The sequence below is a fragment of the Burkholderia sp. LFS061 genome (assembly GCF_047978125.1).
Taxonomy (GTDB): domain Bacteria; phylum Pseudomonadota; class Gammaproteobacteria; order Burkholderiales; family Burkholderiaceae; genus Burkholderia; species Burkholderia pyrrocinia_C.
In genome coordinates this window covers 1-54737 of the sequence record NZ_JBFPFS010000046.1, presented here as the reverse complement: position 1 = coordinate 54737, position 54737 = coordinate 1, and the positions used below count along the sequence as shown (strand labels likewise).

Sequence of the window (54737 nt, the reverse complement as noted above, 5' to 3'; positions counted from 1 at the left end):
CTCGTCCATTCCACGCATCGGCTCATCTGCTCAAGATCATGAACACGATATCTCTAACGCACCGCCCTTCGAGCCCGTTTACACCGTTCCCAATTTCAACAGCCTGCTAGGTCCCTCTTTCCCCTTCACCGTGCCGCGTCGAACTTCGGCATTCTGACGTTGGTCGACGCGCGGTAATTCCACGTCAGCCCGTCGCGCGGCGGCCAGCCGCCCGCGCGCAACCACGCCGCAAACGCCCCCGCCGTCACCGCCCGCGCGATCCGCTCGCCCGGGCACCCATGCGGCCCCGTGCCGAAGCCGAAATTCGGCCCGGCGGCACGGCCTGGCATCAGCCGGTGCGGATCGCGATGCACGGCCGGGTCGCGGTTCGCCGCAGCGAGCACGACGAGGATCGCGTCGCCGGCTTCGACGGTCACGCCCGCGATCGTCGTGCGCGACGCGACGAAGCGGCGCGTGTTCTGCACCGGCGCATCGAAGCGCCCGACTTCGGCGACGAACGCGTCGAGCGCGGCGTCGCCCGGTGCGTCGCGCACGGTTTCCGCTTCCCCGTTCCATGCCGCCAGCGTGTTGCCGAGCCACGCGGCCGTCGCCTCGCAGGTCTGCGACAACAACCCGACGAGATTCGCGACCAGCGCGCCGCTCGCCTGCCAGCCCGACGCGCGGGCCGCTTGCTGCACCGCAGCGACGAGCGTGCCGTCGTGCGCGTGCGTCTGCGCGACGCGCTCGGCCATCCGCTCGAGCAGTTGCCGCGCGCCGTCGCTCGCACGGGCCAGCGCGGCCGCGTCCGACAGCGGCGACAGCGCGGCGACGAAGTCGACGACCCGCGCCGCGATGTCGTCGAGCTGCGTCTCGTCGAAGCCGAGCAGATCGGCGACCGCGCAGACGGGCACCGTCATGCACCACGCATTCAGCGCGTCGGCATCGCCCGGCGCCGGCAGCCGCCGCGCGGCAAGCTGCGCGGCACGGTCACGCAGCGCACCGGTGTCGATCGGCGCGAATGCCGTGCGCAGCGCCTGCTTCGGCACGTCGTGCCGCAACGCGCCGTCGTTCATGCGCACCAGTTCGCCGAACAGCGCGCCGGCCGTCGTGCCGCGCAACGCGGGCGGCACGGGCGCGTCCAGCGGACGCACGCGGCAGGCCGGATGGCCAAGCACGGCCGTCACGGTCGCCGCGCGGCTCGCGACCCACAGGCCGAGCGCGGCGTCGAATGCGAGCGGCGGCCCGTCGACGAGCGCCGCATAGTAGGGATAGGGATCGCGGTGCGTCACCGCGGCAATGGGATCGGTCGGGTTCAGGTTCATGCGAGCAGTATCGGCGCAGTGCGCTGCCGCATGTTTCGGGCTCGCGTGAAATGTCGTCGCCCGGGCGCTGCGTATCGCATGCATTGCAGCATCGCAACGGCAGGCCGGCTTCAGGCAGCCGACCGGTAGCGTTGCGACTGCATGCGCATCCGGACACGCCCAGCCGAAATCGCGCGCGGCTCGAGCACCACCGTGTCGTGATGGAACATTTCCTGCCGGAACTCGCCGTTTTCGTCGAACCACTGGCAGATGAGCCAGTCGGCGTCGTCGAACACGACCGGCCCGGCATAGGTGACGGTCATGCGCGGCCCGCCCGTCTTCAGCGTCACGACATCGCCGACGCGAAACCTGACGCGCTGATTTTCTCGGATCGTCATCGCTCTCTCGATTTTTTATATATTGAATATATTGATATTCCCGGCGGCCCGCACAACCGGTCGTTTGAATTTGCCGCAGATTAACAATCAAAAAAACAAACGGCAACTCCCGCGTACGAAAATTCGCTGATTGTAAAAATGCAACAATGCGCGGTATCGGCGCACGCCGCGGAAGGCTGACCGCCAGATTCGGCGCGGCTTGCGCGCTAAATCCGGTCGAACGGGCGGAATGCGGAGAATAAATGATGATTTTCGCGTCGTCATCGGCCTTTAAACCCGACGCGAAATCGGTTGATTATTGTCAATCAATGCTTCGACTGGAAGCGATCCCACGTTTTACTTGTGATCATTCCCCGAATGAAACCGGCGAATTATCGGGCGCCGCAAACCAGCAATTGATATCGCGCCCCGGCACGGCCGCCTGGGTGAACGTGAACGTGCCGTCGCGCGCCATCTCCGTCGCGGCGCGCAGGAACGCGCCGAGCGCGGCCCGCGCCAGCGCGCCGCCGACGCTGACGCGCTTCACGCCGAGCGCCGCCAGCTCGGCGAGGCTCAGCAACCCGCCCTGCAGCCCCATCACGACGTTGACGGGCGCGCCGACCGCCTGCGTCACCGCCGCGATCTCGGCGGCGTCGGTGATGCCCGGCGCATACAGCACGTCGGCGCCCGCGTCGCGATAGGCGACGAGCCGCGCGATCGTGTCGGCGAGGTCGCGACGGCCGTGCAGGTAGTTTTCGCAACGCGCGGTCAGCGTGAACGGAAACGGCAGCGCGCGCGCCGCGTCGACGGCCGCCGCGATGCGCTCGACTGCCGCGTCGCGCGCGTAGATCGGCGCATCGGCGCGGCCCGTCGCATCCTCGATCGAACCGCCGACCGCGCCGGCCTCGGCCGCCAGCCGAATCGTTTCGGCCACCGTGTCGGGCGCGTCGCCGAAACCGTTCTCGAGATCGGCGCTCACCGGCAGGCCGCCCGCGGCGACGAGATCGGCGATGTGATCGAGCATCGCGTCGCGGTCGATCGCGTTGTCGGGCCGCCCTTTCGAAAATGCGTAGCCGGCACTCGTGGTGGCGAGCGCCTCGAAACCGGCCATCGCGAGCAAGCGGGCGGTGCCGGCGTCCCACGGGTTCGGGATGATGAAGGCGCCGGGACGCGTGTGCAGCGTGCGGAAAATTTCTGCTTGGCGGGCCTGAAGGTCGGAACGGGTCATCGCGGACTCCCGGAAGGTGTTGACGGGTGAGCTTACGCCGGCCGCGCGCTCGACGTTTCAGCGATGGCTGAAATGTCGCCGTGCGACAGGAAAAAGTCGGCGGCGCGCCGGTATCAGGCAGCCGGCAGCAAGCGGGCACGTACCGCCGCTCAGCCCGCGAGCTTCTTCGTCAGGAAAATGCGCGTGTGCCCGACCGGATAATCCGGCAGTTCGCCAAAGCGGACATAGCCGCGCTTCTCGTAGAAAGGCCGCGCCTGGAAGTCGAACGTATCGAGCCACGCACTGTGACATCCGCGCGCGACGGCCTCCGCTTCGGCCAGATCCATGATGCGCGTGCCTGCGCCCCGACCGCGAGCTTCCTCGGGCACCACGAGCAGGTCGACGTGCAGCCAGCCGAACGCCGTGCCGCCCCACAGGCCGCCGACCACCGCGCCTTGCGCATCGGTCGCGAGCACGGCCAGCGGACGGAAGTCGGCCGGGCCGGCCTGGCTTTCGTTGAAGCGTACGAGCGGCGCGACGATCTGCTTGCGCGCGTTCGCATCGCCCGCGTCGGTCACCTCGTATGTGAACGTCATCGGTTGCGTCGGATTGAAGTCGGGTTGAACCGTGAATGACGGACGGCCGAAGCCGCACGTGCCGCGTCAGACGACGTAAGCGCCCTTCGCGTGCAATTCGGCTTCGGTGCGCTCGAGCGCGGCGATCGCATCGCTGCCTTCGAGCGCGAGCAACTGCGCGACCAGCGCCTCGGCCATCGCATGCGCGGCCACCAGCGACGGAAAGAACGACGGGCTGTCGTGCGTGAAGATCAGTTGCGCGTCCGCGTGCAGCGCGATCGGCGACACCGCGCTGTCGGTGATCGCGACGATCCGGCTGCCCTGCGCCTTCGCGGCCTGCGCGACGCGCGTCGCTTCCGCCGAATACGGCGCGAAGCTGACGACCACGGTCACGCTCTGCTTCGCGATCGTCCGCAGCTCCATTTCGAGCGAACCGGCGACGCCGTTGAGCAGCGACACGGTCGGACGAAACAGCCGGTAGCCGTACACGAAACCGAACGCGACCGGATAACACGAGCGGAACCCCGCGACATGCACATGCGACGCCTTGCGAATCAGCCTGGCTGCATCCGCGAGCGCGTGCTCGTTCTGCGCGGCGGTGGCCGACAGGTTGTGCTGCTGCGCGGCGAGCAGGTCGTGCGCGAGCGACGCCTTCGCGTCGGGCCGCACGAGCGAGCGCGCACGCTGCGTGAGCGGCTCGGGGCGCGTGCGCACACGCGCGACGCACAGGTCGCGCAGCTCGTTCCAGCCGGGGAAACCGAATTGCTGCGCGAGCCGCACGAGCGACGCAGGCTGCACCTGCGCACGCTGCGCGACCTTGCGCATCGACGCGGTGGCGACCTCGTCGGGATGATCGAGCAGGAATGCGGCGCCCGCCTGGAATTGCGGGCTCAGCTCGGAAAATTGCGCCCGGATCCGGGACGCGAGTTCGTCGAAATTGGCGGCCATCTTGGTGGGAACGGGAACCGGTCGTTCATGGTATCACCGGCCCCGCACGCACCGGTCAGTGCAGCACTTCGACGTGGTCGGCGTCGACCTTCACCTTGCCCGACCACTTGCGCTCGAATTCGCCGGTCAGCTTCACTTCGCTCTTGTCGCTGACGGGCTGGCCGGCCGCCCACAGCTTGTTGTCGATCTCGACGCGGATCGTGCCGGTCGCGTCGGCGAACTCGTAGTCCTCGCCGCCGGCATGCTTGACGATGCGGCCCTGCAATTGCACGTGCTGATCGTCCTTGCCGTTCGCGAGCAGCTCCTTCACGGTTGTCGTCGTCAGCGCGGACGGCCCGGTGTATTGCGCGTAGACGGCGGCGGGCAGCGTGGCGAGCGCGACCGTCAGGATTCTGGCCAGGTGTTTCATGATGTCGTTCCTCTTCTTCGATGTGACGCCGCGCTCCGTTGAACGCGACGGCACCAGATTACGGACCGTAAGATTAAGCAAACCTGAAGGTCGCGCCGAGGCGACACGGTGCCGCATCGGGCGGGGTCGAAAGCCCGCCACGCGGCGCCCGCAATTAAGCTCGGCCTAAGATGCGTGCGCTTATCATGGGAACCCCGGGCGCCGCTGCGCCCTGCTGAAGAGACAGGAATCCATGCGCGTACTGCTCGTCGAAGACGATCCGCTGATCGGCAGCGGGCTCGAACAGGGCCTCAAACAGGAAGGTTTCGCGGTCGACTGGGTGAAGGACGGCGACGCCGCGTCGCTCGCGCTGCGCTCGACCGGCTACGGCCTGCTGCTGCTCGATCTCGGGCTGCCGAACCGCGACGGCCTGTCGGTGCTCGCCGCGCTGCGCCGCCGCGACGAAACCCTGCCTGCAATCATCATCACCGCGCGCGACGGCGTGCCGGACCGCATCGCGGGCCTCGACAGCGGCGCGGACGACTATCTCGTCAAGCCGTTCGCGCTCGACGAACTGCTCGCCCGCATCCGCGCGGTCAACCGCCGCCATGCGGGCCGTGCGCAGACGACCCTCGCGATCGGCCCGCTGCGGCTCGATCCCGTCAAGCACCTCGTCTGGCTCGACGACGACGAAGTGCCGCTGTCGCCGAAGGAGTTCGTGCTGCTGCACGAGTTGATGCGCGAGCCGGGCGCGGTGATTTCGCGCGAGCAGTTCGAGGAGCGGCTGTACAGCTGGGGCGAGGAAATCGAAAGCAACGCGGTGCAGGTACACATCCACAACCTGCGCAAGAAGCTCGGCCACGACATGATCCGCACGGTGCGCGGCGTAGGCTACCGGATCGGTGACGGCGCATGATGCGCGTGCAACGCGCGATCGAGCGCTGGCGCAGCGCGTCGCTGCGGCGGCGCCTGCTGATGTGGCTGCTGCCGGCCGCATGCGTGATCGGCCTGGTCGCGAGCGCGGGCACCTACTGGGGCGCGCTGCGCGAACTCGACGACCTGCTCGACGACCAGATGCGCAGCATGTCGAAGCAGATCGTCGTCGGCCCGAACGGCGAGCTGTCGTTCAGCAATCGCGCCAACGGCAAGCACGGCTTCGAGGCCAGCGATCCCGATGCCGTGCTGCTGCAGGTCTGGCGCAACGGCACGCTCGTGTATTCGACCGACCGCGATTCGAAGCTGCCGCCGCCCGCGCAGACGGGCATCGCGAGCATCGATGTCGGCGGCCAGCCGTGGCGCACCTACGTGACCGAGCGCGGCGGCACGACGATCCGGCTCGCGCAGGCGCGTCACGCGCGATGGGAAGCGATTGCGGGCATCGCCGTACACCTGCTGTGGCCGGTGTTCTCGATGCTTCCGGTGCTCGCGATCGGCCTGTGGTTCGGCATCGGCGCGGGGCTGCGGCCGCTGCGCACGATCGCATCCGGCCTGAAACGCAGGAATGCGAACAATCTCGAACCGGTCGATGTCGCATCGATGCCGAACGAGGTCCGTCCGCTCGCCGAAGCGATCAACGACCTGCTCGCGCGGCTCGACCGTTCGTTCACGCTGCAGCGGCACTTCATCGCCGATGCCGCGCACGAGTTGCGCACGCCGATCATGGGGCTGTCGATCCAGTCGCAATTGCTGCGGCGCGCGGCGACCGCCGACGAGCGCGAGCGTATCCTCGCGCAGATCCACGCGGGCACGACACGCCTCGGCCACCTCGCCGAACAGCTGCTGACGCTCGCGCGCCTCGAACCCGATGCGCAAGCGGCCACGTCCGCGTCAGCGCCCGTCGATCTCGCCGCGCTGTGCCGGTCGGTGGTCGCGGACCGCGCGCGCGTCGCCGACGCGCACCGGATCGATCTCGGCGCGATCGTCGCAGCACCCGTGATCGCCACGGGCAATACCGACACGCTGCGCGTGCTGCTGAACAACCTCGTAGACAACGCGATCCGCTATGCGGGCGACGGCGCGCGCGTCGACGTGTCTGCACGCGTCGACGGCACGACGCCCGTGCTCGAAGTCGCCGACGACGGCCCCGGGATCCCGGAAGCCGAGCGCACCGATGTGTGGGAACGCTTCTATCGCGGCGAGGGTGCGCAGGCGGCCACGTCGTCGGGCAGCGGGCTCGGGCTGTCGATCGTCAAGCGGATCGCCGAACAGCATCGCGCGACGGTCGCGCTCGGCACCACGCGCGGCGGGCGCGGGCTGACCGTCACGGTGCGCTTCCCTGCACCAGTCTGATGCGCGCGTGACGGGCGGCTTTTCCACAGATTATGTTGGCAAGCTTGTGGACAACCTTCCATTAACGGCACCAAGCCATTGATCGGAAAGGGTTTGTCACGCGTGCGCGGCAAATGCGCCATGCGGTCGCGAATATACGCACATTCGACAACCAGTTGTCGTTTACGTAAAGTAGTTGTCAATTCATCACGCGGATCGAATATGACGAAATCCGAAAAGTTGACCGCCGTCGCGCTGTCCGTATTCCGCTTGAACGGCCTGCTGATCGAATGGGGCAACGCCTTTGCCGGGCCGCACGGCTTGACCAGTGCGCGCTGGCAAGTGCTGGGCGCGATCTCGATGGCGCCGGAAGCCCCGAACATCCCGCAGATCGCCGACGCGATGGGCATCACCCGGCAGGCCGTGCTGAAGCAGATCAACGTGCTGGTCGACGAAGGGCTGGTCGGGTCGCTGCCGAACCCGGCGCACAAGCGCTCGCCGCTGTATGCGCTGACCCCTCGCGGCGATGCGGCCTATCAGGCCGTGGTCGGGCAATGGCAACAGCACGTTCGCGACATCGCCGGCGACTTCAGTTCGGCCGACCTGGATGCGGCGATTCGCGTGCTGTCGGCGATGTCCGTCGCGCATGGCCAGGACGGCCACGCGTGATCGCGCAATTGACCCACAACCCACAGGAGTTCCCATGCCTCAGTTCAAGCCGATGGATCCGAACTTTCCGATCCAGCAGCAGCTCGGCATCGCCACGGAGCCCGTCGTCCTCGTCAACGTGTTCACGCTGGATCCCCAGAAAGTCTGGCGTGGCCGGTATTTGCACCGCGTGAGCTCCCGCGCGAATCGAGGCAACCCGTGGCATCGGTTGGTATCGTGCCCGCCGATCGCGAACGCGCAGTTCTCCACAGAAAATGTTGGCAAGCTTGTGGATATCCTGCGCACCGCAACGCTAAACCCTTGATCCGATGGACTTTGGCACGCGTGATGCAGACGAGGCGCGTGCGATGGCCTTCGCGCGCACCGCTTCGCCGCACTTCGCATCACGACGCCACGGCGATGCACAACGCAATCTTCGCGTGCGTGCCGCGCCACTTACCCACAGATTTTGTTGGCAAGCTTGTGGATATCCTGCGCAAGCATGCGCTAACCCGTTGATCGGCCAACGGTTCATGCGCTGCGTCGTCATTTCGGCAACATGCGGCGCGAGCATGAACGAATACGGAATGATCCGGCGCAACAGCAACGCACCGCCCGCGCCTTGACGCCCGCGCATGCCAAGCGTCAAGATCACGCGAGCCGCACGCAGCCGCGCATCGCCGGCTTCGCGCGTCGGCGCAACGTGCCGGCCGTTCCGCCGGCGCCGCACCACGACACATCACTCCGAGGAAGGCCATGGAACACTTCACCGCGTGGCAGTTGCTCGTCTCGCTCGTGCTCGTCGCCGTCGTCGTCTATCCGTATGTCCGCATCGTCCGGCGCACCGGGCATTCGGGCTGGTGGATCCTGGCGATGTTCGTCCCGGTCCTGAACTTCATCATGTTGTGGGTGTTCGCGTTCGCGCGCTGGCCCGCCGTCGACGATCGGCAAGGCTGAACGCCGCGACGGCGGACGCTCGGGCTTGTCCACAGATTTTGTTGGCAAGCGTGTGGATAGCCTGCGCATACCGCGACCAAGCGCTTGATCCGTAAGACTTTGTCCGCGCCGCTTCGAATACGGCACGCGGCCGGCAAATCGCCGCTCGTGCATCGCCTCGACGCGTGACGGGCAGCCTGCCGCGCCGGCGTACCCGCTTTGTCCACAGATTTTGTTGGCAAGCATGTGGATAGCCTGCGCATACCGCGACCAAGCGCTTGATCCGTAAGACTTTGTCCGCACCGCTTCAAACGCGGCACGACGGCGCGCGTCACGACGAACGCGGCCGCCCGCGGGCTTGTCCACAATTTTTGTTGGCAAGTATGTGGATATCCTGAGCATGTGCGACCTAAGTCGTTGATCGCACAACGTTTGATCGCGCGGGTCACGACTGCGGCACGGCGTGCATGCGCATCCCGTCGCGCACGCCGCACCGCCCTGCTCAACCGAATGCCGCAACCACGACGCGCGCGACGTCGGCGATCACATCGTCCTTCGCCCGCGCATCGGCACGCGCCTGCGTGTAATACACGGCCAGCACGATCGGCGCACGCGACGGCGCCCATACGACGCCCGCGTCGTTCGTCGTGCCGTAGTCGCCGGTGCCCGTCTTGTCGCCGACCGTCCACCCGGCCGGCACGCCCGCACGAATCCGCTTGTCGCCGACCTTGTTGCCGCGCAGCCACGTGACGAGCTGCGCACGCTGCGCGGCCGGCAGCGCATCGCCGAGCGCCAGCACGCTCATGCTCGCGGCCATCGCGGCCGGCGTCGTCGTGTCGCGCAGGTCGCCCGGCAGTGCGGTATTCAGTTCGGTCTCCCATCGATCGAGCCGGAACGTGTCGTCGCCGATCGAGCGCGCATATGCGGTCACCGCCGACGGGCCGCCGATCAGCTTCATCAGCAGGTTCGCGGCCGAGTTGTCGCTGTACTGGATGGTGGCCTCGCACAGTTCGGCGACCGTCATGCCCGCGCCGACATGCTTCTCCGTCACCGGCGAATAGTTGACGAGATCGGGCTTTCCGTACGTCACGCGCTGTTGCAGCAATCCCGGACGCGCGACGCTCTGCGCGAGCACCGCCGCACTCAGCATCGCCTTGAACGTGCTGCAGAACGGGAAGCGTTCGGCGGCGCGATGCTCCACGCGCCGGCCGCTCGCGGTGTCGATCGCGCACACGCCGAGACGGCCGCCCGCGTCGCGTTCGAGATGGGCAAGCGTCGCCGCGGCTGCGACGCCCGGCATCGCAGCCTCGTCCGGCGCTGCGGCCTGCGACGACGCGCACGCCGCGACGGTCAGGGCGAGCGGCGCCGTCGCGGCGGCCAGCAACAGGGTTCGACGTTTCGATGAGTAGGTCATGTCGGTTGTCTCGTGATGGAATGGACGCGAAATGGTGTTGAAAACGGCCGGCCGCCGAGACAGCACTATCGGGACTTTACGGTTGCCTGACAAGCAACGATAATTGAGCGCTGACAAAAGAAAATCTTATGACTAAGCTCCGCCCTCATCTTCCGCTCAATGCGCTGCGCGCGTTCGAATCGTCCGCGCGCCACCTGAACTTCACGCGCGCCGGCCTCGAGCTGAGCGTGACCCAGGCCGCGGTCAGCCAGCAGGTGCGCTCGCTCGAGGAACGGCTCGGCTGCACGCTGTTCACGCGGCTGCCGCGCGGGCTCGGGCTCACCGACGAGGGGCGCGCGCTGCTGCCCGTGCTGAGCGATGCGTTCAGCCGCATCGAGACGGTGCTCAAGCAGTTCGACGGCGGGCGTTTCCACGAGGTGCTGACGCTCGGTGTCGTCGGCACCTTTGCCATAGGCTGGCTAATGCCACGGCTGAAACAGTTCGGCGATACGCACCCGTTCGTCGAGCTGCGGCTGCGGACCAACAACAACGTCGTCGACCTCGCCGCCGAGGGCCTCGACTTCGCAATCCGTTTCGGTGAAGGCAACTGGCCGGCGACGCGCAACGAGCGCCTGCTCGATGCGCCGCTCACCGCGCTGTGCGCGCCGGAAATCGCGCGGCGCCTCGCGCAGCCGGCCGATCTCGCGAATGAAACGCTGCTGCGCTCGTACCGCACCGACGAATGGCTCGGCTGGTTCGACGCCGCGCAGCTCGAACCGTGGACGGTCAACGGGCCGGTGTTCGATTCTTCGCGGCTGATGGTCGAGGCCGCGATGCAGGGCGCGGGTGTCGCGCTCGCGCCGGCCTGCATGTTCGCGCGCGAACTGCAGCTCGGCCTGCTCGCGCGGCCGCTCGACGTCGACGTGCATGCCGGCGGCTACTGGCTCACGTCGCTGAAGTCGAAGCCGCTCACGCCCGCGATGACGCTCTTTCGCGACTGGATCGCGGCCGAAGCGGCCGACACGGCGCAGGCCGCGTAACGCGGCTGCGCTTGTCCACAGAAAGTGTTGGCAAGGATGTGGATATCCTGGGTACCCGGGACCTAAGCCCTTGATCGCGCACGAATTACCGCCGCGACGCAGACATCGGGCAGCCCGTACGCACGGGCCTCGCACGCCGATCGCGTTCAGGCCGGATCCTCAACCATTGCGACGCAATCGATTGCGAGTTGTCCACAGATTTTGTTGGCAAGCCTGTGGATATCCGCCAGACCAGACGCGTAACATATTGATACACAAGGGGATTCGATTTACGGACCTTGACGGGTCAATGATGCGGCAGCGCAAGGTCATTCGAACCGCACGCCGGGCGCGTGCCGTGCACCCGGCCGGTTCTCCACAGATTGTGTTGGCAAGCTTGTGGATATCCTGCGCATCGGCCACCTAACTCATTGAGCGCAAGGAAGTTTGTGCTTCGTCTGCAGAATCGGGCAGCGCCGGCGCCGCCCGTGCGGCGGGCGCCGGCGCAATCCGCGCGTCAATGCCGGTCGAGCCCGCCGCGCAATTCGCTCGCCTTGTCGCGCAGCGCCTCGTAACCCGAACGCGCATGCTCGGGCAGGTCGGGATCCCCGATCAGTGCGCCGAGCGTTTCGATCAGGCTGAACAGGATGCCCTTCGCCGCGCCGACCGCGATGCTCTGCGATTCGATCGACTTGTGCAGGTGGTCGACCGCCGCCTCCAGATTCTCGAGCTTCTGTTCGCCGTCGTCGGGCCGGTTGTCGGTCGTCATCGTCTACCTCCGCCATCGTTCAAGGGTCATGTCACGATTCTATGCCGCTGCGTGCAAACGTGGCGCGACATCGCGCAACGTTTGCACGTCGCCGCACTACAGCACCGCGACCACCTTCACGCGGCCCGGCTGCTCGGCCGACGCGACGACATGGCCGTCGACGCGGCGGAACGTCAGCGACACGGTTTCGTCGCCGACGCGCAGCGCATCGATCCGCAGCCAGTCGACACCTTCCGGCAGCGTCGGACGCTCAACGCGCACCTCGTGGCGCGATGCATCGATGCTCACGCCGAGGCACGCCTGCAGCATCATGAACGGCGCCCCGGCCGCCCACGCCTGCGGCAGGCACGCGACCGGATACGCGGTCGGCGGTTCGCCGCGCCGGCGCGGGAACCCGCAGAACAGCTCGGGCAGCCGCATCTCGAAGCTCACCGCCGCCTCGAACAGCGCGCGCAGCAGGTTCACCGCGGCCGTCTTGTCGCCGTAGCGCGCGAGGCCGCGTGCGATCAGCGCATTGTCGTGCGGCCACACCGAGCCGTTGTGATACGCCATCGGGTTGAAACGCGGCTGGCCGGCCGCAAGCGTGCGGATGCCCCAGCCCGTCTGGAACAGCGCCGAGCCGAGCACGCCGGCAACCGCCGCGCCGCGCTCGGCATCGGGCAGCCCGAACGCGAGCAGGTGGCCCGCGTTCGATGCGAACACGCGGCACAGGTCGCCATGACCGTCGAGTGCGATCCCGTAGAAATCGCCTTCCGGCATCCAGAACAGCGCGTCGACCTGCTCGCGCAGTGCCTTCGCGCGCAGCGCGTAGCGCGTGGCGTCGGCCGCGTGGCCGCGCCGGTGCGAGCATGCCGACATCGCATCGAGCGCCGCGCACGCATAGGCCTGCACTTCGACGAGCGCGATCGGCCCGTCCGGGAAGCGGCCGTCCTCATGAAACACCGAATCGTGACTGTCCTTCCAGCCCTGGTTCGCGAGGCCGCGCTCCGACGTGCGCTGATAATCGAGCAGTCCGTAAGGATTGCGGTCGCACTTGTCGATCACCCATTGCGCGGCGCGCTCGAGCGCGGGCCACAGCTCGTCGATCAGCGCATCGTCGCCGGTGCGTTCGACATACGCGCCGGCCAGCACGATGAACAGCGGAGTCGTGTCGACGCCGCCGTAGTACAGCGCGAACGGCACCTCGCCCGTCGCGGCCATCTCGCTGCGGCGGAACTCGTGCATGATCTTGCCGGGCTCCGCGTCGCGGAACGCGGACGTCTCGCGCGCCTGATGCTCGGCCAGGAAACGCAGCACGCCGCGCGCGAGCGACGGCTGCAGCCACAGCATCTGCAGCGACGTGATCACCGCGTCGCGGCCGAACGGCGTCGAGAACCACGGAATGCCCGCATACGGGTACGGCCCCGTGTCGAGCTGCGTCGTGAGCAGCCCGAGATCCGCGAGCGAACGATCGAGCCATGCGTCGAACAGCGGATTGCCGGTGTTCACGCGCGCCATCGACTCGCGCCGCGCGCGCATCTCGCGGTGCACGCCGACAAGCGCGGTGCGCAGCGCGACGCGGCCGCACCCGGGCCCTTCGATGTGCGCCGGGCCAAGCGTCGCGTCAACGGTCAGGTAGATCGACACGCACGCCTGCGCGGCGATCGTCAGCGTGTAGTCGGCGCGATCGACCGACAGTGCGTCGGGCGCCGGCGAGAAATGCACGGTCACGTTGCGCTCGACGCCGTCGAGGCCGTCGTAGCGCAGCCGCACCGCGCCCGCGTCGACGCGCGGGGCAGCCACCGTGCCGCGCTTCGGGCGCTGCGTGCCGCGCACCTCGAACATGTCCTTGAAATCGGCCGCAAACGACAGCGACAGCGGCACCTCGGCTTCGCTCGCGCCGTAGTTCGTCAGCGTCAGCGCTTCGTACAGTATGTCGCCCGCGAGCACGCGCATCCGTTCGATATGGATCACGCCCTCGGGTGTCTCGCGGCCGCCGAGCGGCGGCAGCGGGCGGTTGGTCAGGTGTGCGGTAAACGATGCGTTGTCGGCGCTCGTCGCGCCCGACAGCAGCGACGGCGCGCGGCCGCCAAACGTCAGGCGCCATTTCGACAGCACGCGCATGTCGTCGACGAACAGGCCGTCGTCGTGGCCGCCGATGTCGCCGAGCGCATCGCCGACCACGAATGCGTCGCCGGATTTCAGCACGTACTGGTTGCCGCGCGCGAGCGCCTGCGGATCGGCTTCGGGTGCGATGAATGCAGGGCCCGACACTGGGGTCGGGGCAACAGGCGCGACTTGCGGCGCCTGCGTCGTCGTGGCTTCGGCGTGATTCGGCATCGATGCTCCTGTGTCGAGGCGCAACGCGCGGCGCGCGTCGCGTGTTTCGCACAGGATAGGCCAGAACGGGGAACGCGCGCAGCGACGAAACGGCCGCGACGCCGTGCGACGTTTCCGTCGCCGCATGGCGTCGCGAGCGGGCGCCGAGGCCGGCGCCGACGTGGGCGTGTTACGCGCCGGTCAGAACTTCCACAGGATGTTGCCGAGCACCGCGTTGTCGCGCACGCCGCTGCCGTACTGGCCGCTGTACGTGAGGCCGAGCGTCAGGCGCTTCGTGATGTTCGCGTCGATGCCGGCCTCGAGCACTGCGCTGTCGCGAGCAATCGGCACGCCCGACACCTGGAACGACGTGCCGCCGTTCGCGAACGTGAACGCCGACGACGGCCGCACGTTGCCGAACGCATGGCGCCAGCCGACCGTCCCGCGCGCGGTGAACGTGCCGCCCGCGATCGAGCCGAGCTGCGACGCCGCGCGCAGGCCGAGCGTCGAGAAGCCGACGTGGGTCGTCTCGCCGCCGGCTCGCAGCGCTGCCGCGCCGCCGCTTTCCGTATAGCCGTCGGTATGCAGGTTCACGTACGCGATGCCCGCGAACGGTTCGAGCGCGACGGGCCCGACCGGCAGCGCGTAGCCGACTTCGCCGAACACCTGCGCCGAATTCGCGTTGTAGCCGGCCGAGTCGTGATCGGAGAAGCCCGCGAAGCCCGGGTAACGGTCGCTGTTGATCCGGTACCACGTGTACGACGCGCCGCCGCGCACGCCGAGCGCACCGTATTGCGCACCGCCATACAGCGACAGGTAGTAGCTGTTCACCGACGCCGACGAACTCTGGTCGTTGTCGAGCGAGCCGTGCGTGACGCCCGCGGCCAGGCCCGCACGCCACTTGTCGTTGAGCGCCATGTCGGCACCGGCGATGAAGCCCGTCATGCTGCGCTTGATCGTCGATGCGTTGCCGTCGCCGGCAAGCCGGCTGCGGCCGCCGAACGCCTGCCCCCAGACGACCGGCTGGTAAGGCGTGCCGCCGTAGCAGCCGTCGCGCGAACCGATCCGGCGTTCCGGCGGCAGCGTCGGGTCGACCGCGCCGGCCGTGTTGTCGCCGCACAGCGCGGCACCGCCCGACGACAGCGCGGCGAGCGGGCCCGATCCGGGCGCGAGACCCTGGCGGACGCGATCGGTCACCGCGTCGCGCACATAACGGCTGTCGAGCAGCAGCATGCTCTTCAGGCTCGCCTGCAGTTCGCCGTCGAGCAGCCCGTATGCGCGGCGCGCGGTGCCCGCGTCGGTCGTCAGCACCGCTTCGTACAGCGGGTTGCCGGCGCCGAGCCCGCCGAGCGCGGTCGCGACCGCGCGCTGGTTCGGCGTCGTCGCGACGTCGGGCAGCGCGGTGCCGTTCCCGACCAGTTGCAGGTACACGTGATCCGGATCGTAGCTGAGCGTCGGCATCAGGAACGCGTAGTTCGCAGTCACCTGGTTGAATGCGCCCTGCACGCCCGACGAGGCGGTGAGGATCGTGTAGGTGGTGCCCGGCTGATAGGCGCTCTGGTTCGCGAGCACTTGCACGGTGCCGCCGTTCAGCGTCGCCGTGCCCGTCGCGGCAACGCTGCCGCTTTGCTGCGGCGTGGCCGCGACCTGGAACGTCGAACCCGGCTGGAACGTGACGTTGCCGGCCACGTTCAGCGCCGCGCCCGGCTGCGATGCAGCCGCCGTCGCGCCGCCCTGCACCACGAGGCCGCCGATCGTGCCGGTGCCCGTCAGCGTCGCGCCGTTCTGCACGGTCACGGCCGACTGGGCGAGCGAACCGTTGACGGCGAGCGTCCCGGCGCTGACGGTGGTCGGGCCGCTCAGCGTGTTCGTGCCCGTCAGCGTCAGTTGCCCGCTGCCGGCCTGCGTCAGCGAACCGGTGCCGGACAGCACGCTTGCAACCGTCACGCTGCCGGACTGATTGAACACCAGCGCGCCGTTGTCGACGACGTTGCCGGCGATGCTGCCCGACGTGCCGCCGTTGCCGAGTTGCAGCGTGCCGCCGGCCGCGATCGTGGTGCCGCCCGTGTACGTGTTGCTGCCGGTCAGCACCTGCGTGCCGCTCGCCACCGTGACGCCGCCCGTGCCGGCGATCGCGCCGCCGAATGCGGTGCCGGCGCCGTTCAGCGTCAGCGCATTCGCGCCGAGATTCACGTTCGTGCCGGCCGCGCCCGACAGCGTGCCGATCGTCTGCGCGCCTGTCGCACCGCTCACGTCGAACGTCGCGCCCGCGCCGGCCAGGTTCACCGCGCCCGTCGACGCGAGGCTGCCGCCCTCGCCCAGCGCCAGCGTGCCCGCGTTGATCGTCGTGCCGCCGGTGTAGGTGTTCGCAGTGGTCAGCGTCGTGGTCGCCGCGCCGTTCTTCACGAGTGCGCCCGCGCCGGAAATCGCACCGCTCAGCGCGAGCGCGTTGCTGCCGCCCAGCGTGAGCGCCGCACCCGTGCCGAGATTGACCCCGTTGCTCACCGTCAGGCTCACGTTCGTATCGAGCGTCGCCGCGCCGCCGACGTTCAGCGCACCGGTGCCGAGTGCCGCGGCGTTGCCGAGCACGACGCTGCCGCTGTTCAGGTTCGTGCCGCCGGTATAGGTATTCGCACTGTTCAGCGTCTGCGTGCCGGTGCCGGCCAGCGTCAGGCTGCCCGCGCCGCCGATCGTCCCGCTGAACGTGCCGCTGGCGGTCCCGCCGAGCGTCAGTGCGTTGCCGCCAAGGCTGATGTTCGTTCCCACGACGCCCGACAGCGCGCCGAGCGACTGCGCACCAGTTGCGCCGCTCAGGTCGAGCGCCGCGCCCGCGCCGGCCAGGTTCACCGCGCCGGTCGACGCGAAGCTGCCGCCCGCGCCGAGCGCGAGCGTGCCGCTGTTGATCGTCGTGCCGCCGGTGTACGTATTCGCGCCCGTCAGTGTCGTCGTCGTCGCGCCGTTCTTCACGAGGCTGCCGGCGCCGGATATCCCGCCGCTCAGCGCGAGGGCGTTGCCGCCGCCGAGTGTCAGTGTCGAGCCGGTGCCGGCGAGATTGACCGCATTGGTCAGCGTCACGCTCGTGCTCGTATCGAGCGTCGCCGCGCCGCCGACGGTCAGCGCGCCGGTGCCGAGCGCATTGTTGTTGCCGAGCACGAGGCCGCCGCTGTTCAGGTTCGTGCCGCCCGTATAGGTGCTCGCGCCGTTCAGCGTCTGCGTGCCGATGCCTGCCAGCGTCAGACCGCCGGTGCCGGAAATCGCGCCGCTGAAGGTGCCGCTGGCCGTACCGCCGAGCGTCAGCACGTTGCCGCCGAGGCTCACGTTCGTGCCCGCCACGCCCGACAGCGCACCGATCGCCTGCGCACCGCCCGCGCCGATGTCGAGCGTCGCACCGGCGTTGGCGAGATTCACCGTGCCCGTTGCCGCGAGACTGCCGCCCGCGCCGAGCGCCAGCGTGCCCGCGTTGATCGTCGTGCCGCCTGTATACGTGTTCGCGCCCGTCAGCGTGGTGGTCGCCGCGCCGTCCTTCACGAGGCTGCCCGCACCGGAAATCGCGCCGCTCAACCCGAGGGCGTTGCTGCCGCCCAGCGTCAGCGTGGTGGCCGTTCCGAGATCGATTGCGTTGCCGACCGTCAGGCTCGTGGTCGTATCGAGCGTCGCCGCGCCGCCGACGGTCAGCGCGCCGGTGCCGAGCGCCGAGCCGTTGCCGAGCACCAGGCCGCCGGCGTTCAGCGTCGTACCGCCCGTATAGGTGTTCGCGCCGGACAGCGTCACCGCCGCCGCGCCGTTCTTCACGAGCCCGCCCCCGCCGGCGATTACGCCGCTCAGGCCGAGACCGGTGTTGCCGACGAGCGTCAGCGTCGTGCCCGTCGCGATATTGACGCCGTTCGTGAGCGACACGTTGGTGGTCGCATCGAGCGTCGACGAACCGTTCACGTTCACCGCGCCAAAGCCGAGCGATGTATTGCTGCCGACGGCGAGGTTGCCGCCATTCAGGTTCGTGCCGCCCGTATACGTGTTCGTGCCCGTCAGCGTTTGCGTGCCGGCGCCTGACAGCGTCACGCTGCCCGCCCCGCCGATCGTGCCGGCATAGGTCGCATTGGCGCTGCCGTTGAGCGTCAGCGAATTGCCGCCGAGGTTCACGTTCGTACCGGCCGCGCCGGCCAGCGAGCCGATGGTCTGCGCGCCCGATGCGTTGCTCACGTCGAACGTCGCGCCCGCGCCGGTCAGGTTGACCGTGCCCGTCGCCGCCAGGCTGCCGCCCGCGCCCAGCGCGAGCGTCCCGCTGTTGATCGTCGTGCCGCCGGTATACGTATTCGCGCCGGTCAGCGTGGTGATCGCCGCGCCGTTCTTCACGAGGCCGCCGGCTCCGCCAATCGAGCCGGCCAGCCCGAGATCGTTGCTGCCGCCGATCGTCAGCGTCGTGCCGGTGGCAAGATTGACCATGTTGTCGAGCGTCACGTTTGCGCTCGTGTCGAGCGACGCGTTCGCGTTGACGTTCAGCGCGCCCGTGCCGAGCGACGTATTGTTGCCGACGACCAGGCCGCCGCCGTTCAGGTTCGTGCCGCCCGCATACGTGCTCGCACCCGACAGCGTCAGCGTGCCGCTGTCGTTCTTCGTCAGCGCGCCTGCGCCCGTCACCGTGCCCGACAGCGTGAGCCCGGTCGTACCCTGCACCGTCAAGCCGCCGCCGTTGAGCGTCACGTTGTTGGAGACGTTGAGCCCTGCCGTGCCCGCCTGCAGCGCGCCGCCATTGGCCGTGACGTTGCCGGTGCCGAGCGACGCATTGTCGTTGATGATCGCGACGCCGCCGCTCAGCGTCGCGTCCTGCGCGGTAGACGCACCGTTGATCGTCCAGTTGCCGCTGTTGACGTCGAGGTGGTTGAAGTTGATGTAGTTGTTGACCGCGATCGTACCGTTCGCGGTGGCGCCCTGCTGCAGATTGAGCGTGTTGTTGCCACCCGCGCCGCCATCGACGACGCCCGTCGCCGCGACGCCGAGCGTGACCGGGCCGACCGTGATGTTGAACGCGCCGCCTGTACCACCCGCCGTGTTGACCGACGAGCCCGTCACGGCATTGAACGTGTTGGTGCTGTTCGCGCCCATCGACACGCCGCCGTTGATCGTGCCCGAGTTGGTAAACGTATTGCCCTGCCCGGGCGTGCCGTTCGTGCCGAACGAGACGCGGCCATTGATCGTTCCGCTGTTCGACATATTGACCTGGCCGCCACCGTATGCGGCGACCACGGGCGCGTCCGCGCCGACGAGGGTCGCACCGACCAGCGGGTTGGACCCGATCGTGCCGGTGTTCGTGATGTTCGACGTGCCGCCCGTGCCGTTCTGGACCGACAGCGCCATGCCCGTCACGCCGCTGATCGCCACGCCGGTCGAGCCGTTCATCGTGCCGTTGTTGGTCACGGTCGTCGTGCTCGCCGCCGCGTTGCCGACCACGGTCCCGCTCGACAGCACGCCGAGCCCCGAGCCGAGCGCGGAAGGATCGATCGTGCCGTTGTTGGTCAGTGTGTTGTTGTTGCCGGTCAGCGACATCGCCGTGCCGCCGACGCCGAGCAGCACGCCGACGGTCGCGCCGGGGTTGACCGTCGCGTTCAGGTTGTTCGCGCTGTTCGCGTAACTGGGAGCCAGCGGGTTCGCAACGCCGGAACAGGTCACCGTGGTGCCTGCCGTGCTGCAGGTCGCATGGGCGGGAACGACGCCGGCGCCGGACAGCGCCAGGAAAACACCCGTCGGCAACAGCAGTCTCGGAAACGGCTCGCCGGCTTTTTTCGAACGCGCAAGATTCATGCTTTCCCTCATTTTTTCTTTGATATTGGTATTGCGCCTACGCCGAACGGCATGCAGCAGAAAATCCGCGGTCAAAAGCGTGCCCGCCGGCGGTCGCGATGCGACGTCGGTTTATTCGTGATGAATTTTTGATAAGCCCCGGACTGCGGATGCGCAACTAGTCGAATGGCATGATGGCGGCCCCTGGTTTTATGCAGCGACTTTCTGGTTGATTTGACTACTGCCCTGCTTTTTGTCAGACAAGGCTATATCAAACTCACGCCATTTTCCAGTTGCTGCGGTTTACCCATCGGGTCAAGGGCCGAATGAGCATGTGTTTTTTACCCGCCAACGCGTACCCGGGAGCAGAATCCCGTGTTTTCGCCGGCTTATTTTGATCTTTCTCAAAAACACCGGAATCGCCGCATCCGTGGAAACGCTGATATACGACCTCGATTCAGGGAACACGATTTTTGCAGCGCAATATTTTCATTCTGGCGGATCGCTTACGCGGATAATAACTATCCGTTTAATAAACAATACAAGCCGGATTTTCACAAACCCGCCCAAATCGCCTCGATTTCCGTCTCGCATCAAACCTTAAACGCGAATCGTTATCGCTTGTCCGGCGCCTATGACATTCGTACAGCCGGCGAGAATAAAAGAACGCCGCATTCGGCGTGAAACGGCAGGAAGCCCGAAGGAAGGAGAAAATCATGCGCCGGGGGCGTTCGCCCCCGGGCGTCGCGTTACGAAAACAGGCTCATCAGGTAAAGCATCGGCCGGAACGAGACCGGCCGCGCGTCGGGATTCGCCCACAGACGCATCGCATACACCGCGTAGGCCGGCACCTCGCGCCAGCTCGAATAGACATCGCGCAACTGGAAGCGGCGCGGATACGCGGCGGAGATGTTCGCCCGCGCGATACCGACGCGCTCGAACGCAAGGCGCGCCCGCGCAAGATGGTAGTACTGGCTGACGATCAGCACGCGCGACAGGCGGTGCGCCTGCAGGTATGCAAGCGTGTGCCGGGCGGTCGCGAGCGTGTTGTCGCCCTGGTCGTCGACTGCGATCCGGTCGGCCGGCACGCCGCGCGCCACGAGATAGTCGCGCATGGCCGTCGCCTCGTTCAGCCCGGGGCCGTCGATCGCGCCGCTGACCAGAAACGCCGGGCACTGCCCCGTGCGGTAGCAGCGCACACCGACGTCGAGCCGGGCCGCGAGCACGGGCTTCGGCGCACCCGTATCGTCGAGCGCGTTGCCGAAAATCACGGCGACGTCGGCCGGTTCGCTCGGCATCCGCATTCCGTACGCGACGAGCGCGACGGCCGCGGCAACCCAGATGCCCGCGACGACGGCCAGCAGGCGGCCCGCCCGGGCCGCAAAGCCCCGTTTGGTTTGGTAATTCAAGGTTTTCGGTCTCTCAGGTCGTCGGGCGTATCGGCTGGCCCGGCCCGGCCCGGCATGGGCGCGTAACGCTAGCACGGCGCGCTCGCGCGTGTCCACGCGGACGGCCGATGCCGGGCCGTTACCGACCTGTTGGAAAGAAGACCGACTTGCTTTGCGCTGGAGGGCAGGCTGGCGCTATGGAGATCGAAAGAATGTGAATGGCTGCATTGCGCCGTGATGCCCGGCCCGAACCGAATCGAACCGCGTCAATCGGCCGGACACATCGCCAGCCGCCCCATCGCCTCGCCGGCGCCGCGCACCGCGCAGGTGGCCGGCTCGTCGGCGATCCGTGCGATCACCCCCGTCTCGTCGTACAGCAGGCGTTCGAGATCCGCGAGCAGCGCGCCGCCGCCCGTCAGCACCACGCCGCGATTCGCGATGTCGGTCACGAGCTCGGCCGGCGCGTTTTCCAGCACCGACTTCACCGCGCCGATCACCTGCTTGAGCGGCGCGGCCAGCGCGTCCGCAACGTCGTGGTTGGACAGCTCGACCGAGCGCGGCAGGCCGTCGCCGATGCTGCGCCCGACCGCGCGCGTCGTCGTGCGCGGCACCGCACTGGTGGCCGAGCCGATCGTCTTCTTCACGTGCTCGGCCGTCTGCTCGCCGAGCAGCACGCCGTACAGGTTGCGGACATGGTTCACGATCGCCGCGTCGAACTGGCTGCCGCCGACGCGGATCGCTTCGCGGTAGACGATGCCGCCGAGCGCGATCACCGCGACTTCGGTCGTCCCGCCGCCGATGTCGATGACCATCGAGCCGACCGGCTCGGTCACCGGCAGGCCCGCGCCGAGCCCGGCAGCCAGCGATTCCTCGATCAGTTCGACCTCCGACACACCGGCCGCGAATGCGGCCTCGCGAATCGCGCGGCGCTCGACGGCCGTCGCATCGGACGGCACGCACAGCGTGACCTCGACGCGGCGGCCGAAGCGCGAACGCGTGCGCGACATGTCGATGAAGCTGCGGATCATCTGCTCGGCCGCGTGCGCGTCGGCGATCACGCCGTGCCGCATCGGCCGCACGGCTTCGAGATGCCCCGGTTCGCGGCCGAGCAGCGCCTTCGCACGCTCGCCGACGGCCTCGAGCGTCGGCCGCGCGTCGTTCGCGCCGGCCTTGCGGAAGCAAATGACCGACGGCTGGTTCAGCACCACGCCGCGCTCGTGCGTATAGATCTGCGTACTCGCCGTCCCAGGATCGATCGCAACGGGTTGCGCAAACAACTTTCCGAACAGCGGTGTCGACATATCAAGCCTTTTTGAACGATCGGGCCGGGACGGCCCCGCCGCATCCCCGCGGCGCGCCTGCCGCCCCATCATGAAGTTAGCGGCAAATCGTGCCGACACTTTAGCCAATTCCGATGATTATTTCGCGACGAAATTGCCGAAAACAGCGCTTCGAGGGTGTCGGACTCCGAAACGGTCTCTCGCGCTGCGCCTGTAAAACACGGTAATCTCTCGGTCTTGCCTGCTCCCGGCAGGCTTCAGACGCCCGATCACGCCAGGTATTTCCTCAATGACAGCGACCGTTTCCTCCCGCTGGGCGCGGGTGCGCCCGCTCTGCACGACGCTCGTCGCCTTCTGGTGCTGCACGGTCGCCGCGCAGCCGCTGCCGGCCACCGCCACCGCGCCCGCCCCCGCTGCGGCCGGCACGCCGGTGGCCGCTGCCCCCGCCGCAACGCCCACGGCCACGCACGACTGCACGGCCGACGGCGGCCCGGCCGGCCGCCCGTCGATCGGCCTCGTGCTGTCCGGCGGCGGCGCGCGCGGCTATGCGCACCTCGGTGTGCTGAAGGTGCTCGAGGAAAACCGCATTCCGATCGACTGCATCGCGGGCACCAGCATGGGCGCGGTGGTCGGCGGACTGTATGCGAGCGGCATGGCTGCCGAGGACATGCAGAAGCGCCTGTCGGAAGTCAACCTCGCCGACGTCGCGTTCGACGTGACCGACCGCGCCGACCTCCCGCAAAGCCGCCGCGAGGATGAGCGCTACTACATCAACGGCCTGACGCTCGGCTTCGGCGCGAAAGGCGTGAAGGCACCGGCCGGCCTCGTGCAGGGCAACCGGCTGCAGGCGCTGCTCGCGGACTGGACGGCCGCCGTGCCGACCAACCAGTCGTTCGACCGGCTGCCGATCCCGTACCGCGCGGTCGCGACCGACCTGCAGACGGGGCAGATGGTCGTGCTCGACCACGGCTCGCTGCCGCTCGCGATTCGCGCAAGCATGGCGATGCCCGGCCTGTTCGCGCCGGCCGAGATCAACGGCCGCGCACTCGTCGACGGCGGACTCGTCAGCAACCTGCCGGTCGACACCGCACGGCAGATGGGCGCGCGCGTCGTGATCGCGGTCGACATCGGCTCGCAACTGCGCCCGCTCGACGCGCTCGCGTCGCCCGCCGACGTGATGCAGCAGATGGTCGGCATCCTGATCCGCCAGAACGTGACCGCGCAGCGCCAGCAGCTCGCCGCACAGGACGTGCTGCTCACGCCGAACCTCGGCTCGCTCGCGTTCACCGATTTCCAGAACGCGGGCCAGGCGATCGCCGCCGGAGCGGCTGCCGCGACCGCGGCGCTGCCGAAGCTCAAGCGCTTCGCGCTCACGCCCGAGCAATACGCGGCGTACCGGTCGGCCCACGCACAACCGCTGCCACCGCCGGTCCGGATCACGAGCATCGAAGTGCGAACCAACGGCGGCGTGCCGAAACGCGTCGTCCACGATGCGCTGCACGTGAAGCCGGGCGACATCTACGATCCGAACTCGGTCAGCAAGGACCTGCTTGCGCTGACGACGAGCGGCAACTTCGAGAGCGTCACGCAGCAGGTCGTCAGCGAGGGCAACGAGAACCGGCTCGTGATCGACGCGCGCGAGAAATACTGGGGGCCGAACTTCCTGCTGTTCGGGCTCGGGATGTCGAGCAGTTCGAGCGACGAAGGCGGCTTCCGCCTGCATCTCGGCTATCGCCGGCCGTGGCTCACCGAGTCGGGCCTCGAGTTCCGCGGCGATACGACGCTCGGCAGCGACCGGCAGTCGGTCCATCTCGAACTGCGCCAGCCGCTGTCGTCGAGCACGGGGCTCTATGTCGCGCCGTACGCGGAATACGAGCGGCGCTTCGCGAACGTCTACGACGACGACATCAAGCTCACGCAGTACCGGTTGCAGACCGAACGCGTCGGCTTCGATTTCGGCATCCCGATCCAGCGCCTCGGCGATTTCCGGGTCGGCCTCGCGTATGCGCACGGCTATGCATCGCCGGATTACAACGTCCCGCTCGACGTCGGGCCGAACGGCGAGCCGACCGAGTTCCTGTTCGACGGCACGAACGGGCGGCAGCTCAGTGCGCGCGCCCGGCTGCTGATCGACCAGCTCGACGATCCGCAATTCCCGCGCAAGGGCTACTTCAGCGAAGTCCGCGTCGAGCGCTCGTTGGTGTCGAGCAACGAGCACCAGTACACCGAAGTGTTCGGCAAGGCGATCGTCGCGCAACAGTTCGGGCGGCACAGCGTGAACGCCAGCATTGAGGCCGGCAAGAGCTTTGGCGGCGTGAGCCCGGTCAATCAATTGGACTTCACGCTCGGCGGCTTCCAGCACCTGTCTGCCTATGCGGCCGACCAGCTCAACGGCAACGCGCTGGTCTACGGGCAGGTGACCTACATGAACCAGTTGATGTCCTTCAACGCATCGCCGATCAAGGCGTTGTTCGTCGGCGCAAGCGCGGAACTGGGCAACGTGTGGTCGCTCGATACGTCCGTCAGCTCGGGGCCGCTGAAGCAGAGCTACTCGTTCTTCACCAGCCTGACGACGTCGTTCGGGCCGATCTATGTCGGTATCGCGCTCGCGCCGGGCGGCCGGCACAACCTGTATTTCCAGCTCGGCCGCACGTACTGACCCTGAGCGGAAGCCGCGTCGGCGGCATCGCCGCGCAAGCGTCAGGGAAACGCGGCACGGACAGGTATCCGTGCGGGAAACGCAACGCAGGGAATGCCGACGATGCGCCCGAAACCGATGCGCGTGGCCGTCATGGCCGTTGACGGGCGGGCCTCGTGCGGCGTATTGCTAGACAGGCCAGCTGATCTCGAAGCGCGCGCCGCCGAGCTCGACCGGCTCGACGACCGCGATCCGGCCGTTGTGCGCATGGAGCACCTGCCGCGTGATCGACAGGCCGAGCCCGTAGCCGCCGGTGCGGCGGTCGAGGCGCACGAACGCGTCGAAGATCCGTTCGCGCTCCTGCTCCGGCACGCCGGGGCCGTCGTCCTCGACGAAGATCCCGATGTTGCCGTGCTCCATCGCGATGCCGACGACGATCCGCGAGTGCGCATACTTGCTCGCGTTGCGCAGCAGGTTGCGCATCGCGTACGACATCAGCCGCCGGTCCATCTTCACGCGCAGGTTCGACTCGAGCGCGACGCGCGATTCGATCGTGCACTCCGGATACAGCAGTTGCGCGTCGTTGACCTGGTGCTCGAACCACGCGACCGGCGCGGTCATCTCGAGGTTCGACTGCAGCGAGCTGTATTCGAGCCGCGCGAACGTGAGGCTCATGTCGATCAATTCCTCGAGCTCGGTCACGTCCTGCGCGATGCTCTCGAGCGCGCCCTGGTATTCCGCGGCAGAAGCAGGCTCGCGCAGCATCTCAAGCGCGAAGCGCACGCGTGCGAGCGGCGTGCGCAGCTCGTGCGAGATGCCGTTCGTGAGATCGCGCTGCGCGGCGATCAGCCGCTCCATGCGCATCGCGAGCGCGTTCAGCGTCCGCGCGAGCGGGCCGATGATCACGCTGTGCGATTCGCGTGCGCGCGTGTTGAAGCGTCCGCCGGTGAAGTCGATCGCGCGCTCGCGCACCATCACGAGATCGGACCAGACCGGCCGCATCCACCGGTATGCGGCCAGCGCAGGCGCCGCGAACACGAACGCGAGCACGATCCAGATATCGCCCGGCAGCGCGTCGAACGCATGCCATACGACCTGCGGCGACAATTCGACGCACAGCGCGAGCGCCGGCACAAGCGCGGTCAACAGCACGAGGCCGAGCAGATGCAGGTAGGTACGCACGTAAAGGCGCGACCAACTCGGAATGCGGTCGGCGCGCGTATCGGTCCACGCGCGGCGGAAATGCAGCCAGCGCCATCTGACATAGCGCAGCGTCGACAACGGCGGTGCATCGGGGTGCGAACGGGTTCGTCGGATCATCGCGGCTCCCGGCTGGCGGGCGGATTGCCCGCGCGGAACGTGACGGCGTCGCCTGACGGCGGCGTCATTCCCACGCGTGCTTGCTGAATTGATAACCCTTGCTGCGGATCGTCTTGATCCGCTGCGGGTTGCTCGCGTCATCGCGCAGCTTGCGGCGCAGCTTCGAAATGCGCCCGTCGATCGTACGGTCGAGGCCGTCGAATTCGACGCCGCGCAACTGCAGCATCAGGTCGTCGCGGCTGACGACTTCGCCCGCATGGCACACCAGCGCCCACAGCAGGTCGAATTCGGCCGACGTCAGATCGGGCGTGCTGCCGTCGGGCAGCACGACGGTGCGGTCGGTGCGGTCGATCGAAAACTTGCCGAACGCGTAGCGCTCGGGCTGCGATGCGGCGCTCTCGACCGTGCGCGCGGGCGCGCGGCGAAGCTGCGCCTTGATCCGCGCGAGCAGGATGCGCGGCTCGACCGGCTTGTGCACGTAGTCGTCCGCGCCAAATTCCAGGCCCAGCAATTCGTCGAACGGCTCGTCGCGCGCCGTCACCATGATGATCACGCCGTCGTACTGCTTGCGCGCCTCGCGGCAGATTTCGAAGCCGTCCTTGCCCGGCAGGTTCACGTCGAGAATAACGAGATCGGGACGAATGGACAGGATCGCCGGCACCGCGGCGTCACCATGCAGCACAGTGTCGACTTCGTAGTCGTTCTTGCGCAGGTAGCCTGCGATCAGCGTGGACAGGCGGGTGTCGTCTTCGACGAGCAGGATGCGAAAAGACATGGGCAACGGTCGGGTCATCGGGGAGGCCGCGGCGGCGCCGGTCATTCCCGACGCCGGCCATCGGCCGAAACGTACCGCATGATACTGCGCCCGCCGATTGCCCGTTTGCCTGTCTCAAAAATAAGGGCGCGATGCTGGTCGCGCTTGACGAATCGGCGCCGGGACGGTTCCATACGGGCTCGCCGGAATCCGGGCCACGCCTCTACCCTGCCTGACGTGATGAATTACCAGACGATCCTCGAACGCATCCACACCGAACTCGCCCCCTGGATTGGCCAGGGACGGGTTGCCGACTATATTCCCGAACTCGCGAAAATCCCCGCCGACAAGTTCGGGATGGCCGTCGTGACGCTCGACGGAAACGTTTACACAGTCGGCGACGCGTACGAGCGCTTCTCGATCCAGAGCATCTCGAAGCTGTTCGCGTGCACGCTCGCGTTCCAGCTGCTGGGCGATGCGCTGTGGGAGCGGGTCGGCCGCGAGCCGTCCGGCACCGCGTTCAATTCGCTGGTGCAGCTAGAAAGCGAGCGCGGCAAGCCGCGCAATCCGTTCATCAACGCCGGCGCGCTGGTCGTCACCGACGTGCTGTGCCGCCGCTTCGTGAGGGCCGAGACGGCGCTCGTCGAATTCGTGCGGCGGCTGATCGGCGCGACCGATATCGACTACGATTCGCGCGTCGCGCTGTCGGAGCTGCAGCACGCGGAGCGCAACCGCGCGATGGCGCATTTCATGGCGAGCTTCGGCAACATGCAGATGCCGCCCGACACGGTGGTCGACGCGTATTGCCGCCAGTGCGCGATCACGATGAACTGCGTCGAGCTCGCGCGCGCCGCGCTGTTCCTCGCGAACGGCGGCGTCGCGCCGGTGACCGGCGAGCGCATCGTCGATTCGAGTTCCGCGAAGCGGCTGTCGGCGCTGATGCTGACCTGCGGCACCTACGACGCGGCCGGCGATTTCGTGTATCGCGTCGGGCTGCCCGCGAAAAGCGGCGTCGGCGGCGGGATCGTCGCGGTGCTGCCCGGCGAGATGGCCGTGTGCGTGTGGGCGCCGGGGCTCGATGCTAATGGGAACTCGCTGGCGGGGACGTTGGCGTTGGAGTGGTTGACGACTTATACGGGAAGGTCGATTTTTTGAGGCGGGGAAGAACCGGCCAACTGGATGCCCCGCCAGGCAAGACCTCCATCTTCCCGCCGACGGAATACGCGTTGAATTGCCGATAGCCTGAATGCAACCATTCGGATCGCACCATGACTGAGCCTCGTCTGACATTCCGTGACCAGAACGAATGGGAAGGCTGGTTGACGCAAAACGGCGATACCTCGACCGGGATATGGCTGCGTCTTGCCAAAAAAGGCGCCGGGCAACCCACCTTGACTTACGAACAGGCGCTGGAAAGTGCCCTTTGTCATGGCTGGATCGACGGTCAAAAGCAAACTGAAAGCGAAGCATACTGGTTGCAACGTTTCACTCGACGCTCCGCAAAAAGCATCTGGTCCAGGCTCAACAAAGACCGGGCCGAAGCGCTGATCGCAGCAGGCAGAATGCTGCCTTCGGGCATGCGGGAAATCGAGAAAGCCAAACAGGATGGCCGCTGGGAGGCTGCCTATACGTCCGCCAGCAACTCGGTCGTGCCGGACGACCTGCAGGCCGCACTGGATGCCAATCCCAAGGCCAGCGCGTTCTTTGCGACGCTGAACGGCCGAAACCGCTACGCCATCCTGTTTCGGATACAGAACGCCAAAAAGCCCGCGACACGGGTGCGCAAGATCGAAGAGTTCATCGACATGCTGAATCGCGGCGAAACCATTCATTCGTAGACCGGGAAGTCGACAGCCAACGAAGGTCACCGGCCGATGCCGCGCACAAGGCGGGCAATCCGCAGCCGCATGCCGCCACACGTGAATCCAGAAGCCGATCGCCTCTCGCCTCTGGAAATCAACGATGTGGCATTCCTACCGTTAGGCTCGGCCGGCTTCAGTCGTATTGGATCGGCCGGCACACGGTGAGCGCGCGCCGTGGCGGGCGTACGAGAGCGGAAAGCCGTGCACAATATCGCATGCGAGTTCCAGACCTTGAATGCCTTGTCACCGTCACCATGCCCTTCGGAAAATACAAAGGCCGACTCATCGCCGATCTACCCGGGCATTACCTCAATTGGTTGGCCCGCGAAGGATTCCCCCGGGGCGAGCTCGGCCGGCAGCTCGCACTGATGCACGAAATGGACCATAACGGCCTGAGAGGCTTACTCGAGCCGCTGCGCAAACGCGGATAGCGCCACAATCACGTGCTATTGACCCCGGTGCGCCATACCGGCCCCGTCTCGATTCAGTGGTTGTCGTTGATCGTGATCGGCGGCAACCGACCCGGAGCGGTCCATCGGATTTGCCTGTAGTGGCCATTCACCACGGTGTCGGGATGTATTGGGGTAGCCGTAGGTACAACGCCAGTCAACGGTCGAAGCAGAAGACACCGTCTGCGCACACTGACGCAAGACGATCAAGTTCCAGAAAAGTCATGTCCGTGAAATTTTAGCCAAGCCCGGGGGTAGGCCCGAGCCACTGAAAATTCTCCCGCTCCCGTTCGCATCGCGTCTACCCGCACCGTGACGGCCGGAGCAATGCATCTGGCGGAAAATCTTCATAGGACTTCGGGGCATAGCCCCAGACTCTGGCAACGTCCCCCCTGACCTCAAACTCGAAGCCAATTTTTGCGAGCTTACTCAAAACAAGCGTTGAGTGATCGATGGCCGCGTGCCTGACCGAAGCCTGCTCACGCAATCCGAGATCAATCCACTCAACCCCCACAAATGGAAACGGTAGGTGGTAGAACCACTCGACATCCCATCCCGACACATGCCCGTTGACCCATTTTGAACGGTACGAGGGCCGCCATCCGTCCAGACCACGCATGAATGAAATCAGCTCGTTCCATTTCGTGTCATTGGCCAGAGCCCCGACGAACTTCTTTTGCACCTGCGATAGAATTTTTGCCTTGTCGATACCCTTTGGCAGGGCATCAGCCATAGGAAGCTCAGACTGCATTTACTCACCTCTGGTAGTCGCGGGCGATGCGATTGTCGGCGATCTAAGCACTGAGGTCGAGTAACCGCTTCTGGCTGCGGATTCAACACCCAATGCAACGTAGCGCTCACCCGCCCGCTCGGTACCAAAGCAACCACATACGGGTTTATATTCCGGAATCCAATCACGCTGGCGCTGGAGTAGTTGACGACGTAAACGGAACGATCGATTTTCTGAAACCCCGCAGCGGTTACTGGAGGAGAACGTCACGCATGAATCCGGACAACGTATCGAATGTTGCAATGGCAGCCCACGCGAACCCCGGCGGCAGCGCTTCCGCACCGGTTCCCGCCATCAATCCGTCGCAAACCGCGTTGCTCGTCATGCATTACCAGACCGACATCCTCGGGCTCTTTCCGTCGGTCGCCCCCGAATTGCTCGCCAATACGCGCAAGCTGTGCGACACGGCGCGAGCCGGCGGCGTCGGCGTCTGGTTCGCGAACCTCCGGTTCAGCCCCGGCTATCCGGAAGTCAGCACGCGCAACAAGAACGGCCAAGGCATCAAGCAGCTCGGCCTGTTCCTCGACGACGGCACGTGCCCGGAGCTGGACCGGCAGCCCGACGAACCGCTGATCGTCGCGCACCGCGCGAGCGTATTCTTCGGCACCGATCTGCAGGCGCGGCTGGTCGCGCAAGGCGTCGATTCGCTGATCATGGTCGGCATCGCGTCGACCGGCGTGATGCTGTCGTCGATCGCCTACGCGAGCGACGCGGACTTCCGCCTGTATACGGTCAAGGACTGCTGCTACGACCCGGACCCGATCGTCCACGAGCATCTGTTCTCCACAGCGTTCGAATCGCGCACGACGGTGCTGTCGCTCGCGGACGCATTGCGGCTGCTCGGATAACGGACCCGGTTGTTCGTCGCGTGGAGCGCGCTGCCGGCGGTACTGACCACCGGCCAGCAGCGCGTCGCGGATGCCGCATGGAGCGGCGCCGTAGGATGCGCAGCCCGACACGGTCGACGACCACGAGCCCCCGTTCGACACGCCGGAATCAGCCCGGCTGCGGTGATTGCACATCCCGCCGAAGCCATGACGGGCGACGACGTGCGCGATGCCGCGCACGTCGACCGCCTCCCCCCTTACTTCGCGATAAACACGCCCGACGTCGGGCACGTGCCCTGCGTATTGCCGTCCGTCACGAGCGACGCGGCGCTCGGGAACTGCGTGGTCGCATTCGTCTTCACCGCGATCCACGCTTCGGTGAAATAGCTGACGCCATTGGTCTTCGTGCACTTCAGCGACACCGCGCTGCGCGTATTGCTGCCGAACGCGCCTTCGAATGCGGACAGCAACTGGTTACGCGTGACCGTCTTGCCCGCGTTCGCCTGCAGGTACGCATTGAACGACGTGTTGCCGAGCCGGCTGATCATGCCCGACGCCTCGTTCCAGTACGCATCGGGCGACGCTGAATTCGAGCAGGTGCCGTGCTTGAACCACTCGTGCTTGTCGAGACACGATGCAACGCCCGGCATGTACGTCGACAACGTGTTGCGGGTCGCGCTGCTGATCGGGTAGGCATCCATGCTGCACCACTGGTGCGCGTTGTCGAGGTCGACGTCGTTCTGCGGCACGCCGCAGTAGAACGGCTGGTTGCCGTCGTACCGGTTCGGCCACAGGCCATGCAGCGACAGGCTCGTCGCCGCATACGAGCCGGCGAGGTTCGTGCATTCGGGTGTGTCGTGCGACGCGCAGAAACCGGGCTCCCACGACGCGGCGAGCAACAGGTAGTCGTAGCTGGTCTGCGCGGTGGCGGGCAGCGAGGCGGAAGCGACGGCGAATGCGACAGCGGCGCGGGCGAGCGTCTTGAGCATGGCGTTTCCTCGGAAAAGGCTTGCGGTCGCGGGATGCGCCGCAAGATTGTCGAATGTCTGCCCGCGATTGTTGCTGCCGCAACGTGGCACGAATGTGAAGGTAGCCGAATTATGTGCGGTGGCGCGGGCGTGTGCCGTCGCACCGCGCGATACCCGAGCGGAACGCGGACGCAAGCTCGGCGGCTTGCTCCGCGCCCTGCCCGATACCGCACACGGCCGACGCGTGCCGCCACTCCGGCGGCACGCCGTTGCTCACGATCCAGCCCCCAGTTGCTTGCATGCGCGCGCAACCGATTCGGGACCTTCGAGCACGAGGATCTGCCACACGCCGACGCTGACGCGCCGGCGCGCCGCCGTCGACGCATCCGCCAGCAACGCCTCGACGCGCGGCGCGGCATCCGGCGCCTGCTGCTTCAGCGCCGCGTGATGCCGCGCGCGCGACGCCGGCCCGGATTCGTACACGTCGCACAGGCGCACCATGCCGGCGAGGCCGGCCGTGTCATCGTCCTTGTCTATCGCACCCGGCTCGACCGGCGCGAGCCCGTTGCGCTCCGCCTCCGGCAGCTTGCTGCGCGCGCCTTCGTCGATCGACGTGGCGGATGCCGGCGGCAGCCCGCCCATCGCCGCAACGATCCGGCTGCCTGAGGCGATCATGTCGCCCTGGCACTCGATCTTCTCGGCGGCCGCGACATTCGAGCAGAACGACACCGAAACCCGGTACACGTCGTTGCTCATGCGCGGCACGTCGTCCGTGCTCGCCTGTGCGAGGCCGGCGCTTGCCAGCGCCAGCACAGCGGGAATCAGGATGCGGAAAGCGCTCGTCTTGTTCATTGTCGTTTGTTGTTTGTCGGGTTCTGACGGCGGGCAACTTCGCCGGGCCACACGATGGCGGCTCCTGCGGCGCCGGGCCCTCATCCGGCGCCACGCGATTACTTCACCGACGCAGCCTCCGATCCGCCGGACGACAGCGCCGCGCTGTCCTGCTCGCGCCACGCGCGGCGCGACGCCACGATCGCCTTCACCGCCGAGCGCGCGACCTTCCACCACGCGAACGGCCGCGGGTCGGCCAGCATGCTGAGCGCGCGTGCATAGTCGAGCGTGAGGCCGGGCGTCCACGCCATCGTCACCGCGCGCTTGCGGATCTGCGCGGCAACCCACAGCTCGGGCGTGAGCAGCAGCCGGACGAACGCGCCCCACCCGGCCCGCGTGCCCTTCAGCCGCCATACCGCGCCGTCGAGCGCGGCTTCGAGCGCATTCGACACGGTGCTCGAGCAGTTGCGGTGCGTGAGGTTGTACGTCGCGTTCTGCCGGTATGCCGACCAGAACGCGTCGAGCTTCGCCGCATCGTAGTTGCGGATCCGCACACGCACGGTCGACGGGCACCACGCCTTCGACTCGGTCGCGTAGTCGGGCTGGAACAGGCCCGGCACATCGTTTTCGCGCGTGGCGCGCAGGATGCGCGTGAATTCGTCCGGAGAACGATCGATTTCGACGCCCGGATACAGGCTGATATAGATACCCTCCGGCGACTCCAGCGCCGCGTGCCCGGTCGAGATCACGCCGTTGACGTCCACCGCAGCGATATAGCGGTCGATCACCGGATAGCGCTGCGCTTCGGCCTTCGACGTGCCGGTCGGCGTCCATACGTGCACGGTGAGTGCGCGCTCGCCGTCGGCCGGCGGGCCGTCCCATTCGGATTGCGCGAAATGCGGCCGGTCGCGCGCATCGTCGAGGTCGGGCGCGAGCGCCGGCGCGGGCGACGTCGCGAACGCGGGATTGCGCGTGAGCCGGCGCACGCGCGCGGCGAGGCTCAGCATGTGCATCCCGCCGAAGATCAGCAGCAGGCCGAGGCAGTACGGCACGGTGCCCACATAGTGCGTCGGGTACGGCTGGAAGAAGAAGATCGCCAGCAGGATTTCGACGACACCCCACGCGAACGCGACGTTCCAGCGGCGGTAGCGCACCATCCATGCGGACGTGCATTGCAGCAGCCCGTCGACGAGGAACAGCGTGCCGAAGATCATCGACAGCAGGAAATGGCCGTGGTGATGGCCGGCAAACACAAGCCCCGCGGCCGCCACGACCACGATGCCCTTCACGTAGCGCAGGATGCGCTGCCCGCCGACGCCGCTGCCAGCCACCGCGAGCGTTGCGAGCCCTTCGATCAGAAACAGCCACGCAAACAGCTCGATCGGGAAATGCAGCGCGCCGTCGAACGCGTCGACGAAGATGACGACGCCCGCGACGACCCACACCCAGCCAAGCACGGTCAGCCCGCGCCAGCGGGTTCGTAGATATTCGATGCCCAGCAGCAGCAAGATCAGTCGTACCATCGCGCCCTCGTGTCATTTTTCTGGATACGCGCGGCCACGCGTTTCCTGTCATTCCGACCGTACGTCGCGCCACGCGCCGGTCGGAAAGCGGCAATCGTTGCCGGCGCGTCATGCCGTCGACACGACCGATGGCGGCCGGCACGCGCCGCTCTGGCCGAATAATAAGATATGGCGACGCAGGTTGAAAGGCTGGCGAAAACGTCTTCGGTGCGACGCTGAAGGGTCCGACGGCCCGCTGCCACGGCAGATTACCCGTTCGACAACGCGCGGCGGATACGCGAGAATCCTGCTTCCGAGGGCGAAAGCCACTGAACTGAACCGCACCAGACGGGACAACAAGAAATGAGCATATCGATCACGCGCCGGCGCCTGCTGGCCGCCGGCATGGCCGCGAACAGCCTCGCGCTGTCGGGCTGTTTCACGCCGAAGCTGTACAAGGATGACGCATACAGCGAAAACGTATCCGGATTCATGATGACCGAGGACGGCAAGAAGCTGGTCGTCCTCGGCACGCGCTATCACTACATCTTCGATCTGCCGGCCCAATTGCGGCCGGTACTGCAATCCGGCTACCGGAAATCGCTGCGCACGACGTTTGCCGGCTTTCATGCGAGCGGCGGCAGCGTCACCGGCCATTACCGGATCGTGTTGCCGAAGGACGCATCGGAAGACGATCGACAGGCCGCCGCCGACGACGGATTCACCAGCGCGCCGGCCGGTCTCGTGCTCGAAGGCGACATCGACGGCAAGCGCTATTCGACGGAAGGCTTCGCCGAGAAGGACAAGGGAGTCTCGCAGCCGTTCAACCGGCGGTATTCGGTGTACATCAAGGAATCGCCATCCGTTGTCGGCATGGGTCTGCGGATTCTCGCCACGCCGATCACGGTTGCCGCCGACGGCGTGCTCGTGCTGGGCGGCATCGTGCTCGTGCCGTTCGCGGCCATCGCGATCCAGGCAAACGGCGGCATCCGGATCATGTAAAGGGGCGCACGCGGCGCCCCTGCAGCGCCGGCGGAGCGGCCCGCGAACGTACACAACGACCGCAACCGGAGCATCGCCATGACCACCTCACCGCTTTACACGCCACCGCTCGGCCCGCAGCTCAGGCGCTGGCGCGCGCTACACCGCGTGAAGCAAAGCCACGCCGCAGAATTGTTCGGCGTCGCGCAATCGACGATCTCGCGCTGGGAAGCCGGCATCCAGCAGATGTCGCCCGACGAGCGCGCGACGGCCGAGCGGCTGCTCGCCGCGCGCCTCGATTCCGCAGGCGACCATGCGCTTGCGCGGCTCATCGCGGGCAGCGCGGGCCGCATGCATCTGGTGTGCGACCTCACGCACCGCCTGCTCGCCAGTTCACCGGCGCGTGCGGCCGAGTTCTCGCAGCCGCTGCCGATGCTGCTCGGCACGTCGCTGTGGCGCTACGCGACGCCGGAAATCGTCCGCATGGAAGCCGCGCTCGACACGCTCGGGTGGCACGATCGCGCGGGGCCGCCGAGCGTCGAATTCGACACCGGCGCGAATGCGTCGCGCGTCGTGCCGATCCGCGGCAGCACGTGCCGGTGGACGCGGATGACGCTGTCGGACGGCTCGGCCGCGCGGCTGGTCGAAACGCTCTAGCACGCCGCGCATATTTCATGCGTGGACGAACCGCGCGCGGCCGCCTTACGCTTGATGGCTCACCGCAAGGACTCCGACCATGACCCCCGACACGATCCACGCGCGCGTCGATTTCCTGCGCGAAGCCGAACGCCTGAAGAACGTGCTGCGCAGCGGCCACACGTCGGCCGGGCGCGCGGAAAGCACGGCCGAGCATAGCTGGCGGCTGTGCCTGATGGCGCTGGTGTTCACCGACGCGCTGCCCGGCATCGATACGCTGAAGCTGCTGAAGCTGTGCGTCGTCCACGATCTCGGCGAGGCGCTGCACGGCGACATCCCCGCGATCGAGCAGGCTGCACACCCGGACAAAAGCGCGCACGAACGCGACGACCTGCTGACGCTGACGGCGTCGCTCGATCGCACGCTGCGCGACGAGATCGTCGCGCTGTGGGATGAATACGAAGCAGCCGCGTCGCCGGAAGCGTGCGCCGCGAAGGCGCTCGACAAGCTCGAGACCATCCTGCAGCACAACCAGGGCAGCAATCCGCCCGATTTCGACTACGCGTTCAATCTCGGCTACGGCCGGCGCTATACCGACGCCGCGCCGCTGTTCAGTGCGATCCGCGATATCGTCGACGCGGATACGCGACGCAGAATCGACGCGGGCGGGCAGCGCGTGTAATCTCGCGGAATCGCGCGTTCGGCACACTCGTGAACCTGTTGATCGGCAGCGGCTTCACGCTCACGCATCTCGACGAATGGGGGCCGACGCAGGAACAGGTCGAGGCAATGCCCGCACTCGACGAGGAACGCGACCGGCCGATGACGGCAATCGTCGCCGCACAGCGGTAACAACGCGCCACGGCCTTCCCCGCCCCTTTCACAGATCGCAACAATGTCACCGCCCGGCCCCCGCTCCGGCACGTCGCTCGCACAATTCAGCACAATTTCCACACGATTTGGCGCGAAATCCTCGCTTACCATGAGCGCCTGATTCGAATCGGCACGCCCGCGCGATGCGTACGCGGATGCCGTCGCGGGCAACACGCCCGGCATGCGACGCCGACCGGATCGTCCCGCCCGGTCGCACGCATCACCGGCGCCCGCTTCATCCTCGCCGCATTCTCATGACTCAGAAGACCCATCGCCGTCGGCGCATCGTGCTGGCCACCATCGCAGTCGTTGCGATCGTCACAGGCGTCTCGCTCACGGTATTCGCGCCCGACAAGCATCCGCAGTACCTGTCCGCGCCCGTCACGCGCGGCGATCTCGAGAACGCGGTGCTCGCGACCGGCGCGCTGCAGGCGTTCAAGCAGGTCGACGTCGGCGCACAGGTATCGGGGCAATTGAAGACGCTGAAGGTGAAGCTCGGCGACAAGGTCGCGAAGGGCCAATGGCTCGCCGAAATCGATCCCGTGATCTCCGAAAACGCGCTGCGCCAGGCGCGCGCCAGCGAAGAAAGCCTGCGCGCGCAGCACCAGTCGACCGCCGCGCAACTGACGCAGGCGGAACTCGCATTCCGGCGCCAGCAGGCAATGCTGCCCGACGATGCGACATCGCGCGAGTCGTTCGAGGCCGCGCGCGCGACGCTCGACATGCAGCGCGCGACGCTCGCGTCGCTCGCCGCGCAGATCCGCTCGGCCCGCATCCAGATCGAGACCGCGCAGGCCAACCTCGGCTACACCCGCATCGTCGCGCCGATCGACGGCGAGGTCGTCGCGATCGTCACGCAGGAAGGCCAGACCGTGATCGCGCAGCAGCAGGCGCCGGTGATCCTGAAGCTTGCGGATCTCGACACGATGACCGTGAAGGCGCAGGTGTCGGAAGCCGACGTGATCCGCGTGAGCGCCGGCCAGACCGCGTATTTCACGATCCTCGGCGAACCGGACAAGCGCCACTACGGCAGGCTGCGCGCGATCGAGCCGGCGCCGCAGAACTTCGCCGACGCGCAGAGCGCGCTCGGCGGCGGCGCGGGCGGCGGCACGAAACCGAACGCCGCCGTGTTCTACAACGCGCTGTTCGAAGTACCGAATCCCGAGCACCGGCTGCGCATCGCGATGACCGCGCAGGTCGGCATCGTGCTCGGCAACGCGCGCAACGCGCTCAACATCCCGGCCGCCGCGCTCGGCGAAAAGCGCAAGGACGGCAGCTATGCGGTCCGCGTGCTGCGCGCCGACGGCAGCACGGTCACGCGCAACATCCGCGTCGGCATCAACAACAACGTACGCGTCGAAGTGCTGGCCGGCCTGAAGGACGGCGAGCGCGTCGTGATCGGCGAAGCCGCCGCGGACGAGCACGCGCCGCTGGCGGACGTGGTGTGACGATGCGCCAGCCCCTGCTGAAACTCTCGAGCGTCACGCGGCGCTTTCCGGCCGGCGACAAGGACGTCGTCGTCCTGAACAACGTCAACCTGTCGATCGACGCGGGCGAGATCGTCGCGATCGTCGGCGCGTCGGGCTCCGGCAAGTCGACGCTGATGAACATCCTCGGCTGCCTCGATCATCCGAGCGAAGGCATCTACACGGTCGGCGGACGCGACACGCACATGCTCGACAGCGACGAGCTCGCGCAGCTGCGCCGCGAGCACTTCGGCTTCGTGTTCCAGCGCTATCACCTGCTGCCGCACGTCGACGCGGCCGCGAACCTCGAAATGCCGGCGATCTATGCGGGCACCCCGCGCGCGGAGCGGCACGAACGCGCACGCGAGCTGCTCGCGCGGCTCGGGCTCGCGGATCGCGCTCACCACCGGCCCGGGCAACTGTCCGGCGGCCAGCAGCAGCGCGTGAGCATTGCGCGCGCGCTGATGAACGGCGGCCAGGTGATCCTCGCCGACGAACCGACCGGCGCGCTCGACACGAAAAGCGGCCAGGACGTGATCCGCATCCTGCACGAGCTGAACGCGCTCGGCCATACGATCGTCATCGTCACGCACGACAAGGACGTCGCGCGCCATGCGCGGCGCATCATCGAGATCTGCGACGGCGAGATCGTCGCCGACCGGCGGAATCGCCACTATGCGGAAGCGCTCGCGGAAGCCGGCATCGATGCGGCCGAAGCGGCAGCCGGCACGCCGGCCACGCGCGATCGGCACGACGACCCGCCGCCCGCCGACGCCGAAACCGGCACGCGCGCGCGCCGCTTCGCGGCCGGCTCCGGCCGCTTCGCCGAGGCGTGCCGGATGGCGTGGATCGCGCTCGTGTCGCACCGGCTGCGCACGCTGCTGACGATGCTCGGCATCATCATCGGCATCACGTCGGTCGTGTCGATCGTCGCGATCGGCGAAGGCGCGAAGCGCTACATGCTCGACGAGATCGGCAGCATCGGCACGAACACGATCAACGTCTATCCGGGCACCGACTGGGGCGACAGCCGCGCGGACGCGATCCAGACGCTCGTACCCGCCGATGTCGCCGCGCTCGCCGAGCAGCCGTACGTCGACAGCGCCACGCCCGAGACGTCGCGCACGCTGCTGCTGCGCTACCGCAACATCGACGTCAACGCGCTCGTGAGCGGCGTCGGCGACCGCTTCTTCCAGGCGCGCGGGATGCGTTTCGCGCTGGGCGTCGCGTTCGACGAGGACGCGGTGCGCCGCCAGGCGCAGGTGGCCGTGATCGACCAGAATACGCGCCGCAAGCTGTTCGGCGCGACGCGCAATCCGGTCGGCGAAGCGATCCTGGTCGACAACGTGCCGTGCGTCGTGATCGGCGTCACGGCCGACAAGAAGAGCGCGTTCGGCAGCGTGAAGAGCCTGAACGTGTGGGTGCCGTACACGACCGCGAGCGGGCGCCTGTTCGGCCAGCGCCATCTCGACAGCATCACCGTGCGCGTGCGCGACGGGCAGCCGAGCGCCGCCGCCGAGAAAAGCCTCGAAAAGCTGATGATCCAGCGCCACGGCCGCAAGGACTTCTTCACGTACAACATGGACAGCGTGGTCAAGACCGTCGAGAAGACCGGGCAGTCACTGACGCTGCTGCTGTCGCTGATCGCGGTGATCTCGCTCGTCGTCGGCGGGATCGGCGTGATGAACATCATGCTCGTGTCGGTCACCGAGCGCACGCGCGAAATCGGCATCCGGATGGCGGTCGGCGCACGCCAGTCCGACATCCTGCAGCAGTTCCTCGTCGAGGCCGTGCTCGTCTGTCTGCTCGGCGGTACGATCGGCATCATGCTGTCGTTCGGGCTCGGCGCGGTGTTCTCGATGTTCGTCGCGCAATGGAAGATGGTGTTCTCCGCCGGCGCGATCGTGACCGCGTTCGTCTGCTCGACGCTCACCGGCGTGATATTCGGTTTCATGCCCGCGCGCAACGCGTCGCGGCTCGATCCGATCGATGCGCTCGCGCGCGACTGACGAAAGCCCCGCCATGACGCATTCCTCACCGCTTCACCACCTCGGCGCATTCGCCTGCGCGGCCGCGCTGCTGGCCGGCTGCACGGCCGCGCGCCACGCGCCGCTGCCGGCCGTCGCGATGCCCGCGAACTGGGCCGCGCCGGTCGCGGCCGACGCACCGGCCACCACGCGCGACTGGTGGCGCAGCTTCGGCGATCCGCAACTCGACCGGCTGATCGACGACGCGCTGCGCGCCAACAACGACCTCGCGATCGCGGCGATCCGCGTGTACCGCTCGCAACTGCAGGCCGGGCTCGTCGACACGAACCTGACGCCCGCCGTATCGCTCGGCGCGAACGGCGCCGTGTCGCGCACGCTCGATACGCACCGGATGAGCCGGTCGAGCGGCATCAACGGTTCGCTCAGCTATGAAATCGACCTGTGGGGCCGGCTGGCCGCGCTGCGCGATGCCGCGCACTGGGAAGCCGACGCAACGGCCGCCGATCTCGAAGCCGCGCGGCTGTCGCTGATCGGCACGACGGCGTCGCTGTACTGGCAGATCGGCTATCTGAACCGGCAGATCGCGCTCGGCGACGCAAATATCGCGTATGCGGTACGCACGCTCGCGATCGTCCGGTCGCGGCACGCGGCCGGCGCCGTGTCGGGGCTCGATCTCGCGCAGGCCGAGCAGAGCCTGTCCGCGCAACGCGCCGCGCAGACCCAACTGATCCAGCAGCGCACCGAGAAGCGCCACGCGCTCGCGCTCTTGTTCGACCGGCCGCCGCAACAACTCGCGGCCGAACCGTCGGCGCTGCCCGACGCGCCGCCGCCGGAAGTAGCCGCCGGCCTTCCGGCCAGCCTGCTCGGCCGGCGCCCGGACCTGCGCGCGGCGGAATTCCGGCTGCGCGAATCGCTCGCGCAGGTCGACGCGACGCGCACGAGCTTTTATCCGACCTTCACGCTGACCGGCAGCGCCGGTACGACGAGCACCAGTCTCGAGCGCGTGCTGACGAATCCGGTCGGCACGCTCGGGCTCGGCCTTGCGCTGCCGTTCATCCAGTGGAACACGATGCAACTGCAGATCAAGGTGTCGAAGTCGCAGTACGAGGAAGCGGTGGTCGGGTTCCGCCAGCGGCTCTACACGGCGCTCGCGGAAGTCGAGAATGCGCTGTCGGCGCGCGTGCAGCTCGAACGCGAGGCCGAACAGCGGGCGCTATCGCTGGCCCAGGCGCAGCGCGCCGAGCAGCTTGCCGCCGCGCGGTTCGCGGCCGGCGCGACCGCCGTGCAGCCGTGGCTCGACCAGCAGCAGCGGCTGCGCGACGCGCAAAGCGCCGACGAACTGACGCGCCTGAACCGGCTCAACAACCAGATGACGCTGTATCGTGCGCTCGGCGGCGGGATGTCCTGACCGGCGTGCCGCCGCAACGGGCCGGCCGCGTCATTCGCACACGGTCGCCCTGCGCCGCGCCGGCGCGAACGCCACCGCGCTCGCGGTGGCGAGCACGGCCACGCCGGCCGCGGCGTACACCATCACCCAGCCGAACCCGTGCACGAGCGCCGCGTGCAGCGCCGCGCCGCTCGGGTCGGCCTGCGCGAGCGCCGGTGCGATCTGCTGCAGCCCGTCGGTGCGGCCCGACGCGATCTCCTGCGCGAGCCGGCGCAGCGCCGCATCGCCGATCGCGCCCGCAGCGCCGCCCTTCAGGCTCGCGACGATCCCCGCGACCAGCACGAAGCCCATCGCCGCGATGTTCAGCGCGAGCGAGATCATCCGCGCGCTCATGTCGATGCCTGATGCCATCCCGGCCCGCGAACTCGGCACCGCGCCCGTCGTCGTGTTGGTGACCGGCGTGTTCGTGAGTCCGAGCCCGATGCCGGCGATCACGCAGCCGGGCAGCATCGTTAGCCAGCTCGCGTGGTCGGCCGCGCTACCGACCCGCATCAGCGCGAAACCTGCCGCGATCGTGAACAGGCCGCCCGGGATCACGACGCCCGGCCCGTAGCGCAACGCGAGCCGTTCGCCGAACGGCGGCGCGACCAGCGTCGGCAGCGTGTACGCGAGCAATGCGAGGCCGGCCGTCACGCTGTCGTAGCCGAGCGCGACCTGGAACCAGATCGGCAGGTAGATCATGAACGGCCAGAAGCTGAAGTTCATCCCCATCGAGCCGAAGATCGCGCCGGTGAACGCGCGGATCCGGAACACGGAGAAATCGAACATCGGCCGCGCGCTGGCGCGTTCCGCGACGAAGAAGCCCGCGAGCGCCAGCACGGTCGCGCCGAGCACGCCGAGGCCGGCCGCGCTCGTGAGCCCGAGCTCCGCGCTTTGCGTGATGTAGAACGCGAGGCCGAGCACCGCGAGCGACAGCGTGACGATGCCCGCGACGTCGAGCGTGCCCGCATGCGGATCGCGCGACTCCTGCACCGCGCCGCCGATCAGCACGAGCGCGATGGCCGCGAGCGGCGCATGGACGAGGAACACCCACGGCCAGTTCGCCAGCGCGACGATCGCGCCGCCGACGATCGGCCCGAAGCCGAGCCCGATCCCGAACACGATCCCCCAGATCCCGAACGCGCGGCCGCGCTCGCGGCCCTCGCGGAACTGGTGCGACAGCACGGCGATCTGGCAAATCAGCATCGCGCCGCCGCTCGCGCCCTGCAGCAGCCGGCCCGCGACGAGCACCGGCACGTTCGGCGCGAGCCCGCACAGCAGCGACGTCGCGCCGAACAGCACGGTGCCGATCACGTACACGCGCTTGCGGCCGAACCGGTCCGCGAGCGTGCCGGCCGCCATCAGCACGGTCGTACACGCGATCGTGTACGCGTTCATGATCCACTGCATGCCGTTGAAATCGCCATGCAGCACGTGTTCGAGCGTCGGCAGGATCACCGGCACGCTCGAGATTTCGAGGCCGAACATCAGCGACGTGAGACAGACGGCCGCGAGCGCGACCGCATTCCTGCGGGAGTCGGATAGCGTCATGCGTATTGCGCGGCGGCCCGGCAACAGGCCGCGCGCCTCCAGTGAGAAGGGTTCGCCGCGTGCGGCCGGCGGCGCACGCTGAACGGGAATCGGTACTATAGTGAGAATTTCGATCCCCATTGACGCACCCATTTCTCCGAACTGGGGAATCACAGGACCCAATCAGCACACCCTGCCATGACCGACAGACTCGACGGCGTAACGACCTTCGTCCAGGTGGTGGAATCGGGCAGCTTCGCGCTCGCCGCGGAGCGGCTCGACATGACGCGCTCGGCCGTCGGCAAGGCGGTCGCGCGGCTCGAGAAGCGGCTCGGCGCGCGGCTGTTGCAGCGCACGACGCGCAGCCAGAGCCTGACCGACGACGGCCAGGCGTACTACGACCGCTGCGTGCGCGCGCTCGCGGAACTGGAGGCCGCGGAAGCCGATCTCGACTGCGGCCGCAACGAAGCGCGCGGCAAGCTGCGGCTGAGCGTGCCGCTCGCGTTCGGGCATCACTGCGTGACGCCGATCGTGCTCGACCTCGCACGCACCTATCCGCATCTGCGGATCGACGTGTCGATCACCGACCGCTTCGTCGATCTCGTCGAGGAAGGCATCGATCTCGCGGTGCGGATCGGCACGCTCGCGGACAGCACGAGCCTCGCGGTGCGCCGGCTCGGCACGCAATACGGCAGCCTCGGCGCGGCGCCGTCGTATCTCGCCCGCTACGGGATGCCGAAGTCGCTCGACGACCTGAAGCACCACCGGACGATCGCGTATTCACGCTCGGGCGTGCCGCAGCCGTGGGACCTGCGTGCGCCGGACGGCTCGACGGTGCGCGTCGACATGCAGCACCAGTTGAGTTTCGACGACGTGCAGGCGATCGCGGCGGCCGGTGCGTCGGGGTTCGGTGTCGCTTGGCTGCCGAGCTGGCTGCTGGATTACTACGTGAAGCGCGGCGAAATGGTGGTCGTGCTCGACCGCTGCTTCGTCTGCGAAGGCGACATTCACGCGATCTGGCCGAAGACACGCTACCTGCCGCGCAAGACGCGCTGCGTGATCGACGCGCTCGCACAGGCGATTCCGCCGATGATCGAGCGCCGGGATGAGTTCACTGCGATGAAATGAAACCGACGCGCCGCACAGCGCGTCGGGCCGTCACGCCGCGCCGAGATCGGCGAGCGGATGCGCGAACAGCTTCCACGGCGACGTCAGGAAATGCCGCACGCGTTCGGCACGCAGCTCGACGAGCGATGCGGGCGCCCAGCGCGGCTTGCGATCCTTGTCGACGAGATGCGCGCGCACGCCTTCGCAGAAATCGCCTTCCTCGATCGCGCGCGCGACGATGCCGAGCTCCATCCTGAACGATTCGGCAAGCGTCATCTGCCGGCCGCGCAGCAGCGCTTCGCGCGTCACGTGCAGCATCGTCGGCGAGTGGCCGGCGAGCGCATCGAGGGTCGCCTGCAGCCATTGACGGTGCTCGCGCGTCAGCTCGTCGCGTGCGAGTTCCTGCGTCAGCGTCGCGACGATCCGCTCGACGGTCGAACGCTTGTCGAAGTGACGGACGATCCACGGCATCTGGCTGTCGAGCGCCGCATGCGGCACGACGTTGCACGGCGGTTCGAACACCTTGCGCAGCGCCGGCAGCACGTCGCCGTCCCACTTGACGCTTTCGATGCGCGTCTCGAACGTGTCGAGCCACGCGGACGGCACACACAGGTCGGCCAGCTTCGCGGTCAGCGCGTCGGCGCCCGACAGCATCGCGCCGGTCAGCCCCACGTACAGCTCGAGCTCGACCGGCATGCGCGACAGGAAATGCGTCGCGCCGACGTCGGGCACGAGGCCGATGCGCGTCTCCGGCATCGCGATCTTGCTGCGCTCGGTCGCGACGCGCAGCGCCGCGCCTTGCGCGAGGCCCATGCCGCCGCCCATCGTCACGCCGTCCATCAGCGCGACCACCGGCTTCGGGAACGTGTGGATCGCATGGTCGAGCCGGTATTCGTCGACGAAGAACGGCAGCCAGGTGTCGCGTTGCGCGACCATCCGGTACAGCGCGCGCACGTCGCCGCCCGCGCAGAAGCCCTTCTCGCCCGCGCCGCGCAACACGACCGCGACGATCTGGTCGTCGTGACGGCAGCGCTCGAAGAGCGCGGCCAGCTCGCCGATCATCGCGTACGACAGCGCGTTGAGCGCGGACGGACGGTTCAGCGTGATCAGCGCCACGCGGTTCACCACGCGGAACAGCACCTCGGGCGCGTGCTCCGCGAACGCGTCGTGATTCATGACCGGCGTGCTCATCGTTGCGGCTCTCCGTCGGTGCTCCATTGCGGCGCGCGCTTGCCGAGAAACGCGGCCACGCCTTCGCGCGGATCGTTCGTGTCGAACAGGTCGACGAAGCGTTCGCGCTCGACCGCGAGCGCCGCGCCGCGCGGCACGCCGCGGCGCGCGAGGCCGATCAGCTCCTTGCTGTATGCAACCGCGTGCGGGCTCTGCCGCGCGACATTGCGCGCCAGCGCCAGCGCCGCGTCGCGTGCGGCCCCGCTCTCGACCACGTCTTCGACGAGGCCGATCCTGAGCGCCGTCGCCGCGTCGACGCGCGCGCCGGTCAGGATGATCTTCTTCGCCCAGCCTTCGCCGACGAGCCAGGGCAGCGTCTGCGTGCCGAGCCCGCACGGCAGCAGGCCGACCGACGGCTCGGGCAGCGCCATCTGCGCATGCGTCTCGGCGATCCGCAGGTCGCACGCGAGCGCGCATTCCAAGCCGCCGCCCATCGCATAACCGTTGATCGCCGCGATCGTCACGACGCGCGCATCGTGCAGCGCCTCGAACGCCGCGCCGAAGCGCGACGCCATCGCGCGCGCGACCGCGCGGTCGCCGTCGGCGAACGTGTTGAGGTCGGCGCCCGCGCTGAAGAACTTCGGGCCGTCGCCCGTGATCACCAGCGCGCGCACGCGCGGGTTCGCATTCAGCTCGGCGACGGTTTCCTGCAGTTGCTGCAGCCCGTCGGCGGTAAAGGCGTTCGCGGGCGGACGCTTGAGCGTCGCGCACGCGATCGCGCCGTCGTCGACGTAGTCCAGTTCGATCATCATGCGTCCTTCTTCGTTGCCGGTTGGTACAGGCGGATCACCGCCGAGAAATCGAGCTGCCCGTCGCCGCGGCTGCTCATCGTCTGGTAAAGCTGCTGCGCGAGCGCGCCGAGATAGACGGGCTGGCGCGCCTGCTTCGCCGCGTCGTTCGCGAGGCCGAGATCCTTCAGCATCAGGTCGGTGCCGAAGCCGCCCGAGTAACCGCGCGACGACGGCGCGGTGTCGATCACGCCCGGGTACGGGTTGTACGTGTCCGAGCTCCAGCAGCGGCCCGTCGACGTGTTGACGATGCCGGCCAGCACCTTCGGGTCGATGCCGAGCGCGACGCCGAGCGACATCGCCTCCGACACGGCCGCCATCGAGATGCCGAGCACGAGGTTGTTGCAGACCTTCGCAACCTGCCCCATGCCCGTCGCGCCGCAATGGACGATGTTCTTGCCCATGCCGGCGAGCACGGGCTTCACGCGCTCGAAATCGGCATCGCTGCCGCCGACCATGAAGGTCAGCGTGCCGGCCGCCGCGCCGCCGGTGCCGCCCGATACCGGCGCATCGACGAACGCGCCGCCGTGCTCGCGCACCAGCGAGCCGAACGCCTGCGCGCTCGCCGGGTCGATCGTGCTCGAATCGATCACGGTCGCGCCCGCGTCGAGGCCGGCCAGCACGCCGTTCTCGCCGCTCAGCACCGAACGCACGTGCGGTGCGGCCGGCAGCATCGTGATCACGAACGTCGCGCCCGACGCCGCGTCGCGCGGCGATGCGGCAACCTGCGCGCCGGCGTCCTGCAGCGCGCGCAATGCATCGGCGCTCAGGTCGAACGCGTGCACTTCGTGGCCTGCCTTCAACAGGTTCAGCGCCATCGGCGCACCCATGTGGCCGAGGCCGATAAATCCGATTTTCATGTTCGTGTCCTCCGCCGCTCAATGCAGCCGAATCGTCGTATTCACCGGGCCGGCCGTCGTGTCGTCGTCGAACCAGCGCGCGGTGACCGTCTTCGTCTGCGTGTAGAACTGCACGACCTGCTTGCCGTACGGGCCGAGATCGCCGAGCTTCGAGCCGCGCGATCCGGTGAAGCTGAAGAACGGCACGGGCACCGGAATCGGGATGTTGATGCCGACCTGGCCGATGTCGATTTCGCTCTGGAACTTGCGCGCGGCCGCGCCGCTCTGCGTGAACAGGCCCACGCCGTTGCCGAACGGGTTCGCGTTGACGAGCGCGATCGCGTCGTCAAGCGAGTCGGCTTCGAGCACGACGAGCACCGGGCCGAAGATTTCATGCGTGTAGATCGACATGTCGGTCTTCACGCCCGAGAAGATCGTCGGGCCGATGAAGTTGCCGCTTTCGTAGCCGGCCACCTTCACGTCGCGGCCGTCGAGTTCGAGCTTCGCGCCTTCCTTCACGCCCGCTTCGATCAGCGACAGGATGCGTTCCTTAGCGGTCTTCGACACGACCGGGCCGACGTCGGTGCCGGCTTCCGCGCCCGCGTTCACCTTCAACAGCTTCGCCTTTGCGACGAGATCGGGCAGCCAGTCGCGCGCTTCGCCAACCAGCACCGCGACCGACGTCGCCATGCAGCGCTGCCCCGCCGCGCCGAAGCCGGCGCCGACGAGCGCATTGATCGTCTGCTCGCGGTTCGCATCGGGCAACACCACCGCATGGTTCTTCGCGCCCATCATCGACTGCACGCGCTTGCCGTGCGCGCTGCCGAGGTTGTACACGTGCGTGCCGACCACGGTCGAGCCGACGAACGAGATCGCCTTCACGAGCGGATGCGTGCAGATCGCATCGACGACTTCCTTGCCGCCGTGCACGACGTTCAGTACACCTTTCGGTACGCCGGCCTCGATCGCGAGCTGGACGAGTTCCATCGTCGACATCGGGTCCTGCTCCGACGGCTTCAGCACGAACGTGTTGCCGCAGACGATCGCCATCGGGAACATCCACAGCGGAATCATCGCGGGGAAGTTGAACGGCGTGATGCCCGCGCACACGCCGAGCGGCTGGCGCAGCGTGTACGTGTCGACGCCGCCCGCGACGTTCTCCGCGAATTCGCCGAGCTGCAGCGAACCGATCGAACACGCATGCTCGACCACTTCGAGGCCGCGGAAGATGTCGCCTTCGGCATCGGGAATCGTCTTGCCCTGTTCGGCCGTCAGCGTCTTCGCGATGCGCTGCTGGTTCGTGCGCACGAGATCCTGGAACTTCAGCATGATGCGCATGCGCGCGGCGATCGGCGTGTTCTTCCACGTCGCATACGCGGCGTGCGCGGCCTGCACGGCCGCGTCGACTTCCTCGACGGTCGCGAACGGCACGCGCGCGAGCACCTGCTGCGTCGCCGGGTTGACGATGTCGCGCCACTCTTTCGTGGCGGACTCGACGAAGGCGCCATCGATCAGCAGCTTGACCGTCGGCACGTCTTGCCCCGTCCGGGGCGTCGGATTCGCGTTCATCGATCGTTTCTCCTTGCAGAGGGCCGCGAAGCGCAATACCGCCGCGCGGCCGGTTCAATTCGGCTGCGGGCAGCCGCCGCGGAATGCGGCGCGCGCGGCCCGCGGTCGGTCATTTCATTTCAATTCGGCGGCGAAATCTTCTTCCCAGTATTCGCCGGGCATTCGCGCGGCCGCGTCGTCGCCGCGCTCGATCTCGCGGCGGCGCAGCTCGACGCGGCGGATCTTCCCCGAGATCGTCTTCGGCAGCTCCGCGAACTGCAGGCGGCGGATGCGCTTGTACGGCGCGAGCTTCTCGCGCGAGAAGCGGAAGATCTCCAGCGCGAGCGCGGGGCTTTCCTCGTAGCCCTGCCGCAGCGTGATGAAGGTCTTCGGCACCGACAGCCGCACGGGGTCGGGGCTCGGCACGACGGCCGCCTCGGCGATCGCCGGGTGCTCGATCAGCACGCTCTCGAGTTCGAACGGGCTCAACCGGTAGTCGGACGACTTGAACACGTCGTCCGCGCGGCCGATATACACGTAATAACCGTCGTCGCCGCGCATCGCGATGTCCGACGTGCGGTAATGGCCGTCGCGCATCGCATAGGCCGTCGCGTCGGGGTTGTTCGCATAGCCGTTCATCAGCCCGACCGGGCGCGCGACGTCCGGGCCGATCGGCAGCGCGACCTCGCCTTCGGTCACGGGCGCGCCGTCCGGATCGAGCAGCGTGATGCGGTAGCCGGGCAGCGGCCGGCCCATCGAGCCCGCGACGACCGGCTGGCCCGGCGAGTTGCCGATCAGGCAGGTCGTTTCGGTCTGGCCGTAGCCGTCGCGGATCGTGATGCCCCACGCCTTCTTCACGCGCTCGATGATCTCGGGATTCAGCGGCTCGCCCGCGCCGACGATCTCGCGCAGCTTCACGTCGAACGACGCGAGCGGCTGCTGCACGAGCATGCGCCATACGGTCGGCGGCGCGCACAGCGTCGTCACCTGGTATTTGACGAGCGCATCGAGCACGACCTTCGGCTCGAAGCGCGCGTAGTTGAACGCGAACACGCACGCCTGCGCGTTCCACGGCGCGAAGAAGCAGCTCCACGCGTGCTTCGCCCAGCCCGGCGAGCTGATGTTCCAGTGGATGTCGCCCGGCTGCAGGCCGACCCAGTACATCGTCGACAGATGGCCGACCGGATAGGTGCGGTGCGTATGCTCGACGAGCTTCGGCTTCGACGTCGTGCCCGACGTGAAGTACAGCAGCATCGGATCGTTTGCATGCGTGACGGCGTCCGGCTCGAACGCGGCGCTCGCCGCGTAGCCGTCGTTCATCGCGAGCCAGCCCGCGCGCGGCGCGCCGGCGACGATCTTCCGCGCGAGGCCGAGGTCGGGCTGTTCGAATTTGGCGGTTTCGTTCTCGTCGACGATCGCGTATTTCGCGCCGCCGATCTGCACGCGGTCGCGCACGTCGTCGGCCGACAGTTGCGTGGTGGCGGGCAGCACGATCGCGCCGAGCTTCATCGCGGCGAGCATCGCGTCCCACAGTTCGACACGGTTCGGCAGCATCAGCAGGATGCGATCGCCGCGCACGACACCGATCGAGCGCAGCCAGTTCGCGATCCGCGACGAACGCTCGGACATCTGCGCGAACGAATACGGATCGCCCGTGCCGGTCGCCGCGTCGACGATCCACAGCGCGGGCCGGTCGTTGCCGCGCGCCATCGGGTCGAAGTAGTCGAGCGCCCAGTTGAACGCATCGAGCACCGGCCACTCGAAATCGCGGTACGCGGTTTCGTAGTCGGTGCGATGGCGCAGCAGAAAGTCGCGTGCGTCCAGGAATGCCTGTACCGTCATCGTTTCCTCCAGTCTCCATGCCTCGCGGTCAACCGGTGCATGCGTTGCAGCCCATGCCCGATTCCCTGTGGCGCGGCGCACGGTCACGTCGTTGCGTGCCGCGTTTACCGCGCTGCCCTCGTGCCCTGCGTGATGCTTTTGCTGACGCGGCCGCCGTGACTCAAAGCTGCCGTGCGATCACCATCCGTTGCACTTCGCTGGTGCCTTCGTAAATCTGCGTGATGCGCGCGTCGCGATAATGACGCTCGACTTCATAATCGACCAGGTAGCCGTAGCCGCCGTGGATCTGGATCGCGTCCGAGCACACGCGCTCGGCCATCTCGGACGCGAACAGCTTCGCCTGCGACGCTTCCGACAGGCACGGCAGCCCGGCCGTGCGCAGCTTCGCCGCGTGGTGCACGAGCAGGCGCGCCGCGTTGATCTGCGTGGCCATGTCGGCGAGCTTCTGCTGGATCGCCTGATGCTCGGCGATCGGCTTGCCGAACTGCACGCGCTCGCCCGCATAACGACGCGCCTTGTCGAACGCGGCGCGCGCGATGCCGAGCGCCTGCGCGGCGATGCCGATGCGCCCGCCCTCCAGATTCGACAGTGCGATCTTCAGCCCTTCGCCGCGATTGCCGAGCAGGTTCTCTTCCGGAATCGCGCAGTTCTCGAACGTGATCGCGCACGTGTCCGATGCGCGGATGCCCATCTTCTTCTCGGGCTTGCCGACGATGAAGCCCGGCGTGTCGGTCGGCACCAGGAACGCGGAAATGCCGCGCTTGCCGGCTTCCGGGTCGGTCATGGCAAAAACGATCGCGACACCGGCGCGCTGACCGTTGGTCACGAACTGCTTCGCGCCGTTCAGCACCCATTTGCCGTCGCGCAGCTCCGCGCGCGTGCGCAGGTTGTTCGCCTCGGAGCCGGCTTGCGGCTCGGTCAGGCAGAACGCGCCGATCACGCGGCCGGCCGCCATGTCGGCCAGCCAGCGCTCTTTCTGCGCCGGCGTGCCGAAGCCGAGGATCGGGCCGCAGCCGACCGAGTTGTGCACGCTCATCAGCGTCGCGCACGCGGCGTCGCCGGCGGCGATTTCCTCCATCGCCAGCGCATACGCGACGTAGTCCGTATACGAGCCGCCCAGCTCCTGCGGCACGATCATCCCGAGCAGGCCGAGTTCGCCGAGCTGCGCGACGATGGCGTCGGGCAACTGCGCATCGTGGTCCCACTGCGCGGCGTTCGGCGCCAGCATCTCGGTGGCGAAAGCGCGCGCGGCGTCTCGGATCATCCGCTGGTCTTCGGTGTAAAGCTCGTCCATGGTGCTGCTGTCTCCCGCGGCCGCCGGGCGCGACCGTCCTTGCGTTTCGATGCAACAAGTGTAGGCAAGCGCGCGCGACTGTTCGATGCTCGCGTCGCTCATTTACACTGAGCGTTTTTGCCACACCGGCGGCACGATGAAGCAGGAAGACAAGGGAACCGTCGCGATCAGCCTCGTCGCTTACAGCGTCGCGCTCGCGACCCGGCGCGGCGTCGCGGCCGAGCCGCTGCTCGCGCAGGCCGGCATCGCGCCCGCGCTGCTCGGACAGCCGCGCGCACGTGTATCCGCGCAGCAATACGGCGCGCTATGGAACGCGATCGCGCGCGCGCTCGACGACGAGTTTTTCGGGCAGGATCGCCACCCGATGCGCAGCGGCAGCTTCATCGCGATGAGCCAGGCCGCGCTGTCCGCGCGCGACGGGCTGCACGCGATGGCGCGCGCGGTGAATTTCATGCACTGCGTGCTCGACGACCTGCACGCGGAGCTCGACGCGAACCCGCAGCGCGTGCGGCTGCGCTTCGTGCACCGCAACAACGGCGCGACGCCCGCGATGTTCACGTACGCGACCTATTTCATCATCGTCTACGGGCTCACCTGCTGGCTGATCGGGCGGCGCATCCCGCTGCTGCACGCGAGCTTCCGCTGCGACACACCGCCCGCCGATCACGAATACCCGTCGATGTTCTGCGACGACATGCGCTTCAACGAGCCCGATTCGTATGTCGATTTCGATCCCGAATTCGCGACGCTGCCGGTCGTGCAGAACGCGAAGACGCTGAAGACGTTCCTGCGCAACGCGCCGGCCAGTTTCATCGTCAAGTACCGCAACCCGAACGCGCTCGCGCAGCGGGTGCGCGCGGTGCTGCGCGGGATGCCGCCCGCCGCGTGGCCGGGCGCGGGCGGGATGGCCGCGCGGCTGCACGTGGCCGAGGCGACGCTGCGCCGCAAGCTGCACCAGGAAGGCCATGCGTACCAGTCGATCAAGGACGCGCTGCGGCGCGATCTCGCATTCGAGGCGCTGGCCGACCCTGCTCGCACGATCGCCGACGTCGCGGCCGCGACCGGCTTCGCGGAACCGAGCGCGTTCTACCGCGCGTTTCGCAAATGGAGCGGGCGCAGTCCGGCCGACTATCGCGACGAAGTGCTGGCGCGGGGCGGCGGCGCAGGCTGAATCCGGCCACGGCTTCGCGCTTTGCGCCGAAACCGCCTAATCTTTAAGCATCGGGCCAACGCCCTTTCCGCGAGCCGGACGGCGTGCGACTGTGCGCCGCCCGGACGCCCCGATGCGCCTCCACCGTCACGGGCCGCCGCTGGCGCCTGCCGCGCCAGACGGCCGCCCCCGTCACCCGCTGTCCGCGCGGGTCGCGCGCGCCGCGCTGTTCGCGGCGCTGCTTGTCGTATGCGCGGCCGTCGCCGCAGCGCCGCCCGGCGCCGCACCCGCAGCCGCGCGCCCGGTCGTCGTGATCCCCATCAACGGCGCGATCGGGCCGGCCAGCGCCGACTTCATCGTTCGCTCGCTCGATCGCGCCGCGCGCGACCACGCGCCGCTCGCGATCCTGCAGCTCGACACGCCCGGCGGCCTCGACACGTCGATGCGGCAGATCATCAAGGCCATCCTCGGCTCGCCGGTGCCGGTCGCCGCATTCGTCGCGCCGGGCGGCGCGCGGGCCGCGAGCGCGGGCACCTACATCGTCTATGCGAGCCACTTCGCGGCAATGGCGCCCGGCACCAATCTCGGCGCGGCGTCGCCCGTGCAGTTCGGCATCGGCGGCGGCGCGCCGGCGCCGGGCACCAACCCCGCTGCGCCGCGAGCACCGCCGGCCGGGACGCCGGGTGCATCGGGAGCCTCGGGTACGTCGCCGGCCGCGCTGCCGACCGACACGCAATCGACCGAAATCCGCAAGGCGATGCAGGACTCCGCCGCCTACATCCGCGGCCTCGCGCAGTTGCGCGGGCGCAATGCCGAATGGGCCGAGCGCGCGGTGCGCGAAGCGGTCAGCCTGTCGGCGACCGAGGCGCGCGCGCAGCACGTCGTCGACCTGATCGCGCAGGATCCGGCCGACCTCGCGCGCCAGCTCGACGGCCACAGCGCGACGACCACCGCCGGCACGCTGCGGCTCGCGACCGCGCATGCGCCGCTCGTCGTGGTTCTGCCCGACTGGCGCAGCCGCTTCCTGTCGATCATCACCGATCCGAATGTCGCGCTGATCCTGCTGACGATCGGCATCTACGGCCTCTTCTTCGAATTCGCGAACCCCGGCTTCGTGCTGCCGGGCGTCGCCGGCACGATCTGCCTGCTGATCGGGCTGTTCGCGATGCAGTTGCTGCCGATCAGCTATGCGGGCCTCGGCCTCGTGCTGCTCGGTCTCGGCTGCCTGGTCGCGGAGGCGTTCCTGCCGACCTTCGGCGTGCTCGGTTTCGGCGGAATCGTGTCGTTCACGATCGGCGCGCTGATGCTGATCGATACCGAGGTGCCCGGCTACGGGATTCCGTGGCCTGTGATCGCGAGCCTCGCGCTCGGCGGCGGGCTGCTCGTCGCGGGCGTGTCGAGCGTTGCGCTGCGCGCGCGGCGGCGCCCGGTCGTGACGGGCGCCGAGGCGATGGTCGGCAGCATCGGCGAAGTGCTCGACGACGGCCTGTGCGCCGACCAGCCGCGCGGCGCGGCCGGCCCCGCGCCATCGGCCGCGGGCTGGGCA

46 protein-coding genes and 1 pseudogene are annotated in these 54737 nt (G+C 67.9%); 22 read left to right on the top strand and 25 right to left on the bottom strand.

What is annotated here, in order from left to right:
* Positions 1-125 precede the first annotated feature (125 nt).
* The 6 genes from ACNQQL_RS29670 to ACNQQL_RS29645 all read right to left on the bottom strand — a co-directional run bounded on the left by ACNQQL_RS29670 (position 126) and on the right by ACNQQL_RS29645 (position 4796).
* Entirely contained in the window at positions 126-1295 is a 1170-nt protein-coding gene (locus ACNQQL_RS29670) for a cytochrome P450 (protein WP_347067660.1), read from the bottom strand.
* A gap of 116 nt (positions 1296-1411) precedes the next feature.
* Positions 1412-1678, bottom strand: coding sequence for a YodC family protein (locus tag ACNQQL_RS29665; RefSeq protein WP_072444266.1), 267 nt, complete (start codon positions 1676-1678; stop codon positions 1412-1414).
* Positions 1679-2024: 346 nt separating this feature from the next.
* Entirely contained in the window at positions 2025-2885 is an 861-nt protein-coding gene (locus tag ACNQQL_RS29660) for an isocitrate lyase/phosphoenolpyruvate mutase family protein (protein WP_347067657.1), read from the bottom strand.
* A 149-nt stretch (positions 2886-3034) separates the two neighbouring features.
* Positions 3035-3460 (bottom strand): GNAT family N-acetyltransferase, encoded by a 426-nt coding sequence (locus ACNQQL_RS29655; protein ID WP_347067655.1) that lies wholly within the window; start codon positions 3458-3460, stop codon positions 3035-3037.
* A 66-nt stretch (positions 3461-3526) separates the two neighbouring features.
* Positions 3527-4387 (bottom strand): MurR/RpiR family transcriptional regulator, encoded by an 861-nt coding sequence (locus tag ACNQQL_RS29650; protein ID WP_204421712.1) that lies wholly within the window; start codon positions 4385-4387, stop codon positions 3527-3529.
* A gap of 55 nt (positions 4388-4442) precedes the next feature.
* Entirely contained in the window at positions 4443-4796 is a 354-nt protein-coding gene (locus tag ACNQQL_RS29645; protein ID WP_347067653.1) for a NirD/YgiW/YdeI family stress tolerance protein, read from the bottom strand.
* 232 nt (positions 4797-5028) lie between these two features.
* Between ACNQQL_RS29645 and ACNQQL_RS29640 the strand changes: the two genes are divergently transcribed.
* The 5 genes and pseudogenes from ACNQQL_RS29640 to ACNQQL_RS29620 all read left to right on the top strand — a co-directional run bounded on the left by ACNQQL_RS29640 (position 5029) and on the right by ACNQQL_RS29620 (position 8648).
* Positions 5029-5691: a response regulator gene (locus ACNQQL_RS29640; RefSeq protein WP_347067652.1), complete on the top strand. Its 663-nt coding sequence runs from the start codon at positions 5029-5031 to the stop codon at positions 5689-5691.
* On the top strand, positions 5688-7064 hold the full coding sequence (locus ACNQQL_RS29635; protein ID WP_347067650.1) for an ATP-binding protein: 1377 nt from the start codon (positions 5688-5690) through the stop codon (positions 7062-7064). The genes ACNQQL_RS29640 and ACNQQL_RS29635 overlap by 4 nt, the downstream gene beginning before the upstream one ends.
* A gap of 201 nt (positions 7065-7265) precedes the next feature.
* Complete coding sequence (locus ACNQQL_RS29630) at positions 7266-7712, top strand: MarR family winged helix-turn-helix transcriptional regulator (RefSeq protein ID WP_347067648.1); 447 nt, start codon at positions 7266-7268, stop codon at positions 7710-7712.
* A 34-nt stretch (positions 7713-7746) separates the two neighbouring features.
* Positions 7747-7848, top strand: a pseudogene (locus ACNQQL_RS29625) (antibiotic biosynthesis monooxygenase); the annotation flags it as partial.
* Between the two features lie 599 nt (positions 7849-8447).
* Positions 8448-8648, top strand: coding sequence for a membrane protein (locus tag ACNQQL_RS29620; protein WP_034180593.1), 201 nt, complete (start codon positions 8448-8450; stop codon positions 8646-8648).
* Positions 8649-9129: 481 nt separating this feature from the next.
* On the opposite strand, the gene blaPEN-bcc is transcribed toward ACNQQL_RS29620, so the two are convergent.
* Positions 9130-10041, bottom strand: coding sequence for a PEN family class A beta-lactamase, Bcc-type (blaPEN-bcc, locus tag ACNQQL_RS29615; RefSeq protein WP_347067645.1), 912 nt, complete (start codon positions 10039-10041; stop codon positions 9130-9132).
* Between the two features lie 128 nt (positions 10042-10169).
* On the opposite strand from blaPEN-bcc, the gene penR reads away from it, so the two are divergent.
* Positions 10170-11060, top strand: a complete 891-nt coding sequence (gene penR, locus ACNQQL_RS29610) for a beta-lactamase transcriptional regulator PenR (RefSeq protein ID WP_347067643.1) — start codon at positions 10170-10172, stop codon at positions 11058-11060.
* A 496-nt stretch (positions 11061-11556) separates the two neighbouring features.
* Here the strand turns inward: penR and ACNQQL_RS29605 are convergent, their stop codons facing one another.
* The 3 genes from ACNQQL_RS29605 to ACNQQL_RS29595 all read right to left on the bottom strand — a co-directional run bounded on the left by ACNQQL_RS29605 (position 11557) and on the right by ACNQQL_RS29595 (position 19905).
* Positions 11557-11808 carry a hypothetical protein gene (locus ACNQQL_RS29605; RefSeq protein ID WP_034180596.1) on the bottom strand — a complete coding sequence of 84 codons (252 nt, stop codon included), beginning with the start codon at positions 11806-11808 and terminating at the stop codon, positions 11557-11559.
* 96 nt (positions 11809-11904) lie between these two features.
* Entirely contained in the window at positions 11905-14127 is a 2223-nt protein-coding gene (locus tag ACNQQL_RS29600; RefSeq protein WP_072444298.1) for an amylo-alpha-1,6-glucosidase, read from the bottom strand.
* Positions 14128-14307: 180 nt separating this feature from the next.
* Entirely contained in the window at positions 14308-19905 is a 5598-nt protein-coding gene (locus tag ACNQQL_RS29595) for an autotransporter domain-containing protein (RefSeq protein WP_347067640.1), read from the bottom strand.
* Positions 19906-20259: 354 nt separating this feature from the next.
* Here ACNQQL_RS29595 and ACNQQL_RS29590 point away from each other — a divergent pair, with 354 nt between their 5' ends.
* Positions 20260-20568, top strand: a complete 309-nt coding sequence (locus tag ACNQQL_RS29590; protein WP_347067638.1) for a hypothetical protein — start codon at positions 20260-20262, stop codon at positions 20566-20568.
* Between the two features lie 65 nt (positions 20569-20633).
* On the opposite strand, the gene ACNQQL_RS29585 is transcribed toward ACNQQL_RS29590, so the two are convergent.
* Together ACNQQL_RS29585 and ACNQQL_RS29580 are read right to left on the bottom strand one after the other, a co-directional pair.
* Positions 20634-21293, bottom strand: a complete 660-nt coding sequence (locus ACNQQL_RS29585) for a YdcF family protein (protein ID WP_347067636.1) — start codon at positions 21291-21293, stop codon at positions 20634-20636.
* Positions 21294-21538: 245 nt separating this feature from the next.
* Positions 21539-22573 (bottom strand): rod shape-determining protein, encoded by a 1035-nt coding sequence (locus ACNQQL_RS29580; protein WP_347067634.1) that lies wholly within the window; start codon positions 22571-22573, stop codon positions 21539-21541.
* Between the two features lie 268 nt (positions 22574-22841).
* Here ACNQQL_RS29580 and ACNQQL_RS29575 point away from each other — a divergent pair, with 268 nt between their 5' ends.
* Positions 22842-25211 (top strand): patatin-like phospholipase family protein, encoded by a 2370-nt coding sequence (locus ACNQQL_RS29575; protein WP_347067632.1) that lies wholly within the window; start codon positions 22842-22844, stop codon positions 25209-25211.
* A gap of 168 nt (positions 25212-25379) precedes the next feature.
* Here ACNQQL_RS29575 and ACNQQL_RS29570 read toward each other — a convergent pair whose 3' ends face one another.
* Both ACNQQL_RS29570 and ACNQQL_RS29565 read right to left on the bottom strand, forming a co-directional pair.
* Positions 25380-26510 (bottom strand): ATP-binding protein, encoded by a 1131-nt coding sequence (locus ACNQQL_RS29570; protein WP_347067630.1) that lies wholly within the window; start codon positions 26508-26510, stop codon positions 25380-25382.
* Between the two features lie 64 nt (positions 26511-26574).
* Positions 26575-27285 carry a response regulator gene (locus tag ACNQQL_RS29565; RefSeq protein WP_072444290.1) on the bottom strand — a complete coding sequence of 237 codons (711 nt, stop codon included), beginning with the start codon at positions 27283-27285 and terminating at the stop codon, positions 26575-26577.
* A gap of 219 nt (positions 27286-27504) precedes the next feature.
* On the opposite strand from ACNQQL_RS29565, the gene ACNQQL_RS29560 reads away from it, so the two are divergent.
* The 3 genes from ACNQQL_RS29560 to ACNQQL_RS29550 all read left to right on the top strand — a co-directional run bounded on the left by ACNQQL_RS29560 (position 27505) and on the right by ACNQQL_RS29550 (position 29557).
* Positions 27505-28419 carry a glutaminase gene (locus ACNQQL_RS29560; protein WP_258284194.1) on the top strand — a complete coding sequence of 305 codons (915 nt, stop codon included), beginning with the start codon at positions 27505-27507 and terminating at the stop codon, positions 28417-28419.
* A 113-nt stretch (positions 28420-28532) separates the two neighbouring features.
* Complete coding sequence (locus ACNQQL_RS29555) at positions 28533-29102, top strand: YdeI/OmpD-associated family protein (protein ID WP_204423229.1); 570 nt, start codon at positions 28533-28535, stop codon at positions 29100-29102.
* A 239-nt stretch (positions 29103-29341) separates the two neighbouring features.
* Positions 29342-29557 (top strand): DUF3820 family protein, encoded by a 216-nt coding sequence (locus ACNQQL_RS29550; RefSeq protein ID WP_174417466.1) that lies wholly within the window; start codon positions 29342-29344, stop codon positions 29555-29557.
* 319 nt (positions 29558-29876) lie between these two features.
* On the opposite strand, the gene ACNQQL_RS29545 is transcribed toward ACNQQL_RS29550, so the two are convergent.
* Positions 29877-30308, bottom strand: coding sequence for a DUF6678 family protein (locus ACNQQL_RS29545; RefSeq protein ID WP_347067626.1), 432 nt, complete (start codon positions 30306-30308; stop codon positions 29877-29879).
* A 269-nt stretch (positions 30309-30577) separates the two neighbouring features.
* Between ACNQQL_RS29545 and ACNQQL_RS29540 the strand changes: the two genes are divergently transcribed.
* Entirely contained in the window at positions 30578-31213 is a 636-nt protein-coding gene (locus ACNQQL_RS29540; protein ID WP_347067624.1) for an isochorismatase family cysteine hydrolase, read from the top strand.
* A gap of 236 nt (positions 31214-31449) precedes the next feature.
* Here ACNQQL_RS29540 and ACNQQL_RS29535 read toward each other — a convergent pair whose 3' ends face one another.
* From ACNQQL_RS29535 to ACNQQL_RS29525, 3 genes are all read right to left on the bottom strand, one after another.
* Complete coding sequence (locus ACNQQL_RS29535; RefSeq protein ID WP_347067622.1) at positions 31450-32181, bottom strand: ribonuclease T2; 732 nt, start codon at positions 32179-32181, stop codon at positions 31450-31452.
* Between the two features lie 252 nt (positions 32182-32433).
* Positions 32434-33012, bottom strand: a complete 579-nt coding sequence (locus tag ACNQQL_RS29530; protein ID WP_347067620.1) for a hypothetical protein — start codon at positions 33010-33012, stop codon at positions 32434-32436.
* Positions 33013-33110: 98 nt separating this feature from the next.
* On the bottom strand, positions 33111-34514 hold the full coding sequence (locus ACNQQL_RS29525) for a DUF308 domain-containing protein (protein WP_347067618.1): 1404 nt from the start codon (positions 34512-34514) through the stop codon (positions 33111-33113).
* A gap of 342 nt (positions 34515-34856) precedes the next feature.
* Between ACNQQL_RS29525 and ACNQQL_RS29520 the strand changes: the two genes are divergently transcribed.
* The 7 genes from ACNQQL_RS29520 to ACNQQL_RS29490 all read left to right on the top strand — a co-directional run bounded on the left by ACNQQL_RS29520 (position 34857) and on the right by ACNQQL_RS29490 (position 41845).
* Entirely contained in the window at positions 34857-35495 is a 639-nt protein-coding gene (locus ACNQQL_RS29520) for a hypothetical protein (RefSeq protein ID WP_347067616.1), read from the top strand.
* A gap of 78 nt (positions 35496-35573) precedes the next feature.
* A complete protein-coding gene (locus ACNQQL_RS29515) occupies positions 35574-36131 on the top strand; it encodes a helix-turn-helix transcriptional regulator (RefSeq protein ID WP_347067615.1) in 558 nt (185 codons plus the stop codon).
* Positions 36132-36210: 79 nt separating this feature from the next.
* Complete coding sequence (locus tag ACNQQL_RS29510) at positions 36211-36792, top strand: HD domain-containing protein (protein ID WP_347067613.1); 582 nt, start codon at positions 36211-36213, stop codon at positions 36790-36792.
* Between the two features lie 29 nt (positions 36793-36821).
* Positions 36822-36962 (top strand): hypothetical protein, encoded by a 141-nt coding sequence (locus ACNQQL_RS29505; RefSeq protein WP_239483215.1) that lies wholly within the window; start codon positions 36822-36824, stop codon positions 36960-36962.
* A 275-nt stretch (positions 36963-37237) separates the two neighbouring features.
* Complete coding sequence (locus ACNQQL_RS29500) at positions 37238-38431, top strand: efflux RND transporter periplasmic adaptor subunit (RefSeq protein ID WP_347067611.1); 1194 nt, start codon at positions 37238-37240, stop codon at positions 38429-38431.
* Positions 38432-38433: 2 nt separating this feature from the next.
* Positions 38434-40458, top strand: a complete 2025-nt coding sequence (locus tag ACNQQL_RS29495; RefSeq protein ID WP_347067609.1) for a MacB family efflux pump subunit — start codon at positions 38434-38436, stop codon at positions 40456-40458.
* A gap of 13 nt (positions 40459-40471) precedes the next feature.
* Positions 40472-41845, top strand: a complete 1374-nt coding sequence (locus ACNQQL_RS29490; RefSeq protein ID WP_347067607.1) for an efflux transporter outer membrane subunit — start codon at positions 40472-40474, stop codon at positions 41843-41845.
* Positions 41846-41875: 30 nt separating this feature from the next.
* Here the strand turns inward: ACNQQL_RS29490 and ACNQQL_RS29485 are convergent, their stop codons facing one another.
* Positions 41876-43414, bottom strand: a complete 1539-nt coding sequence (locus tag ACNQQL_RS29485) for an MFS transporter (RefSeq protein WP_347067605.1) — start codon at positions 43412-43414, stop codon at positions 41876-41878.
* A gap of 177 nt (positions 43415-43591) precedes the next feature.
* Between ACNQQL_RS29485 and ACNQQL_RS29480 the strand changes: the two genes are divergently transcribed.
* Complete coding sequence (locus ACNQQL_RS29480) at positions 43592-44521, top strand: LysR family transcriptional regulator (protein WP_175959660.1); 930 nt, start codon at positions 43592-43594, stop codon at positions 44519-44521.
* Positions 44522-44551: 30 nt separating this feature from the next.
* Here the strand turns inward: ACNQQL_RS29480 and ACNQQL_RS29475 are convergent, their stop codons facing one another.
* From ACNQQL_RS29475 to ACNQQL_RS29450, 6 genes are all read right to left on the bottom strand, one after another.
* Entirely contained in the window at positions 44552-45691 is a 1140-nt protein-coding gene (locus tag ACNQQL_RS29475; protein WP_347067602.1) for an enoyl-CoA hydratase/isomerase family protein, read from the bottom strand.
* The gene (locus tag ACNQQL_RS29470) at positions 45688-46479 is read right to left on the bottom strand and encodes an enoyl-CoA hydratase (protein ID WP_072442055.1); all 792 of its coding nucleotides are present in this window, start codon (positions 46477-46479) and stop codon (positions 45688-45690) included. The genes ACNQQL_RS29475 and ACNQQL_RS29470 overlap by 4 nt, the downstream gene beginning before the upstream one ends.
* Positions 46479-47378, bottom strand: coding sequence for a 3-hydroxyisobutyrate dehydrogenase (mmsB, locus tag ACNQQL_RS29465; RefSeq protein ID WP_347067600.1), 900 nt, complete (start codon positions 47376-47378; stop codon positions 46479-46481). Before mmsB ends, ACNQQL_RS29470 begins: the two co-directional genes overlap by 1 nt.
* 18 nt (positions 47379-47396) lie before the next feature.
* Positions 47397-48926, bottom strand: coding sequence for a CoA-acylating methylmalonate-semialdehyde dehydrogenase (locus ACNQQL_RS29460; RefSeq protein ID WP_347067598.1), 1530 nt, complete (start codon positions 48924-48926; stop codon positions 47397-47399).
* 114 nt (positions 48927-49040) lie between these two features.
* Positions 49041-50747, bottom strand: a complete 1707-nt coding sequence (locus ACNQQL_RS29455) for an AMP-binding protein (RefSeq protein ID WP_034180631.1) — start codon at positions 50745-50747, stop codon at positions 49041-49043.
* Positions 50748-50907: 160 nt separating this feature from the next.
* Complete coding sequence (locus ACNQQL_RS29450) at positions 50908-52041, bottom strand: acyl-CoA dehydrogenase family protein (protein WP_204421738.1); 1134 nt, start codon at positions 52039-52041, stop codon at positions 50908-50910.
* Between the two features lie 136 nt (positions 52042-52177).
* On the opposite strand from ACNQQL_RS29450, the gene ACNQQL_RS29445 reads away from it, so the two are divergent.
* Both ACNQQL_RS29445 and ACNQQL_RS29440 read left to right on the top strand, forming a co-directional pair.
* Positions 52178-53212 (top strand): AraC family transcriptional regulator, encoded by a 1035-nt coding sequence (locus tag ACNQQL_RS29445; protein ID WP_034180632.1) that lies wholly within the window; start codon positions 52178-52180, stop codon positions 53210-53212.
* A gap of 112 nt (positions 53213-53324) precedes the next feature.
* On the top strand, positions 53325-54737 hold a 1413-nt coding region (locus ACNQQL_RS29440), incomplete at its 3' end, for a nodulation protein NfeD (protein ID WP_347067595.1).

Excerpts from the sequence above, each read along its gene's own strand:
- ACNQQL_RS29475 (WP_347067602.1), bottom strand. The coding sequence starts at position 45,691 with ATGAGCACGCCGGTCATGAATCACGACGCGTTCGCGGAGCACGCGCCC.
- ACNQQL_RS29635 (WP_347067650.1), top strand. The coding sequence starts at position 5,688 with ATGATGCGCGTGCAACGCGCGATCGAGCGCTGGCGCAGCGCGTCGCTG.
- ACNQQL_RS29535 (WP_347067622.1), bottom strand. The coding sequence starts at position 32,181 with ATGCTCAAGACGCTCGCCCGCGCCGCTGTCGCATTCGCCGTCGCTTCC.
- ACNQQL_RS29570 (WP_347067630.1), bottom strand. The coding sequence starts at position 26,510 with ATGATCCGACGAACCCGTTCGCACCCCGATGCACCGCCGTTGTCGACG.
- ACNQQL_RS29455 (WP_034180631.1), bottom strand. The coding sequence starts at position 50,747 with ATGACGGTACAGGCATTCCTGGACGCACGCGACTTTCTGCTGCGCCAT.
- ACNQQL_RS29605 (WP_034180596.1), bottom strand. The coding sequence starts at position 11,808 with ATGACGACCGACAACCGGCCCGACGACGGCGAACAGAAGCTCGAGAAT.
- ACNQQL_RS29555 (WP_204423229.1), top strand. The coding sequence starts at position 28,533 with ATGACTGAGCCTCGTCTGACATTCCGTGACCAGAACGAATGGGAAGGC.
- ACNQQL_RS29460 (WP_347067598.1), bottom strand. The coding sequence starts at position 48,926 with ATGAACGCGAATCCGACGCCCCGGACGGGGCAAGACGTGCCGACGGTC.
- ACNQQL_RS29530 (WP_347067620.1), bottom strand. The coding sequence starts at position 33,012 with ATGAACAAGACGAGCGCTTTCCGCATCCTGATTCCCGCTGTGCTGGCG.
- ACNQQL_RS29450 (WP_204421738.1), bottom strand. The coding sequence starts at position 52,041 with ATGGACGAGCTTTACACCGAAGACCAGCGGATGATCCGAGACGCCGCG.
- ACNQQL_RS29470 (WP_072442055.1), bottom strand. The coding sequence starts at position 46,479 with ATGATCGAACTGGACTACGTCGACGACGGCGCGATCGCGTGCGCGACG.
- ACNQQL_RS29445 (WP_034180632.1), top strand. The coding sequence starts at position 52,178 with ATGAAGCAGGAAGACAAGGGAACCGTCGCGATCAGCCTCGTCGCTTAC.
- ACNQQL_RS29545 (WP_347067626.1), bottom strand. The coding sequence starts at position 30,308 with ATGGCTGATGCCCTGCCAAAGGGTATCGACAAGGCAAAAATTCTATCG.
- ACNQQL_RS29575 (WP_347067632.1), top strand. The coding sequence starts at position 22,842 with ATGACAGCGACCGTTTCCTCCCGCTGGGCGCGGGTGCGCCCGCTCTGC.
- ACNQQL_RS29595 (WP_347067640.1), bottom strand. The coding sequence starts at position 19,905 with ATGAATCTTGCGCGTTCGAAAAAAGCCGGCGAGCCGTTTCCGAGACTG.
- ACNQQL_RS29480 (WP_175959660.1), top strand. The coding sequence starts at position 43,592 with ATGACCGACAGACTCGACGGCGTAACGACCTTCGTCCAGGTGGTGGAA.
- ACNQQL_RS29540 (WP_347067624.1), top strand. The coding sequence starts at position 30,578 with ATGAATCCGGACAACGTATCGAATGTTGCAATGGCAGCCCACGCGAAC.
- ACNQQL_RS29495 (WP_347067609.1), top strand. The coding sequence starts at position 38,434 with ATGCGCCAGCCCCTGCTGAAACTCTCGAGCGTCACGCGGCGCTTTCCG.
- ACNQQL_RS29655 (WP_347067655.1), bottom strand. The coding sequence starts at position 3,460 with ATGACGTTCACATACGAGGTGACCGACGCGGGCGATGCGAACGCGCGC.
- ACNQQL_RS29520 (WP_347067616.1), top strand. The coding sequence starts at position 34,857 with ATGAGCATATCGATCACGCGCCGGCGCCTGCTGGCCGCCGGCATGGCC.
- blaPEN-bcc (WP_347067645.1), bottom strand. The coding sequence starts at position 10,041 with ATGACCTACTCATCGAAACGTCGAACCCTGTTGCTGGCCGCCGCGACG.
- ACNQQL_RS29560 (WP_258284194.1), top strand. The coding sequence starts at position 27,505 with ATGAATTACCAGACGATCCTCGAACGCATCCACACCGAACTCGCCCCC.
- ACNQQL_RS29600 (WP_072444298.1), bottom strand. The coding sequence starts at position 14,127 with ATGCCGAATCACGCCGAAGCCACGACGACGCAGGCGCCGCAAGTCGCG.
- ACNQQL_RS29640 (WP_347067652.1), top strand. The coding sequence starts at position 5,029 with ATGCGCGTACTGCTCGTCGAAGACGATCCGCTGATCGGCAGCGGGCTC.
- ACNQQL_RS29490 (WP_347067607.1), top strand. The coding sequence starts at position 40,472 with ATGACGCATTCCTCACCGCTTCACCACCTCGGCGCATTCGCCTGCGCG.
- ACNQQL_RS29510 (WP_347067613.1), top strand. The coding sequence starts at position 36,211 with ATGACCCCCGACACGATCCACGCGCGCGTCGATTTCCTGCGCGAAGCC.
- ACNQQL_RS29525 (WP_347067618.1), bottom strand. The coding sequence starts at position 34,514 with ATGGTACGACTGATCTTGCTGCTGCTGGGCATCGAATATCTACGAACC.
- ACNQQL_RS29665 (WP_072444266.1), bottom strand. The coding sequence starts at position 1,678 with ATGACGATCCGAGAAAATCAGCGCGTCAGGTTTCGCGTCGGCGATGTC.
- mmsB (WP_347067600.1), bottom strand. The coding sequence starts at position 47,378 with ATGAAAATCGGATTTATCGGCCTCGGCCACATGGGTGCGCCGATGGCG.
- ACNQQL_RS29550 (WP_174417466.1), top strand. The coding sequence starts at position 29,342 with ATGCGAGTTCCAGACCTTGAATGCCTTGTCACCGTCACCATGCCCTTC.
- ACNQQL_RS29650 (WP_204421712.1), bottom strand. The coding sequence starts at position 4,387 with ATGGCCGCCAATTTCGACGAACTCGCGTCCCGGATCCGGGCGCAATTT.
- ACNQQL_RS29645 (WP_347067653.1), bottom strand. The coding sequence starts at position 4,796 with ATGAAACACCTGGCCAGAATCCTGACGGTCGCGCTCGCCACGCTGCCC.
- ACNQQL_RS29580 (WP_347067634.1), bottom strand. The coding sequence starts at position 22,573 with ATGTCGACACCGCTGTTCGGAAAGTTGTTTGCGCAACCCGTTGCGATC.
- ACNQQL_RS29500 (WP_347067611.1), top strand. The coding sequence starts at position 37,238 with ATGACTCAGAAGACCCATCGCCGTCGGCGCATCGTGCTGGCCACCATC.
- ACNQQL_RS29660 (WP_347067657.1), bottom strand. The coding sequence starts at position 2,885 with ATGACCCGTTCCGACCTTCAGGCCCGCCAAGCAGAAATTTTCCGCACG.
- ACNQQL_RS29515 (WP_347067615.1), top strand. The coding sequence starts at position 35,574 with ATGACCACCTCACCGCTTTACACGCCACCGCTCGGCCCGCAGCTCAGG.
- ACNQQL_RS29485 (WP_347067605.1), bottom strand. The coding sequence starts at position 43,414 with ATGACGCTATCCGACTCCCGCAGGAATGCGGTCGCGCTCGCGGCCGTC.
- ACNQQL_RS29565 (WP_072444290.1), bottom strand. The coding sequence starts at position 27,285 with ATGTCTTTTCGCATCCTGCTCGTCGAAGACGACACCCGCCTGTCCACG.
- penR (WP_347067643.1), top strand. The coding sequence starts at position 10,170 with ATGACTAAGCTCCGCCCTCATCTTCCGCTCAATGCGCTGCGCGCGTTC.
- ACNQQL_RS29620 (WP_034180593.1), top strand. The coding sequence starts at position 8,448 with ATGGAACACTTCACCGCGTGGCAGTTGCTCGTCTCGCTCGTGCTCGTC.
- ACNQQL_RS29630 (WP_347067648.1), top strand. The coding sequence starts at position 7,266 with ATGACGAAATCCGAAAAGTTGACCGCCGTCGCGCTGTCCGTATTCCGC.